General features: G+C 64.0%; 49 protein-coding genes and 3 pseudogenes (1 of these 52 cut by a window edge). 31 read left to right on the forward strand and 21 right to left on the reverse strand.

Annotated features, from left to right (window positions below):
* Both AC1DEL_RS20390 and AC1DEL_RS20395 read left to right on the forward strand, forming a co-directional pair.
* Window positions 1–231 (forward strand): annotated as a pseudogene (locus tag AC1DEL_RS20390) (methyl-accepting chemotaxis protein); the annotation flags it as partial.
* A 169-nt stretch (window positions 232–400) separates the two neighbouring features.
* Window positions 401–1,981 carry an MDR family MFS transporter gene (locus AC1DEL_RS20395; protein ID WP_441592378.1) on the forward strand — a complete coding sequence of 527 codons (1,581 nt, stop codon included), beginning with the start codon at window positions 401–403 and terminating at the stop codon, window positions 1,979–1,981.
* A gap of 13 nt (window positions 1,982–1,994) precedes the next feature.
* On the opposite strand, the gene AC1DEL_RS20400 is transcribed toward AC1DEL_RS20395, so the two are convergent.
* The 5 genes from AC1DEL_RS20400 to AC1DEL_RS20420 form a co-directional block, all read right to left on the reverse strand.
* Window positions 1,995–2,918 carry an oxygenase MpaB family protein gene (locus tag AC1DEL_RS20400; protein WP_441592379.1) on the reverse strand — a complete coding sequence of 308 codons (924 nt, stop codon included), beginning with the start codon at window positions 2,916–2,918 and terminating at the stop codon, window positions 1,995–1,997.
* Window positions 2,919–2,984: 66 nt separating this feature from the next.
* Entirely contained in the window at window positions 2,985–4,022 is a 1,038-nt protein-coding gene (locus AC1DEL_RS20405) for a cytochrome d ubiquinol oxidase subunit II (RefSeq protein ID WP_477125376.1), read from the reverse strand.
* Window positions 4,019–5,404 (reverse strand): cytochrome ubiquinol oxidase subunit I, encoded by a 1,386-nt coding sequence (locus tag AC1DEL_RS20410; RefSeq protein WP_477125377.1) that lies wholly within the window; start codon window positions 5,402–5,404, stop codon window positions 4,019–4,021. The genes AC1DEL_RS20405 and AC1DEL_RS20410 overlap by 4 nt, the downstream gene beginning before the upstream one ends.
* 3 nt (window positions 5,405–5,407) lie before the next feature.
* Window positions 5,408–6,061: a GbsR/MarR family transcriptional regulator gene (locus AC1DEL_RS20415; RefSeq protein ID WP_477113209.1), complete on the reverse strand. Its 654-nt coding sequence runs from the start codon at window positions 6,059–6,061 to the stop codon at window positions 5,408–5,410.
* A gap of 75 nt (window positions 6,062–6,136) precedes the next feature.
* The gene (locus tag AC1DEL_RS20420; RefSeq protein ID WP_477107785.1) at window positions 6,137–7,132 is read right to left on the reverse strand and encodes an NAD(P)H-quinone oxidoreductase; all 996 of its coding nucleotides are present in this window, start codon (window positions 7,130–7,132) and stop codon (window positions 6,137–6,139) included.
* A gap of 139 nt (window positions 7,133–7,271) precedes the next feature.
* Between AC1DEL_RS20420 and AC1DEL_RS20425 the strand changes: the two genes are divergently transcribed.
* The 3 genes from AC1DEL_RS20425 to AC1DEL_RS20435 all read left to right on the forward strand — a co-directional run bounded on the left by AC1DEL_RS20425 (window position 7,272) and on the right by AC1DEL_RS20435 (window position 11,591).
* Window positions 7,272–8,144, forward strand: coding sequence for a LysR family transcriptional regulator (locus AC1DEL_RS20425; protein ID WP_477110019.1), 873 nt, complete (start codon window positions 7,272–7,274; stop codon window positions 8,142–8,144).
* Window positions 8,145–8,572: 428 nt separating this feature from the next.
* Window positions 8,573–11,191 carry a DUF6531 domain-containing protein gene (locus tag AC1DEL_RS20430; protein WP_477125378.1) on the forward strand — a complete coding sequence of 873 codons (2,619 nt, stop codon included), beginning with the start codon at window positions 8,573–8,575 and terminating at the stop codon, window positions 11,189–11,191.
* Between the two features lie 7 nt (window positions 11,192–11,198).
* Complete coding sequence (locus AC1DEL_RS20435) at window positions 11,199–11,591, forward strand: hypothetical protein (RefSeq protein ID WP_477113919.1); 393 nt, start codon at window positions 11,199–11,201, stop codon at window positions 11,589–11,591.
* Between the two features lie 321 nt (window positions 11,592–11,912).
* Here the strand turns inward: AC1DEL_RS20435 and AC1DEL_RS20440 are convergent, their stop codons facing one another.
* Window positions 11,913–12,302 carry a hypothetical protein gene (locus AC1DEL_RS20440; RefSeq protein WP_477125379.1) on the reverse strand — a complete coding sequence of 130 codons (390 nt, stop codon included), beginning with the start codon at window positions 12,300–12,302 and terminating at the stop codon, window positions 11,913–11,915.
* A 398-nt stretch (window positions 12,303–12,700) separates the two neighbouring features.
* Complete coding sequence (locus AC1DEL_RS20445; protein ID WP_477125380.1) at window positions 12,701–13,594, reverse strand: LysR family transcriptional regulator; 894 nt, start codon at window positions 13,592–13,594, stop codon at window positions 12,701–12,703.
* A 212-nt stretch (window positions 13,595–13,806) separates the two neighbouring features.
* Here AC1DEL_RS20445 and AC1DEL_RS20450 point away from each other — a divergent pair, with 212 nt between their 5' ends.
* Window positions 13,807–14,934, forward strand: coding sequence for an MFS transporter (locus tag AC1DEL_RS20450; protein WP_477125423.1), 1,128 nt, complete (start codon window positions 13,807–13,809; stop codon window positions 14,932–14,934).
* Window positions 14,935–15,340: 406 nt separating this feature from the next.
* Here AC1DEL_RS20450 and AC1DEL_RS20455 read toward each other — a convergent pair whose 3' ends face one another.
* The 4 genes and pseudogenes from AC1DEL_RS20455 to AC1DEL_RS20470 all read right to left on the reverse strand — a co-directional run bounded on the left by AC1DEL_RS20455 (window position 15,341) and on the right by AC1DEL_RS20470 (window position 18,988).
* A complete protein-coding gene (locus AC1DEL_RS20455; protein WP_477125424.1) occupies window positions 15,341–16,018 on the reverse strand; it encodes an amino acid ABC transporter ATP-binding protein in 678 nt (225 codons plus the stop codon).
* Window positions 15,969–16,151: pseudogene (locus AC1DEL_RS20460) on the reverse strand (integrase core domain-containing protein); the annotation flags it as partial. The gene AC1DEL_RS20455 and the pseudogene AC1DEL_RS20460, both read right to left, overlap by 50 nt.
* Window positions 16,144–17,400 carry a glutamate carboxypeptidase gene (locus AC1DEL_RS20465; protein ID WP_441645426.1) on the reverse strand — a complete coding sequence of 419 codons (1,257 nt, stop codon included), beginning with the start codon at window positions 17,398–17,400 and terminating at the stop codon, window positions 16,144–16,146. The gene AC1DEL_RS20465 and the pseudogene AC1DEL_RS20460, both read right to left, overlap by 8 nt.
* Window positions 17,401–17,572: 172 nt before the next feature.
* Window positions 17,573–18,988, reverse strand: coding sequence for an MFS transporter (locus AC1DEL_RS20470; RefSeq protein WP_477125381.1), 1,416 nt, complete (start codon window positions 18,986–18,988; stop codon window positions 17,573–17,575).
* Window positions 18,989–19,372: 384 nt separating this feature from the next.
* Here AC1DEL_RS20470 and AC1DEL_RS20475 point away from each other — a divergent pair, with 384 nt between their 5' ends.
* On the forward strand, window positions 19,373–20,287 hold the full coding sequence (locus AC1DEL_RS20475; RefSeq protein ID WP_441645428.1) for a LysR family transcriptional regulator: 915 nt from the start codon (window positions 19,373–19,375) through the stop codon (window positions 20,285–20,287).
* A gap of 172 nt (window positions 20,288–20,459) precedes the next feature.
* Here the strand turns inward: AC1DEL_RS20475 and AC1DEL_RS20480 are convergent.
* A pseudogene (locus AC1DEL_RS20480) lies at window positions 20,460–20,660 on the reverse strand (amino acid ABC transporter substrate-binding protein); the annotation flags it as partial.
* Between the two features lie 297 nt (window positions 20,661–20,957).
* Here AC1DEL_RS20480 and AC1DEL_RS20485 point away from each other — a divergent pair.
* Entirely contained in the window at window positions 20,958–22,757 is a 1,800-nt protein-coding gene (locus tag AC1DEL_RS20485) for a hypothetical protein (RefSeq protein WP_477125382.1), read from the forward strand.
* A gap of 125 nt (window positions 22,758–22,882) precedes the next feature.
* On the opposite strand, the gene AC1DEL_RS20490 is transcribed toward AC1DEL_RS20485, so the two are convergent.
* Entirely contained in the window at window positions 22,883–24,238 is a 1,356-nt protein-coding gene (locus AC1DEL_RS20490; protein ID WP_477106238.1) for a lactonase family protein, read from the reverse strand.
* 1,056 nt (window positions 24,239–25,294) lie between these two features.
* Here AC1DEL_RS20490 and AC1DEL_RS20495 point away from each other — a divergent pair.
* Window positions 25,295–26,113, forward strand: a complete 819-nt coding sequence (locus AC1DEL_RS20495; protein ID WP_477125383.1) for a hypothetical protein — start codon at window positions 25,295–25,297, stop codon at window positions 26,111–26,113.
* A 701-nt stretch (window positions 26,114–26,814) separates the two neighbouring features.
* Here the strand turns inward: AC1DEL_RS20495 and AC1DEL_RS20500 are convergent.
* On the reverse strand, window positions 26,815–26,919 hold the full coding sequence (locus AC1DEL_RS20500) for a hypothetical protein (protein ID WP_477113219.1): 105 nt from the start codon (window positions 26,917–26,919) through the stop codon (window positions 26,815–26,817).
* Window positions 26,895–27,290: a GAF domain-containing protein gene (locus AC1DEL_RS20505; protein WP_477113286.1), complete on the reverse strand. Its 396-nt coding sequence runs from the start codon at window positions 27,288–27,290 to the stop codon at window positions 26,895–26,897. Before AC1DEL_RS20505 ends, AC1DEL_RS20500 begins: the two co-directional genes overlap by 25 nt.
* Window positions 27,291–27,343: 53 nt before the next feature.
* On the opposite strand from AC1DEL_RS20505, the gene AC1DEL_RS20510 reads away from it, so the two are divergent.
* From AC1DEL_RS20510 to AC1DEL_RS20520, 3 genes are all read left to right on the forward strand, one after another.
* Window positions 27,344–27,769 (forward strand): CopG family transcriptional regulator, encoded by a 426-nt coding sequence (locus AC1DEL_RS20510; RefSeq protein ID WP_441592431.1) that lies wholly within the window; start codon window positions 27,344–27,346, stop codon window positions 27,767–27,769.
* A gap of 51 nt (window positions 27,770–27,820) precedes the next feature.
* Window positions 27,821–28,960: an extracellular catalytic domain type 1 short-chain-length polyhydroxyalkanoate depolymerase gene (locus AC1DEL_RS20515; protein ID WP_477125384.1), complete on the forward strand. Its 1,140-nt coding sequence runs from the start codon at window positions 27,821–27,823 to the stop codon at window positions 28,958–28,960.
* A 218-nt stretch (window positions 28,961–29,178) separates the two neighbouring features.
* Window positions 29,179–29,538, forward strand: a complete 360-nt coding sequence (locus AC1DEL_RS20520; protein WP_143093904.1) for a hypothetical protein — start codon at window positions 29,179–29,181, stop codon at window positions 29,536–29,538.
* 37 nt (window positions 29,539–29,575) lie between these two features.
* On the opposite strand, the gene AC1DEL_RS20525 is transcribed toward AC1DEL_RS20520, so the two are convergent.
* Entirely contained in the window at window positions 29,576–30,073 is a 498-nt protein-coding gene (locus AC1DEL_RS20525; RefSeq protein ID WP_477105576.1) for an outer membrane lipoprotein, read from the reverse strand.
* Window positions 30,074–30,169: 96 nt separating this feature from the next.
* Window positions 30,170–31,063, reverse strand: a complete 894-nt coding sequence (locus AC1DEL_RS20530) for a LysR substrate-binding domain-containing protein (RefSeq protein WP_477159165.1) — start codon at window positions 31,061–31,063, stop codon at window positions 30,170–30,172.
* Between the two features lie 125 nt (window positions 31,064–31,188).
* On the opposite strand from AC1DEL_RS20530, the gene AC1DEL_RS20535 reads away from it, so the two are divergent.
* Window positions 31,189–32,400 (forward strand): M20 aminoacylase family protein, encoded by a 1,212-nt coding sequence (locus AC1DEL_RS20535; protein ID WP_477125385.1) that lies wholly within the window; start codon window positions 31,189–31,191, stop codon window positions 32,398–32,400.
* A 23-nt stretch (window positions 32,401–32,423) separates the two neighbouring features.
* Complete coding sequence (locus AC1DEL_RS20540; protein ID WP_441592440.1) at window positions 32,424–33,407, forward strand: Bug family tripartite tricarboxylate transporter substrate binding protein; 984 nt, start codon at window positions 32,424–32,426, stop codon at window positions 33,405–33,407.
* Between the two features lie 90 nt (window positions 33,408–33,497).
* On the opposite strand, the gene AC1DEL_RS20545 is transcribed toward AC1DEL_RS20540, so the two are convergent.
* Window positions 33,498–35,615 carry a LamG-like jellyroll fold domain-containing protein gene (locus tag AC1DEL_RS20545; RefSeq protein ID WP_441592442.1) on the reverse strand — a complete coding sequence of 706 codons (2,118 nt, stop codon included), beginning with the start codon at window positions 35,613–35,615 and terminating at the stop codon, window positions 33,498–33,500.
* Between the two features lie 387 nt (window positions 35,616–36,002).
* Between AC1DEL_RS20545 and AC1DEL_RS20550 the strand changes: the two genes are divergently transcribed.
* Entirely contained in the window at window positions 36,003–38,852 is a 2,850-nt protein-coding gene (locus AC1DEL_RS20550; protein ID WP_477159166.1) for an autotransporter family protein, read from the forward strand.
* Between the two features lie 47 nt (window positions 38,853–38,899).
* Here the strand turns inward: AC1DEL_RS20550 and AC1DEL_RS20555 are convergent, their stop codons facing one another.
* A complete protein-coding gene (locus AC1DEL_RS20555) occupies window positions 38,900–39,838 on the reverse strand; it encodes a LysR family transcriptional regulator (protein WP_092295353.1) in 939 nt (312 codons plus the stop codon).
* A gap of 118 nt (window positions 39,839–39,956) precedes the next feature.
* On the opposite strand from AC1DEL_RS20555, the gene AC1DEL_RS20560 reads away from it, so the two are divergent.
* The 10 genes from AC1DEL_RS20560 (at window position 39,957) to AC1DEL_RS20605 (ending at window position 50,608) form a co-directional block, all read left to right on the forward strand.
* Window positions 39,957–40,745, forward strand: coding sequence for an HpcH/HpaI aldolase family protein (locus AC1DEL_RS20560; RefSeq protein ID WP_477125387.1), 789 nt, complete (start codon window positions 39,957–39,959; stop codon window positions 40,743–40,745).
* A 260-nt stretch (window positions 40,746–41,005) separates the two neighbouring features.
* On the forward strand, window positions 41,006–41,995 hold the full coding sequence (locus tag AC1DEL_RS20565) for a Bug family tripartite tricarboxylate transporter substrate binding protein (protein WP_477125388.1): 990 nt from the start codon (window positions 41,006–41,008) through the stop codon (window positions 41,993–41,995).
* Between the two features lie 410 nt (window positions 41,996–42,405).
* Entirely contained in the window at window positions 42,406–43,581 is a 1,176-nt protein-coding gene (locus AC1DEL_RS20570) for a branched-chain amino acid ABC transporter substrate-binding protein (RefSeq protein WP_477107606.1), read from the forward strand.
* An 86-nt stretch (window positions 43,582–43,667) separates the two neighbouring features.
* Complete coding sequence (locus AC1DEL_RS20575) at window positions 43,668–44,597, forward strand: branched-chain amino acid ABC transporter permease (RefSeq protein WP_092295344.1); 930 nt, start codon at window positions 43,668–43,670, stop codon at window positions 44,595–44,597.
* Window positions 44,584–45,792, forward strand: coding sequence for a branched-chain amino acid ABC transporter permease (locus AC1DEL_RS20580; protein WP_177219933.1), 1,209 nt, complete (start codon window positions 44,584–44,586; stop codon window positions 45,790–45,792). The genes AC1DEL_RS20575 and AC1DEL_RS20580 overlap by 14 nt, the downstream gene beginning before the upstream one ends.
* Window positions 45,789–46,571 carry an ABC transporter ATP-binding protein gene (locus AC1DEL_RS20585; RefSeq protein WP_092295341.1) on the forward strand — a complete coding sequence of 261 codons (783 nt, stop codon included), beginning with the start codon at window positions 45,789–45,791 and terminating at the stop codon, window positions 46,569–46,571. The genes AC1DEL_RS20580 and AC1DEL_RS20585 overlap by 4 nt, the downstream gene beginning before the upstream one ends.
* Window positions 46,568–47,281: an ABC transporter ATP-binding protein gene (locus tag AC1DEL_RS20590; protein WP_454757613.1), complete on the forward strand. Its 714-nt coding sequence runs from the start codon at window positions 46,568–46,570 to the stop codon at window positions 47,279–47,281. The genes AC1DEL_RS20585 and AC1DEL_RS20590 overlap by 4 nt, the downstream gene beginning before the upstream one ends.
* A gap of 32 nt (window positions 47,282–47,313) precedes the next feature.
* The gene (locus AC1DEL_RS20595) at window positions 47,314–48,615 is read left to right on the forward strand and encodes an amidase (protein ID WP_477125389.1); all 1,302 of its coding nucleotides are present in this window, start codon (window positions 47,314–47,316) and stop codon (window positions 48,613–48,615) included.
* A 12-nt stretch (window positions 48,616–48,627) separates the two neighbouring features.
* Complete coding sequence (locus AC1DEL_RS20600) at window positions 48,628–49,962, forward strand: M20 family metallo-hydrolase (protein ID WP_477125390.1); 1,335 nt, start codon at window positions 48,628–48,630, stop codon at window positions 49,960–49,962.
* A 52-nt stretch (window positions 49,963–50,014) separates the two neighbouring features.
* Complete coding sequence (locus AC1DEL_RS20605) at window positions 50,015–50,608, forward strand: helix-turn-helix domain-containing protein (RefSeq protein ID WP_092295329.1); 594 nt, start codon at window positions 50,015–50,017, stop codon at window positions 50,606–50,608.
* Between the two features lie 4 nt (window positions 50,609–50,612).
* On the opposite strand, the gene AC1DEL_RS20610 is transcribed toward AC1DEL_RS20605, so the two are convergent.
* The gene (locus AC1DEL_RS20610; protein WP_092295326.1) at window positions 50,613–51,383 is read right to left on the reverse strand and encodes an IclR family transcriptional regulator; all 771 of its coding nucleotides are present in this window, start codon (window positions 51,381–51,383) and stop codon (window positions 50,613–50,615) included.
* Between the two features lie 96 nt (window positions 51,384–51,479).
* Here AC1DEL_RS20610 and AC1DEL_RS20615 point away from each other — a divergent pair, with 96 nt between their 5' ends.
* The 5 genes from AC1DEL_RS20615 (at window position 51,480) to AC1DEL_RS20635 (ending at window position 56,166) form a co-directional block, all read left to right on the forward strand.
* On the forward strand, window positions 51,480–52,457 hold the full coding sequence (locus AC1DEL_RS20615; RefSeq protein WP_477125391.1) for a Bug family tripartite tricarboxylate transporter substrate binding protein: 978 nt from the start codon (window positions 51,480–51,482) through the stop codon (window positions 52,455–52,457).
* A gap of 39 nt (window positions 52,458–52,496) precedes the next feature.
* Window positions 52,497–53,180, forward strand: a complete 684-nt coding sequence (locus AC1DEL_RS20620) for an RraA family protein (RefSeq protein WP_092295320.1) — start codon at window positions 52,497–52,499, stop codon at window positions 53,178–53,180.
* Window positions 53,177–54,124: an NAD(P)-dependent oxidoreductase gene (locus tag AC1DEL_RS20625; RefSeq protein WP_454757614.1), complete on the forward strand. Its 948-nt coding sequence runs from the start codon at window positions 53,177–53,179 to the stop codon at window positions 54,122–54,124. The genes AC1DEL_RS20620 and AC1DEL_RS20625 overlap by 4 nt, the downstream gene beginning before the upstream one ends.
* A gap of 85 nt (window positions 54,125–54,209) precedes the next feature.
* Window positions 54,210–55,193 (forward strand): Bug family tripartite tricarboxylate transporter substrate binding protein, encoded by a 984-nt coding sequence (locus AC1DEL_RS20630; RefSeq protein WP_255370841.1) that lies wholly within the window; start codon window positions 54,210–54,212, stop codon window positions 55,191–55,193.
* Window positions 55,194–55,233: 40 nt separating this feature from the next.
* A complete protein-coding gene (locus tag AC1DEL_RS20635; protein ID WP_477125392.1) occupies window positions 55,234–56,166 on the forward strand; it encodes an SMP-30/gluconolactonase/LRE family protein in 933 nt (310 codons plus the stop codon).
* Here AC1DEL_RS20635 and AC1DEL_RS20640 read toward each other — a convergent pair.
* Entirely contained in the window at window positions 56,143–56,913 is a 771-nt protein-coding gene (locus AC1DEL_RS20640; RefSeq protein ID WP_477125393.1) for an AraC family transcriptional regulator, read from the reverse strand. The genes AC1DEL_RS20635 and AC1DEL_RS20640 overlap by 24 nt on opposite strands.
* Before the next feature lie 120 nt (window positions 56,914–57,033).
* Between AC1DEL_RS20640 and AC1DEL_RS20645 the strand changes: the two genes are divergently transcribed.
* Window positions 57,034–57,412: the 5' end (the start) of a sulfite exporter TauE/SafE family protein gene (locus AC1DEL_RS20645; protein WP_092296145.1), read on the forward strand. It continues 443 nt past the right edge of the window; 379 of the gene's 822 nt are visible here — the first part of the coding sequence; it begins with the start codon at window positions 57,034–57,036; its stop codon lies off the right edge, out of view.

Raw genomic sequence — 57,412 nt, forward strand, 5'->3', positions numbered from 1 at the left:
GCACCCCGCAGCGCTCGCGCCCCGGCCGTGCCGGCGGCGGTGCGTCCGCCGGTGGCGCGCAAGCCGCAGCCGTCGGTGCTGGCCGCGCGCCAGCCGGCCACGCCCGCCAAGCCGCGTCCGGCAGTGACGCCCCAGCGCAAGGAGCCCGTGCTGTCCACGCCGGCCCGCCGCCGTCCCGCAGCCGCGCCCGCGCCTGCCACGGTCGAGGCTGGCGACTGGGAAACGTTCTGATCGACCGTCCCCACTTTCAGGCGGCGCCAGCGTCGCCTGAAAGCCGCCTGTAAGCCGGGCGGCACTTCGGCAAGCAGGGCCGGCGGCATGCGCCTACAATACCGGCTCTCCTTGACCAGACAAGAGCAGACACGGCCGGTCGCGCCGCCGTCTGCCACGCAGGCCTTCCATGTCCGCCCCTTCCGTGCCGCCTCCCCAGCAGTCATCCCCCCAGCCGTCCCTCCGGTCACCTGACGCCTCGCCGCCAGACGTGCCCGTCATGCAGGTGCTGTTCGGCCTGATGCTGGCCATCCTGCTTGGCGCGCTGGAACAGTCGATCGTGGCCGTGGTGCTGCCGGACATCGCGCTGCAGCTCAACGGCTTCGAGGATATGGCCTGGGTGATCTCGGCGTATCTCGTTGCCTCCACCGTGGTGACGCCGATCTACGGCAAGCTGTCCGACGTGCTCGGGCGCCGCTCCGTCCTCTCGTTCTCGATCATCCTGTTCCTGCTGGCGTCGATTTTCTGCGCCATGGCCACGACCATGCCGATGCTGATCCTCGCCCGCATCCTCCAGGGCCTGGGTGGCGGCGGGCTGATCTCGGTCTCGCAGGCGACCATCGCCGATGTGGTGCCGCTGCGCGAGCGTGGCCGCTATCAGGGCTATGTGAGCGGGGTCTGGGCCGTGGCGAGCATGGCCGGGCCGGTCATCGGCGGCTACCTGGCGCATTTCCTGTCCTGGCGCTGGATCTTCTGGATCAACATCCCGCTGTCCCTGCTGGCGCTGGTGGTGGTGCGCCGCGCGCTGCGCCACCTGCCCGTGGGCGGGCGCCGGCACCGCATCGACTACCTCGGCGCGCTGCTGTTCGGCGGCGGGCTCTCGGGCGTGCTGGTGTTCCTGACCCGTCTGGGGCAGGGCCACTCGCCGCTGGAATTCCAGACCCTCGGCCTGCTGGTGGCCGGCGTCGTCGGCATGGTGCTGTTCGTCTGGCAGGAGCGGCGCGCCGTCGACCCGGTGATTCCGCTGTCGATGCTGCGCGTGCCCACGGTGGCCATCTGCTGCACCACGCTGTTCCTGTGCTTCTTCCAGCTGATTGCGATGTCGGTGTTGCTGCCGCTGCGCTTCCAGGTGGTGGGCGGCGCCCATGCCGACACCGCCGCGCTGCGGCTGGTGCCGCTGACGCTGGCGATTCCGTTCGGCGCCTATATCTCCGGGCGGCTGATGTCGTGGAGCGGCCGTTACAAGCCGATGCAGCTGGCCGGCTCGATCATCGCGCCGCTGGCCATCGTGGCGCTGGCGTTCATGCCGCCGCAGGCCGTGATGGCGTCCGCGCTGGTGATGATCGTGCTCGGGCTCTCCATCGGCCTGCAACTGCCGAGCGGGCTGGTTGCCACGCAGAATTCGGTGCCGCCGCAGCAGGTGGGCATCGCCACGGCGCTGACGGCTTTCTCGCGGCTGCTGGGCGGGGCGGTGGGCGTGGCCGTGCTGACCACGGTGCTGATCGCCCTGCTGCGTCATAGCGGGATGGCCGTGAGCGACCTGAGCGGCGGCGAGGATGTGCTGATGAGCATGTTCCGGCGCGCGATGGGCGCGGCCAACGATGGCGACGCCGCGGCGGTGCGCGTGGCGGCCGAGCAGGCGTTCCGCACGCTGTTCCTGTTCAGCGCGGCAGTGTCCGTGATCGCCCCGTTCCTGGTGATGCGGCTGCGCGAGACCACGCTGCGCGGCAGCCCGGTTGCCGCTACGGCCGCGGCCAGCGCGGCGGAATAACCCGGCTTACCTGTTACGCGCTGCGCGCCACGCGCCGCCGGGCGCGGGCTGCCAGCCCGGGGCCGAGCACCCAGCGCAAGGTGGGCGCCAGCGCGCCCATCGCCGGCACGGCCAGGGTCCGGCGCACCGAGCGCCGGTGCAGCCCGAGCGCCTCGCGCGCCCAGGACGGCAACAGCGCCACGCCGGCATCGGCCATGGTCCGCACGGCCGGCACCAGCATCGGATTGGCCACCGGCATCGCCATCACCAGTCGCACCACTTCGCGCGTGCGCTCACTGTTAACTAAATAGGGACGCTGGGCTTCCAGGTAGGCGTGTACCTCGGCGCGGGATCTCGGCACGTCCGGCGCGCCCAGCAGGGCGGCCACGGTGGCTTCCTCGGCGTAGTAGCGGTCCTGATCGGCGGCCGAGAGCGGGCCGACATAGCGCAGGTATCCCGCCAAGAAACTCGACACTTCGGCCACATGCACCCAGGTCAGCAGCGCGGGGTCGTCGGCGGCGTAGGGCTGGCCGTTTGGCGCGAGGCCGCTGATATTGGCGTGGATGTGGCGCACGCGCTCGATCAGCCGCATGGCGTCCGCACGGCTGCCGTAGGTGGTGCCGGCGATGAACTGCGCGGTGCGGCCGAGCCGGCCCTGCATGTCCGTGCGGAAGGTGGAGTGGTCCCACACGCCGGCCAGCGCCAGCGGATGCAGCGCCTGGAGCAGCAGCGCGCTGACGCCGCCGGCCAGCATCGCCGGGAAATCGCCATGCACGCGCCAGCAGACCGCATCGGGGCCGAACAGGCCGGGATCGCCCGGCGGGTTGTCGTAGTCGATCGACAGGCCGGAGTTGCTGCGTGTGAGCGCGCGCACCTGCGCGCCGGCATGGCTGCGCAGGCGGGTCAGCAGCGGAGGGGTGGCGGGTTCCGTGGGGGGGCCGGGGACGCGTGAGGACATGCCGCTGGGGCGCCTCCCTGGCGCCCGGGGCCACGGGTCAATGAGTGGGGACGGATCAGTAGTAAATCAGTAGTAATGCAGGTCCGTGGCCTTGCCCCAGAATACACGGTACGCGTAGACCGTGTAACCCAGGATGGTGGGCAGCACCACCGCCGCGCCGATCAGGATCACTGCCAGCGATTCCGGCGCGCTGGCGGCCTGCCAGATGTCGATCTGATCCACCACGAGGTAGGGGAACAGGCTGTAGGCCAGGCCGTTGAACGCCATCAGGAAGATCACCGCCGTGCCAGCGAACGGCACCCAGCACCAGCGGTCGTTGCCGCGCGCGTGCAGGTCGCGCATCTTGCGCAGCAGCCGCTCCACCCCCACGAACACGCCCAGCGTAATCAGCGGAATCGGCGCCAGCAGGATGATGTTGGGCAGCGAGAACCATTTCTCGAAGATCCGCGCGCTGACCAGCGGCGTGACCACCGAGATGGCTGCCACGCCCAGCGCCGTCAGCCACAGGCTGCGCCGCGCCCAGTAGATGGCGCGCAGTTGCAGGCTGCCGGTGGTCTTCATGATCAGCCAGCTCGCGCCGAGCAGGCAGTAGCCGGCCACCAGGCACAGCCCCACGGCCACCGCGAACAGCAGGTTCGGCAGGTCGTAGCGGAAGCCGGTGATATAGAGGCCGAGCATCAGCCCCTGCGAGAAGCTGGCCAGCAGCGAGCCTGCGTTGAACGCGAAGTTCCACCACGGCTTGTGCGGATCGCGCGCCTTGACGCGGAAGTCGAACGCCACGCCGCGGATGATCAGGCCCGCCAGCATCATCGCCACGGGCAGGTAGAGGTGGGTCAGGATGGCGCCGTGCGCGAGCGGGAAGGCCGTCAGCAGCAGCCCCACGCCGAGCACCAGCCAGGTTTCGTTGGCATCCCAGAACGGGCCGATCGAGGCGATCATGCGGTCCTTGTCCGCATCGTCAGCCCGGCGCAGCAGCACGCCCACGCCGAGGTCGTAGCCGTCCAGGATCACGTAGATCAGCATCGCCAGCCCCATCAGGGCCAGGAAGACCAGCGGCATCCAGCCGGCCGGCTGGGTCAGGTCGGGAAGGGTGGCCGGGTTCATGACTTGCTCCTGGGTTGGCCGGGAAGGACGGGTTGCGGTGTCTGGAAGGCGTCGGGCGCGGCGGTATCCTCCGGCGGGGCGCCGACCTTGCGGGCGAGGTGGAACACCACCGAGATATAGGCCACGATCAGCGCCAGATAGAGCGCCAGGTACATCGCCAGCGTGCTGGCGATCATCGCGGCGGGCACCTTGGAGGCGGCCTGCGCCGTGGTCAGCACGCCGTAGACCAGATACGGCTGGCGGCCGATCTCGGTCACGTACCAGCCGGCGACGAGCGCCACCCAGCCGGAGAAGGTCATGGCCACCAGCGCGCGGGCCATCCACGGCGCGGGCTCGCCGCGCCGGCGGAACTGCCACGCGCCGATCCACGACACGGCCAGCATCAGCAGGCCCACGCCGACCATGATGCGGAAGGCGAAGAACAGCGGGGCCACGGGGGGATGGCGGTCCGGGAAGGCGTCGATGCCCTTGATTTCGCCCTCGAGGTCATGGGCGAGGTAGAGCGAGGCCAGCTTGGGAATGGCGATTTCGAAGTCGTTGGTCTGTGTGCGGGCGTTGGGAATGCCGAACAGCACAGCCGGCGCGCCCTTCTCGGTCTTCCAGATGCCCTCCATCGCGGCGATCTTGGCCGGCTGGTGATGGAGCGTATTCAGGCCGTGGAGGTCGCCCGCCACGATCTGCAGCGGGATCAGGATCGCCGCGAGCACCACGCCGGTCCGCATCGCATGGATGACATCGCGCCCATGGTCCCCGCGCAGCCAGCGGTAGGCCGAGACGCCGGCCAGCAGGAAGGCCACGGTCAGCCCGGACGCCAGCAGCATGTGGGTCAGGCGGTAGGGGAACGACGGATTGAAGATGACTTCGAGCCAGCTCGTCACGTGGGCGCGGCCATCGATCATCTCGAAGCCGGCCGGGGTCTGCATCCACGAATTCAGCGCGAGGATCCAGAACGCCGACAGCGTGGTGCCGCCCGCCACCAGCAGCGTGGCGATGGTGTGGGTGCGGTTGCTGACGCGCCGCATGCCGAACAGCATGATGCCGAGGAAGGTGGCCTCCAGGAAGAAGGCGGTCAGCACCTCGTAGGCCAGCAGCGGGCCGGCGATGTTGCCGACGGTTTCCATATAGCCAGGCCAGTTGGTGCCGAACTGGAAACTCATGGTGATGCCGCTGACCACGCCGAGCGCGAAAGTCAGGGCGAAGATCTTGACCCAGACGCGGTAGGCGGCCATCCAGCTTTCATCGCCGGTCTTGCCGTAGCGCAGCTTGAAGAACAGCAGCACCCAGCCCAGCGAGATGCTGATCGTGGGGAAAAGGATGTGGAACGTGATGTTGGCGGCAAACTGGATGCGCGCCAGCACCACGGGGTCGAGACTGGCAAACACGGGCTACTCCTTGCGGGGGCGGGAGGACTTTGCGGGGGTCTTGGGGGCTTTCTTGGGGGCGGCGGCGGGGGACTTGTCGGCGCCCTTGTCAGCGCTCTTGTCGCCGCCCATGCCGATGGCACTGGCGAAGCGGTCCTTGACGTCGAGCAGCTTGGTCACACGGGAGCCGAGCCGCATGAGCTTTTCCAGCGTGGCGACGTCCAGCCGCTGCATGTCGCCAAACCACGTGGTCACCAGCAGGATCAGGCCGTACATCTCCTTCATGCGCGCCTGGGCGTGGCGGTCTTCCGGGGAGGTGGCCGCCTCGAGCTGCACTTCGCGCAGCATGGACAGCGTGGGATCGATCTCGCGGCGGCGGCGCTCCTCGGCCAGCGTGCGGAAAATCGCCCAGACGTCATCGGGCGCGGAAAAGTACTCGCGGCGGTCGCCCGGCTGGTGGGAGAGCTTCACCAGACTCCAGGATTCCAGTTCCTTGAGGCCGATACTGACGTTGGAGCGCGAGAAACCGAGCGATTCGGCGATTTCATCGGCATTGAGGGGGCGCGAGGCGGTGAAGAGCAGGGCGTAAATCTGACCGACCGTCCGGTTAATACCCCAGCGGCTACCCATCTCACCAAAGTGAAGGACAAAGCGCTGGATCAGGGGCGAGAGCTGCATGAACGTTTCGAACTTTCAGTAATTTGTGAAAGTTTAATACGGATCAAGGAGGCATGCAGGAGTTTTTGCGGTGCGTCAAAAGGTCACAGAAGCCATCGTCAGCATGATCTTCCCCACATTCTGGTTGGATTCCATGCGGTGGTGCGCATCAGCTGCATTCTTCAACGGAAACGTGCTGTCGATGACGGGCATCAGGCAGTGGCTTGCAAATCGAGGAAGCCACGTATCTGCGAACCGGCGAGTCATGGCATGTTTCACCGCTGGCGGGCGCGATTTCATGACCGTTCCCATGATTTGCAGGTGTCGGTAGAGCACTCGATCCAGCGGAAGCTCGGCGCCTTGGATGCCGCCAAGGATGCCAACTTGAACCAGCCGACCGCCAAAGCCCAGGGAGCGAATGTTGCGTGCCAGGTAGGGCGCGCCGACGAAATCGATAATCACATCGACGCCGCGCTCCTCGGTGACTTTATTCACCACCGCCTCGAAGTCTTCGGTCTTGTAATCAATGGCGACATCGGCGCCGAAACCGATTACGGCTTCGCGCTTGCTGCCGTCGGCCGTTGCCAGCACCCGGGCACCTACCGCGTGCGCCAGTTGCACTGCGGCCGAGCCGACGCCACCAGCCGCCGCATGGATCAGTACCGACTCGCCTGATGCCAGCCGACCAAGATGACCAAGCGCCTCCCAGGCGGTGACGAATACTTCTGGCAACGCGCCCGCATGCACGTCGTCCAGCCCATCGGGAATGTGCATGGCCATGCGATAGTCGATGCGTGCCAGCTCCGCGTATCCGCCGCCGCCCACGATTCCCATGACGCGATCCCCAATGGCGAAACCCTGCACCTCTGAGCCGATTGCAATCACCTCGCCGGCAATCTCCAGGCCCATGATGTCCGAATCGCCGAAGTTCGTGCGCCCGTACCCCCCACGCCTGTGCGTCAGATCCGCTCGGTTCAGACCGGCAGCACGATTGCGCACCAGCAAGTCATGGGGCCTGACCTCCGGATCCGGCACATCGGTGAGTTGCAGAACGTCGGCGTCGCCGAATTCGGCGAAGGTGATGGCTTTCATGGTTTGTCCCTGGTGGATCGCGCTTGCGCCGGACGACAGCCGCCCGAACATTGGTAGCCAGTATAGAGTTGCACACCGATGAATCGATGCGGCAATATTCAGCTTCTCCAATGCAAAAACGCATCACAAGGCCGACAGCATGAACTGGGATGACACACGGGTATTCCTCGCCGTGCAGCGCGAACGTACGCTGCGCAAGGCCGCCAAAGTAGTGGGGCTGGACCAGGCTACTGTCGGACGGCGCATTGCCGCGCTTGAGCATGCATTGGGCGCCACGTTGTTCTTTCGGGCGTCGGATGGCTACGCCCTGACATCTGCTGGCGAAAGTGTCCTCAAAGCAGCGGAGAAGATGGAGCAGTCCGCGCATGAACTGGCCAGGCAGGCACAAGGTGTAGACAATCGGCTGGCGGGTGAGGTGAGGGTGACCACGACAGATTCGCTCGCACTCGCGTTCGTGATCCCGGCGATTGCCAGCTTGCACGTCGAACATCCGGACGTCAGGGTGCAATTGAGCACCTCCACACAAGTGCTCAACCTCGCTCGGCGCGAATCGGACATCGCCATTCGTACGCAGAAACCGGAAAGCCCCGACCTGGTGGCACGGCGATTGGCCCGCTGGCGCGTGGGGCTCTATGCAACGGAGCATTACCTGAGTCGCCACGGCGAGCCTGAACGTGGGACGGGATTCGCGGGGCACGATCTCGTGCTCTATCAGCCGTTCCTGGCAGCCAACAGCAGACCCACTCTGGTGGGCGAGCCAATCCACGCGGGACGCATTGTCGCCAGTGTGCACTCAAGCCTGATGCTGCGAGCGATGATCCGTGCCGATATCGGTATCGGCGAGGTGCCGGTGCATATGGGCGAACGGGATGGGCTGGTAAGGATCTGGCCCGAGCTTTCAAGGGCGGCAGCCTACGAAGTCTGGCTGGTCACCCACCAGGACCTCCGTCATACCGCGAGGGTTCGGGCGATGATCGATGCCATTGCGGCGCGCTTTGAGGCCGAGGGATGAGGTGCAACGGTGTCTAGCGCTATTTTTGCGTGCGCCTGATTGGTGGATCCGGTTTTACCTGGGCGCCCAGCCCAAGGCAGTCGGGCCGCCCCGGGCAATGAATTTCTGGTCTCGACCCATTAGCGTCGTTCGGCTCCCTCACAATTGGCGGCAGGAATCTAGCGGAACACGGCCGATCGATTATGCGGGGCTTGAAAGGAGCGATGTGAGGGCTCCTAGTACTGAAACCAAAAATGCGTCCTCGATTTTAGTTTGGCTTATTTCTGATGTAAATTAATCGATACATCGCAGCATTTGTCTCTGTTTAGACTCGGGCCGAAATCAATCAACGCGGCGCTCCGGAAGCCGTGATTTTCGGAAGGGGTCATAGCGTGCGACTATTTAATTTTTGGACGGGCGCCTCGCGCGCACGGATTCGATTTACAGGCTTGGTCCTCACCATTTTCGCTGGTTGCTTCATCGGTTCGACAACAAACGCCTCGCCCCCTGTAACGCTTTGGTATAGTGGTTGGGCAGGGAACTATGGGACGCTGCACAGCACCGCACAGTCGGCTTGTTCCAATCACGACTACTGGATGTGGGGCGGCGACTACACCTATCGCTATGTCGACCCTCCTGAGGCGTCCCATCCAGGATTTTGGTGTGAGCCACTGTATCGGGGGCAGCCGATGGCGCCGGGTTATTGGCGAGACGTTTATGGCGTGTACATCGGTCAGAAGGAACTGTGTATTGATCCCGTACGTCGCACCTACAACCTCTACTGGCAGAGAAGTCCTAACGTCGCATTGGAGGATCAGTGCCCTGATTTACCTAAGGCCACTGCCAACGCTTGCCCGATAGGGAATCCCGTCTCCGCCTTGACGGGGCAAAAGATTCAAGTGGAGAGTCCAGATTTCCAATCTTGGGGCTCTCATCCACTGGTGTTCCAGCGCACTTTCCGATCAGACGCAGCTGGGTACGGCATTAGTGTCGGTGCAATTGGAAGCTGGAGCCACAATTGGCAGCGTCGGCTGAATGTGGGATTGGTCGCCGATCCCTCGCCAACCATCATGGCTCGCCGCTCAGATGGGACCGCGCAGCGCTTTGTTCGCGACGGACAGAGATGGATTGCGGCAGAAGGCCAGTCGCGCGATTACATTCAAGGGGGACCGAACGAGAAGGGAGTCGGCGCCTGGCAGTACCATGTCGCCGCAACCGACAGCGTTGAGGCATACGATGCGGCTGGACTCTTGCTCACGGTCACAGAGCGTAATGGTTGGGTTACGACGCTCACCTACACAAGTGGAGCGACGGCAACCGCGCCGGGAGGAAACGCTGGGTTGTTGGATGTTGTTCGAAACCAATTCGGTAGCGCATTGAGGTTTTCTTACGACTCAAAAAACCGGCTCATTAGTATCGAGACACCAGACGGCAAGCAGATTCGCTACGGTTACGACGCAGACGGAACCTTGACAGTGAGGTGGCCCGACCAAACAGTGCGCCGCTATCACTATGGTGAGGACATTTCGGGCTTTATGTCAGCGTTGCCTGGGCGGCTGACCGGGATTACTGATGAGGCCGGCGTTCGTTTTTCCACCTATAGGTACAACACGGGCAGCACATACGATCCGACCAGCGGATTTGTAACTAGCGAAGAGCACGCGGGTGGCGCCGACAAGCTTTCGTTCAGTTACAACACCAGTTCCACCCAGGTGATAGACGGAAACGCGCTGACGCGCACCTTCAACTATCAACTGGCCGGCAAGCTGCGGCAACCCACCGGTGCTTCAGGGACGGCCCCCATTGGCGATCCGTTCAACACAATCCAATACGATGCCGGCAACAACGTCAGCCGCACGGTCGATCGGAATGGCAGCGATACCCGCTACAGCTACGACGCGCAGGGCCGCGAGACGCAACGCATCGAGGGCTACGGTACGGCCGACGCGAAGACCACGACGACTGAGTGGCATCCGACGTGGAACCTACCTATCAAAGCCGCCGTACCAGGCAGGATCGATAGCTTTGAATATGATGCGAACGGTCGCGTAACCAGCTACGCACGGTATCCAACGTCGGACAGCAACGGAAGCCAGGGCACGAGCGGCGCACCAGCAGGATCGATCGCCAGGTCCATATGGACCTATAACGAGCAAGGGCTTCTTGCGTCGACAGTGGAATCTGTCGATGGAAACGCCACTGGTCAATGGGCTTTTACCTATGATCCAATGGGAAATCTATCGAGTGTGACGACCCCAGAGGGGAAAACTGGCCAAGCATTGCGATATGACTCTGCAGGCCGAGTGTTGGAGGCCATAGATGCCGATGGAAATCATCAGCAATATGAGTACAACTCTCGTGGACAGATCATGCGATATGACGTCGCCGGAAAAACGGTCAGATATGAATACGATGCACTGGGGTTCCTGACGGCGGTACGCGGACCGGAGGGCTCCTACATCGGCTATGAATATGACGATGCACATCACCTAAGGGCATTCTTACTGCAACCGGAAGTAACCGAAACGGTCAGTACCATTAGTCCGTTCTCCACTGCTCAGACAACTGATCACTCAGGCAATGTGAAGAGCGCGAGAATATGGCAGCGGATGTGGAGTTTGATCAAGTCTTGGCTCGGAGCGCTTGTGGGCAACGCGCATGCGCAATCATCTGTTCAGAGAATACCCGTGCCCCAGGCGCCAGCAATGGGGGCGCCAGGATGCAACGGTACCGGATGTCAGCAAACGTTTCTCGACTGCTTGGCGAATTGCATCCGTGCCTATGACCCACTCAGCGATGAGTTTAAGGTTGCCCTTACTGGACTTGGCGGTACCTTTCCGAAGGCAATGGTAGGTTTACCCAGAGGTCTCGGCGGCGCCAGTCGGATGACGACCGTGCCAAGCGCACTAGCGCACGGTTTGGGCGGAGGGGGAGCCGGAACTGTCGGAGGTGCGGCAAGGGTCGTTGGCCGAGTTGTCTCTCCGGTTTGGATTGGCTACGGAATCTACCTTGCTGGAATGGAAGGGTACTGCGCGGCAGACTGTGCAATGAGTGCCTGTTCACACTGAAACGACTATGAAAGTGTTCATCTTCTGCTTTGTTGCGTTGGTGGTGACCATAGGGACCATCTGGCTGAATGCCAAATCGAGAAAGAGGACGTCAATGAGCTTCCAAGAAAGAGAGATCCTGGATGAGAATGCTTTGTATTCCCGTTTTTACGCCGATAGCGGTATTTCTCAAGCTCGCGTTCTGGAGCTTTGGCACGAAGTGGCCAGTGCTTTGAGAGTATCCGCTGGGTTGCTACGTCCGGAAGACCAATTCGGCAAAGACATCGGAGCCTGGTCGATTACGAGCGAGGACTTGGACTACCTGGGCCAACTAGCTATCAAACGAGCGAAAAGGGAAGGCAGGAGTATTGATCTGCAAGCCATTAAGTCCGTTGACGACTACGTTCGGGCGTTGGGCTAGGTGCGCTCGCGCCGGGTTGATCATCCGTTGGCGCTTGACGGCTAGGGGTTTCGCGACCGGGCATTCTGGACCAATGTTGGCGCCCAAGTCAGTGTCAGTTTGTGACTGCACAGCAGTCGCTCGCCGACCAAATGGGCAATGGCTGCTTCTGGCCGGTCGCTGCCCTCGATGCGTTGCGGGTGCCGGAGGCAATTGCCGACTCTCAAGCGACTTTCGTCAATCCAAGGGGGCGCACTAGTCAAGTAATGGATCCCGCTAGCTTCAGCCTTAATTCGCGCGCCGGCGTAGTGCATTCCGGGAAATCAATAGGGAGAAATGTATCTATCGGGCAAGGAAGGAGCTCGAAGCGTCTCCGCGGATGCCCCATGAACACCACGTGCCGTCGGCCGATTGCTGAACGAGGACAAAGTCACCGGCATCCTCATCGAACAAGAGTCGATGGCAACTGTCTTCGGCGACAACGTAAGCTTTCCGTTTGCCTTTCGGCAGCCGGTCCTGGGCCGGTATGAGGGCGTCGTCGCAGTCATATCGGGTCTTATACGGCTCGACAAGCAAGTTGCGCATTTTGTCGAGTTCTTGCGAGATTCTCTCGATGCCCCATGGCTCGCCAACGGTAGTTCCTTTGGGCGGCGTGCGGAAATCCGCCATGTATTGCGCCATATCGTCGAGGACCTTGGCCCTGAGTAGTTTGAGCGCAGCTTCCGTGACCATTATTTTCCCGTAAGGAGTTACGCGTTGCGACAGCCTGATTCATCCAATTGTCGTGCAAAGGCAAGTAATTCAAATTGTCGGATCGAGCTTAGCAGAGGCCGTCTCAGCAATGACATGTCGCGAAGTGGGGTGTTGGAAGTTGGGGACGGTAGTCAGTAGGCGATGCGGCCTTCGCTGAAAGTTCGTTCCGCAGTGGCCGCCCTAAGCGAATGACTCCTACTGGCCGGTCTCGGCCGTCTGAACTGCCGCCGCTGGGCGCGTTGGGCGGGGGACTGCATCCGACCCTTCTGAGACAAGCGACGCGCTGCTTGTTGGTCGGCTGGCCACTAGCGCGAACCGCCCGTTGTAGCGGGACCGCAACCCGCCGTCCCACCTTCGTTTTCCAGGATTCGCTGACGTCACCCACGAAAACGCAATGCGTCTACGACTAACGAGAACGCCGGAGAAGGCTGCCGTTGACTCGGGTAGTAGAGGTGGTAGCCGGCAAATTTCGGGCACCAGTCTTCCAGCACGCGCACCAGCCGCCCGCCGATGACATGGGGCATCACCTCGTCTTCGGGCAGCAGGGCGACGCCCAAGCCGGCGAGTGCCGCTTCCACTTGCGGCGGCGTGGTGTTGAAGATGAGGGGCCCGTCCACGCGCACATTGACCTTGCGGCCGCGACGCTCGAAGTCCCATACGTATAGGCCGCCGGAAGTCGGCATGCGCTGATTGATGCAACGATGCTCCGTCAGATCCCGGGGCTGCTTCGGCGCCGGGTGGGCAGCGAAATACTCGGGCGATGCGACCACCGCCAGGCGTAGCGTTGGCCCGATCGCGACGGCGATCATGTCCTTGTCGATCGTGCTGCCGATGCGCACGCCGGCATCGAAGCGGTCGGCCACGATGTCACGGAAGCCGTAGTTCACGTCGAACTCCACCGTGATGTCCGGGTACTCTCGCAGCAACGGCGCGAGCCTGGGCAGCAGGCTGCTTTGCAGCACGTGGTCGCCGCAGGTGATGCGTACCGTGCCGGCCGGCTTGTCCCGCAGTTCGGTCAAGGCATCGAGCTCGGATTCGATCTCGTCGAAACGCCGCCCGATGGCCTGCATCAGGCGCTCGCCGGCCGCCGTCGTCGAGACGCTGCGCGTCGTCCGCGTCAGGAGGCGGATCTGCAGCCGCTCCTCAAGCCCCCGGATGGATTGGCTCAACGCCGATTGTGTAACCCCGAGACTCGCCGCGGCGCGCGTGAAGCTGCCCTCCCGCGCCACGGTCACGAATCCAAGCAGGTCGTTCAGGTTCTTCCTTGCCACGACTCCCGCCTCCCATTCATTAGTCCGGCTACTAGATGCATTCAGGATTCATTATCTAGTAGTGCGCGTGGGTCGTCACCATAATCTGGGGCATGACGAAAGCTCCATCAACCCTTCCCCCTAAACTCTGCAGCACGCCGATGACAGCGCAATCATGTGTCGCTCCTGCTACCCGCGGCGAACCATCGAGCCACTGGAGTGGCGTGTTCGCGATGGCGCTATGCGTCTTTGCACTGATTGCATCGGAGTTCATGCCGGTCAGCCTGCTCACGCCGATCGCAACGGATCTACGCGTCAGCGAGGGCATGGCCGGTCAGGCGATCGCCGTGTCCGGCGCTTTCGCTGTCTTGACCAGCCTCGTGCTTCCGGCCTTGGCGCGGCGGCTGGATCGCAAGACCGTCCTGCTGTGTATGACCGCTTCCATGGCCGTGTCCGGCGCCCTGATCGCTTCGGCCCAGGGTCTTGTGATGTACATGATGGGCCGTGTCCTGATCGGGGTGTCCGTCGGCGGCTTCTGGTCCATGTCCGCCGCTACGGCCATCCGGCTCGTTCCCGCGCCGAAGGTACCGCGCGCGCTGGCGATCTTCAACGGCGGCAATGCGCTCGCCACCGTCATCGCCGCACCGCTGGGCAGCTTCATCGGCTCGCTGGTCGGATGGCGTGGTGCCTTCTTCGGTCTCGTGCCCGTCGCGGTGCTCGCCTTCGCCTGGCAATGGACGAGCCTGCCGTCGATGCCGGCAGACGCACCGGCTCCCGGATCCCGCAATGCACTGCGCCTGCTATCGGATCCGCTGGTGCTGCGGGGGATGGCGGCAGTTGGCCTTCTCTTCATGGGGCAGTTCGCGCTTTTCACCTATGTGCGCCCCTTTCTGGAAACGACGACGAACGTCAACGCCGCGACCCTGTCGCTGGCACTGCTCGCGATCGGGGTGGCGGGCCTCATCGGCACCGCCCTCATCGGCTGGTTCCTCTCGCGCAACCTGTACCGGACGCTGGTCGCCATGCCGCTCGCGATGGCCGCGGTGGCCGTGGCGCTGGCTCTGTTCGGAGAACAAACCGGCGCCGCCGTTGGGCTGCTGGCGATGTGGGGATTGCTCGCGACTGCCGCGCCCGTCGGCTGGTGGAGCTGGCTGGCAACGACGCTGCCGGAAAGTGCCGAAGCGGGTGGCGGGCTGATGGTGGCCGTGGTTCAGCTGGCCATTGCACTGGGCTCGACGGTCGGAGGACTGCTATTCGATGCCCACGGCTACGCCAGCACCTTCGGCTTCAGCGCACTCCTCCTAGTGTCTGCAGCCGCCCTGGCATTGACGACGGCGAATCGCAGTCGCCGGGTGGCGTGATTCACTGCGTGAGGTGAAGGACCTGCGATCGCCGTCCGGGCGGCACTCCAGGCGGCACTCGACGGAAAACCGGTGGAGTGGTTGGAACCCGTTTCCGATAAACCCGATTTGGGAGAGAAGTTATGATCAAGGACAAAGTTGCCATCATCACGGGCGCTTCGTCGGGTATCAATGCCAAGTCCGTCAATAAGGCCTACGAAGTTATAAGCCAGACAAGGCTCTCGCATTAGTTCATGTTGGAGCCGAGTTGTCGCGTCCAGTTCTTCTCGGCTCTCAAGATGCAATCGGTCTGCCGTCCGCTCCCGGAAACGGTGCCTGAAATTTCCTCTGTGATTTGCTCCCCATGGACCAGCCGCCCAGTAACAGACCGCCGATGGAACGGGGTACTTTGGGCCGCTTTCAGAAGCTAGTGCTGGAGGATCATCGACAGGAATTGTCTTGCACGGTCGGAGCGATTGGCGGGATCACCGAAGAATTCGTCCTTCGAGCAATCTTCAACAATCTGCCCCGCGTCCATGAATATCACCCGATCCGCAACCTTGCGTGCGAAGCCCATTTCATGCGTGACACACATCATCGTCATTCCCTCCTGCGCGAGTTCCACCATGACGTCCAGCACTTCGTTGACCATCTCCGGGTCGAGTGCCGAGGTGGGCTCGTCGAATAGCATGCAGATGGGATCCATTGACAGCGCGCGTGCGATAGCCACCCGCTGCTGCTGACCACCCGACAACTGCCCGGGATACTTGGCCGCTTGCTGGCGCAGTCCGACACGGTCGAGATAGCGTATCCCGTTGTCGAGCGCTTCCTCACGCGAACGTCCCATGACTTTGATCTGCGCGATGCAGAGGTTCTCGACGATAGAGAGGTGAGGGAACAGCTCAAAGTTTTGAAACACCATGCCGACGCGGGAACGCAGCTTTGGGAGATTGGTCTTGCGATGGCTGACAGAGATGCTGTCCACAAGAATCTCACCTTGTTGGATCGGCTCTAGCGCTGGATTTGCCCCCGTATCCCCGGACACGGTCTCACGCTTAGGTTGAGAACCCCACAGCCCGCCTGAACTCCCGCGGAGAGCGGTAATTCAGGGCGCTATGGGGGTGTTGCTCGTTGTAGTGCTCGAAGGCAATTGCCAGGTTGCGAACGGCCGTCTTCGCATCCGGCTTGGGCATGAAGGCGACGTAGTCTCGCTTCATGGTCTTTACGAAATTAGAGGCCGCGGCTCAGGTCCATCAGCATGCGGGTGCTCAGGTACAGGCGGCGCGGGATGGCATCTACCAGAACATACTCGGCGGACGAGGTGTGATAGCCAAAGCCTGGGAGGCCCATGCTTTCCACCACCGGCTTGCCGGACAACGCTGCGTAGGCCGCGTCAGTACCGCCTCCGGTCCGGGTATCGGACACTGTCAACGAATAGCCAAGCTCTTGGTAGATCGAGGCCGCCTTGTTGGCGAGGAACTTGCCACCATCGTTTGCGTTAAAGGCAGGCCGGCCGCGTGTGACGCTAACCTCTACCTTGGCAGCGGCCAAGCGCTTGCGTTGCGCCCGCTCGTCGAGCATCGACTTGATCGCGTCGAGATCTTCGTTGCGACCGTAGCGGACGTCGGCGTTCAGCGTGGCGGAGTCGGGAATAGCGTTCGATGCGCTGCCGGCCTTGGCCAGCGTCCAATTGAAGCGCATCTCCTTATCCTTGCTGTCGATGTCCTGCGTGCGCAGGATGAGGTCGGCTGCCTCGGTCAGCGCGTTGACACCGAGTTCTGGGGCGACGCCGGCGTGTGCCGCCTTGCCGGTGATTGTTGCCTCGACGTATGCAATACCCGACGTGGCGAGGCCGATGCCTTCCGTTTCTCCGCTGGGTTCATGGGAGATGACATAGTCGGCGGCCGCCGCCAGTTGCTGAATGAGATCGCGCGAACCGAATGAGCCTTTCTCTTCGTCGGTATTGAACATGACGACGATCTCGCCATACTCGTTGAAGCCTCGCGACTTGAGGATTGCGAGCGAGTTGAGAATGACGGCGATGCCGCCCTTATCGTCCGCGATGCCGGGACCGTAGGCCCGATTCCCTTCGACGCGGAACGGTGCCTTGGCGATATATCCTCTCGGATAGACGGTATCCATATGCGCGATCATCAGAATCTTGACCGAGCCGGTGCCTTTGAACCGTCCAACAATGTTCTCTCCGACTACGCCGGCTTCGGCCTTGTGGCGGCTGACAGTCGCACCAAGCCCCGCGAGTTGCTGAGCGAGATAGTCGGACATCTGAGGCATTCCAACTGCGTCGCCAGTTCCAGTTTCAATATTGACCATCTGCTCCAGCATCTGCATGACGACCGGCTGTTGGGCCTTTGACGCAGTGTCTAATGCGCTGTCATAGGTAGCACTGGCTGCATTGCTATCCGAGCAGCCGGAGGTTACGAACGTGGCGGCTGCAAGGGCAACCGCACACAGGACCATGCGTTTCATGTCTTCTCCTCTGGATGGTGAAATTCGCTACAGGCGCTGCAGCGAGGACAGGGGTTCCACCGCGCTACGCTGGCGACGGCAGCACGCTGCCGCACCGCGGTGCGCGGATGTTGTTGAACTGGACGGGATTGGAGTGGCGTGGCGTGTGATTTGCCAGGCCGGAGTTGATGGTCTATGCCATCGTTCTGGAGGGCCGATCCGCCTTGACGGAGCGCACGAGTGGTGGATCGGCCCCGGAAGATGTACCTGATATGTTACCCACTGCAGAGCTCGCAGAGATTGCTGCGGCGGTTTGCTCCGGACGGATGGTCCAGAGTCCGGCGAACGCAGCCAGGATGGCAAGTACGCCATAGCCGTGGAAGAACTGCGACAGTCCGGATACGACATTGCCGTCGGCCGCCTCAATCACTACGCCTATCAGCACGGGGCCGACGATACCTGCCGAGGTAACAAGCCCATTGTGGATAGCCAGCATGGCGCCGCGCCGCGACTGACCGGCGATATGGCCGACAATCGCGAAGGCGTATTGTGGTAGAAGGCTGACGCCGGTGGCGCCGAGGGCATATAGCGCGAGTCGCACTGGCACGTGGTCACTTGTCAGCCACAGTGATGTGTACGCGCAGCCGCCGATAGCACAGGCGACCATCGGCGGCCAAACCATTGCACGTCGAATGGACGCCCCCTGTTGCAACGCACGCCGACTGGCGACCATCGCCAGCACGCTTGCCACGATCATGCCGATGGCCACCAAGGTCAGGTAGCTGGCCATGGTGGCCGGTGTCAGCCGTAGTCCCTGCTGCAGGTACACCATCAGCCAGCTGAACCCGATCACATTTGGAACGTAGCCGACGAATCCGATTATCGTTATGGCCACGAAGGTGCGGTTCAACATTAACTTACGGTAGCTAGGTAGCGGTGCCGGGAGATCCTTTGCGCCGTGTCGTCCATGCCCGCCTGCTTCTCGATCTTCGGTGCCCTCGCGGGCAAATGGCAGCCAGACCGACAGCCATAGTGCGCTCAGCGCAGCCAGCCCAAAATAGGCCGGGCGCCAGCCCCACTGCTGCACGACAAACGGCAACGTTGTGGCGGCAACCACGCCGCCTGCTACCAGCGCGGCGTGATTTAGACCCGAGACCATCATGCGGTCTTGTGGGCGTGTCCACTTAAATCCGGCATGCTGAGCGACGGCAGTGGTGGGGCCTGTACTCGCGCCCAGCAGGAGACGGCTCGCTATTACCGTACCGAGTTCCTCCGCGAAAGCCATCATGCACTGCGCGGTAAGCCAGACCAAGGACATAGCCGCGAGGATCCATCGCGTCTGAACGCGGTCGGCCAAAATGCCAACGGCGACGCCAGCTACAGCGTAAGGCAAGAAGAACGCGCTGCCAGCGAGGCCGAACTCAATCGGGGTCAGCTCCAGGTCACGGAAGAGGGCCGGTCCGGCGAACGCGAATACCAGCTTGTCGATCGCACTCAACATGACAAGGGCGACAAGCGTCGACAGAGTAAGACCGCGCGAGAAGCGGGATGGCCCGGCATTCGTTGCTGGTTGCGTGGTCAGCAGGTTAGTATCTCGCTCGAAAATCATGGGTTATCGCCCGTGATACAAAGTCGACATGCTATGGAAATCTGGGGCGAGCGAGTACGCACAAATCTGGATGTGGATAACGAATTGTTATTGCGTCGCGCGGGGTCGCCGAAGATTGATTACGACAACGCTTCCAACGCGAAATAGCATGCGCTGTACTGCACTGCGGGACGATTTTCTGGCGTGCGGTAGTGGTGCATGCGGGCCGCCGTACGCCTGGTACGCCGTCGGCCCGTCCCCACTGCGGGGCAAGATGCACCGCAGTGGGGACGTATCTTTGCGTCGGCAGGGCATGCTGGCGTCGAGCGGTAGAGCTGCCTCATTATCGTCGTCCGTATCAAAAGCACAGCTAACTGCACCAGTCGACAATCAAGCCGTATAGATATGAAGTTGCATCATTTGCGAGCCCTGACTGCTATCGCCGAACAAGGCAGCATCAATGCCGCTGCGCGCGTGCTCTGCGTGAGCCAGCCAGCAATTACGCGTGCCATGCGCGAGCTGGAATCCGAAGTTGGCGTGGCATTACTCACGCGGAATTCATGGGGGGTGTCGATTACAGAGAAAGGTCGACGATTGCTAACCCGCGCTCGTCTGATCGTGCATGAGTTCGAACGCGCCGAGGCTGATATGGCGGAGTTGCGAGGTGTAGTGGGTGGACACCTGTGCATCGGTGTGTCGCCGTTGGCGGGGGCGATGGTCATTTCAGAGGCGTTCGCGCAGTTCCGTTTGGCGATGCCCGAGGTATCGGTCGAGTTTCGCGAGTGGAACTTGCCGAAGCTGCTCGACAACTTGCGCAATAGCCGCCTGGACTTTGCGCTGGCCGCCGTGCCCGGGACGCCGGTGGACGACGCGTTCGTGACCTGCGAGCCGCTGTTGTCGTTTCCGACCGCCTTCGTGACACGGCACGGAAGCCGGTACGCCGGTGCGACGAGTTTTGCCGAGCTGCAGGATGCCGAATGGCTGCATGCGGATGCTACCGAGCAGTTTCCCGGCTATATAAAAACGGTGTTCGCGCGATACAACCTGCCGCTGCCGCGTCGCATTACGCGGTGCACGTCGAATCTGCTGACCAGCAAGCTACTGCTCAACGTCGATACTGTTATGGCGCTGACCCGGCACGTGCTTATTGTCGCCCCTGATTCCAAGCTGGTTCAGCTCGACCTACCGGAGGACCCGCCGACGTTGCAAATTGCGCTGCTTCAGCGGGAAGGCGCAATTCTGACCACTCCGTCGGACTACTTCATCCATTGCATACGTGAGACGGCGGCACGACAGCGCCTGTCGTCGCTGACGTCGTGAGATAGTACATTCTGACTGCGTCAGCCATGGTGCTGCGCCTCCGGTAATGCGTTCTGGGCTGCTGCGTCATTGATCCCCTCTCAGTTCGGAGGATTGGGGGGAGGCGGAAATGCGGTTGCCCGGCCCCCTCAGATCTCGCGGGCGTGAACGTAGCGATTTTGCCGTGTCAATGCTAATCGAAGGCTTTGTCGTTTGGATTCAGGATCAGGGCCTTCATATCGTCGGACAGCTTGAATTCGAGGTTTAGGCCCTTCGGCGGAACCGGTTGCTCGAACCACTCGGCATACAGCGCCGTTGCTTCGCCCGACTTCATCAGCTGGACGATGGTGCCATCAACGATCCGCTTGAACGGCAGGTCGTCCTTGCGCAGCATATCCACCGAAGCCGCGAGCGGCTGCAATGCGAATGTACGGGGGCTTCTGCCCAACAAACAGCAGGGAGCAATCGGCCGGGATTCGACTTTCTTCCTCTTTGATAAGAAGAAATACGGGCCCTCACCCGGATTCTAAGTGGTATTTAATCCACATAGTTGACTTGTCACCCCCAGTGGGGGGAAGTGGTGAATGTCCTGTGCTGCTAAAGTCGCGCGCAGTGCACGCCATTAGAGCGTGCCAATGGCCGTCGGTCCGGAAGGGCGCGGCCCTCCTTCATATCAATTCGGGTTGGGTCCATGTTTCCACACGCTCTGGCCGGCGCGCGCGCTGTCGGCCTCGCCTTGCTTACCGCGGCGCTGCTCGCTGCCTGCGGTTCCGACGATAGTGCATCGACCCCGGCCGCGACGCCGGCGGCATCGCGCCTGGTGGTCGACACCGGCAGTGCCGCTCCAGTGGCTGGCGGCACGCTGACGCTCAAGGCGACGCTGCTCGCGGCCGACGGCACCGAGGTGAAGGGCGCGAGCTTTGCCTGGACCTCGTCCGAACCCAGCGTGGCCACCGTGGTGTCCGCTTCGGACAAGGCGCCAGCGGGCGAAGTGATCGACCCTGTTGGCACCTACGCCACGGTGCGGACGATCGCTGCAGGCATCGCTGACATCATAGCCACGGCGACGCTGCCAGACGGCAGCCGCATCACTAGCCTCGCCCACCTGGTGGTGCAGGCCGCGCCCGCCAAGTCGTACATGCTGGCCCTGACACCGTCGACGCTGGCCGTGACGGCCGGTGGCGCCGCGCAAACCGTGTTGGTTGCGGTTCGCCGTTCGGATGGCGCGGACGGAATCGGGGATCTCACCAATTGGTCGTGGACGAGCGATGACGCGAGCTTCGTCGCAACGCCGGCCGCAGACGGCCGCAGCGCCCAGGTTGCCAGCCCCGCCTCGGCCGCTGCCGCCGGTGCGGCGACGCTGACCGCCTGTGCCGATGCCCCGGCCGGAAGCCGCCTGTGCGCCAATGCGGCGCTCGCGCGCAACGCGTCGCTGCCACCCACCTATACCGTGGGCGGCACGGTGTTGGGCCTGGCCACCGGCGCGAGCCTGCAGTTGGCCGACACCAATGGCGACACACAGGTGGTCAGCACGAACGGCGGATTCACCATGCCGACGCCGCGACTGGGCGCGACATCCTATGCGGTGACCATGGCGGCCCAGCCTGCCGGCCAGACCTGCACCGTGGCCAATGGATCCGGCACGGTAGCCGCAAGCAATGTGACCAATATCGACGTGACGTGTTCGACGAATACGTACACTCTGAGCGGCACAGCAACCGGTCTGGCGAGCGGCCAGAGCCTGACTGTGCAGGTGAACGGCAGCACGCAGGCAACCGTGACGACGGCTGGCAGCTTCAGCCTGGGCTCGGTCACGGCAGGCAGCAGTTATGCTGTAACGCTGAAGGCCGGGTGGTATGGCAGTGATATCGCAACGGGCAGATATTGCTCGGTGCAGAGCGGGACCGGCACGGCCAGTGGGAATGTTAGCAACATCAGCATTACGTGCACGACTGCCCCGAGCCAGATCAATCTCGGGGCCGACCCGACGACCACACAGAACGGCGTGACATATGGGGGCTGGTCGTTGCAGTACCCGACGGTGGTCAACGGGCAGCTGTACTACGAAGTGAAGGCTGATCAGGGCCCGTTCAGCGGCAATTACCTGTTAGACGATATGGGCACGCTACAGACGCTATTCAACGGTAGCAGCATCCCGCCAATGGGGGTTGTGAGCGACCCCGCAACACGTCAAACGGCCACGTCGACTCCGGTATGTCCGGCTGCGACTTGCGCGATGAACGTGACGACCTTGCAGACGGTGAATGCCGGAACCGTGACGCTAGCGATTCCGACGATCACTCAACTGGGAAATATCCGCACGGCTAACAGCGGTACAGGTGGGACGCCGGCGGGCTGGACAGTCGGCGCCGCCTACTGGTCCTCGACGGCCGACGGTTCGAGCTCGCACTACTACGAGGACATGTACGCCGGTTCCGCGGTTAGCTTCGGTGACGGTCACATGATGATGGTTGCCTTCCAGGTTCAGTGACTGTTGCAGTCTGCCATTTTTTTCAACAGACAACGAGGGGCGTACCGGTTGTTCGAGCTGATCATGATGGAAGCGGCGGACTTGCCCTACGCCCATCGTCCGCCAGTAACCTTGACAGGACGCCTCTACTCGGCAATGGCAAAGCCGATCGGGCTAGGTCCCGTAGCCACAGTGCCAGTAGGCGCGAATGTGCCATCAGCGTTGATTGTGAATGTCGATACGCTGTTGCTGCTCATATTCGTGATGTAGGCGAACTTGCCGCTGGAGTCGATAACAACGGGGCCGGAGACCGAAGCTGCGGTGCCATTGGCCGTGAGTGTGCCATCGGCGTTGATGGCGTAGAGCAGGATAGTGCTCCCCGAAGGGATATAGGCGGACTTGCCATCGGGAGCAACGACTACAGCACCGGGCCAGGATAATCCGGCACTAACGGTACCGTTGGCCGCGAGTGTGCCATCGGTATTGACGGTGAACATTGACACTTGGTTGGCACCGTTCCCATTGACGACATAAACAAACTTGCCGCTGGGATCGACCGTCACGGGCTGGGGAAATGCTCCCGCAGCGATCGGACTGCCGTTGGCCGTGAGCGTGCCATCAGCGTTGATGATGTAAGCCGAAACCGTGCCGTCGCCATAGTTGGATATGTAGGCGAACTTGCTGCTTGGTGCCAACGCGATGCGGTGACTCGTTGCACTGAGAGAGAGCGTGCCATTGGCTGTCAACTGGCCGTTTGCATCGATTCTGTCCATCACCAGCGAACTACCTCCGGCCATATAGGCAAATCTTCCGCTGGAATCGATGCTTATGGAAAAACCGCCAGTGACCGTGTTGGGACTCCCGTTAGCGGTGAGCGAACCATCAAGGTTGATCGTGTACATGTATGCATAACTACCATTCAACATGTAAAGAAACTTGCCGCCAGGATCCACGGCCAAGGACATGGGAAAGGTCCCGGTAACGGCCGTGTTGGCGCTGTTTGCCGTGAGCGTGCCGTCGGCCTTGATGGAGTACATCCATATCGTGCCGTCGTTGTTATTGACGACATAGGCCAACTTCTGCGTGACGCATGTCACAGCAACGTTGTCCACCGATGCCGATGCCGTACCGCTGCCATTTGTGACGGTACAAACCTGTCTTGGCCTGGTCGGTTGGCTCTTGATCGTCACGGCGTAGCTGTTTCCACGGGCAACCTGCGTGGCGAAAGTAAAGCTGCCGCTGGCCGAAACAGAAAGGTCGTCACCGGCGTTGTCTTGCAAGACAAGACCTGTACCGGAAAGGCCGCTGACGGTGCCACCGATGGAGAAGGCTGACGGTGTCACTGGTGTGGGCGCAACTATTGGCGGCGGGGCATCCATTGGTGCTGTCGCCGCATCTGGCGAATCGCCACCGCAAGCAGCAAGCATGCCACACAAGAAGACGGTGGTAGTGACTTGCCAGAGTCTGGCACGGTGCCGCAGGAAATAGGGGACGCGATTCATGGATTTTTTTTGTTGCGCTGCTGCGCTTAAGGTGCGACCCGGCACACACGGAGTTGGCCGCGGCTCGAATGTCGCAGAGCCACACATGTCCAATGACGTGTGCATCGGGAGGAAAAGTTGTGCCGTACGTCCTCTTTGACGGCACTTGAAACGAGTGTTGTACCCTGCTTTGGTGGGGAGACGCCATGCGATGGCGTTGTCACGGGCGGGGGTCGGGCCTGAGACCAGTCTCTGCCGGGGGAACGGTGGATCAGCGAAGGACGACGCCTTCTGCCCGGGAAATGCCCGAACGCGTAGCAAGTTTTCGACTTGATCGTCGCCGGCGGCAGCCGACCCATCTGCGACAAAGGGAGCCTGAGGTGGATTGTCCGCAGTGATCCAAAACTCAGTCATTGACTTTGTGGATCCATGCTTCCGAGTGCCGCGCATTTAAATGCGCCTGAGAGTGCAATGGACGATTCGGGCTAACGAAGCTGCGGCAAGCTTCGGTGGAGAGGTGTTGAGTCCAGTCATCTCGGAGTTTGCCTTGTTCGCGCTAGCAGTCTTGAATCTTATATTTTTGATACATTTTGCGCTAGAAATAGCAGCAGGCCGGCGCACAATTATGCTAGGGTAAACCCTATGATCCATCGGGCGGCCCGCCCGACGGAAGCCGTTCGGCGCTGAAGAAACCACGATCCCTGGACAAAACTGACAACCAAGTTTGGCAACGATGGGCAACTTCAAAACACCGCAGGAAAAGAAGCGGCTGAGCTACGCCAAGGACCACCGGCCTGACCACGGGGAAAGGGGGAGCTGTGTCCCGACGCGAAAACGCACCTACGCGAGGATTGCGCGCAGAACCCAGAACCAGCCTCTTGAAACACTAAAGTCCGAGCCCGTGGATGAGTTGCTCGTGCTTACGGAACTCCGTGTAGGGATCGCGAGGCGAAAGAATCGAGGATGGGGAAAGTGGCCGGACATTTCGCTTGGCGAGCACGTAGCTAAACGCAAGTTGTACAGGGCTCGAATGGAAGCTGCTGGTGGCCGACGGGCTGCCAAGAGGAAGCTGGGGACATGACAATGGAGGAACTGCAAAAGCGCCCACCCCCGCCCGCACGCGTTCATATTTTGATGGCTCGTGAGGCTCGTTCCGCGGTTGTTATACGCCGCGGCCCATCGAGAAAGACGGCATTGATTGGCTGGGACAGGAGGCGCGACAAGTTCGAGGTCGGACAGTGGTTCAACGGACGAATTGATGAGCGTCGCTCGGACTTGTCACCCGACGGCAGCTACCTGATTTATTTCGCGATCACCGGAAAGTGGGGAACTGAAAGCCAAGGCGCGTATACGGCGATCTCGCGTGCGCCGTATCTCAAGGCCGAAACGCTCCTGGCCAAAGGGGACACTTGGCATGGTGGTGGCCTATTTGTTTCCGAGCGCGAGTACTGGCTCAACGATGGCTATGGGCACACAATCGTCCGTGACCAATCCAAGGCTAGGCGCACAGGCACCTATCCGTGGCATGAGTTTCCTCCAATAGGACAAACCGATCTGTATGAAATCCGCCTGCAGATGGACGGTTGGCAGCGAATGGATTCCGGCTGGATTGGGAAGGGCGCTATTGTCCATTTCGAGAAGCCCGTCGGGCTACGATGGCGGCTACGCAAGCGTGTGCACGGAAGTCGAGAGCGCCATGAACTCTTGCACCCTGGGACCGGGCGCTCGATAGCAATGCCGAACTGGTCGTGGGCGGATGTTGATGGAAAGCGGCTTGTGTGGATTGAGTCAGGTCGACTATTTGAAGCTAGCGTTGACTCAGGAGGGTTGCAGGATACGCGTCTGCTCCATGACTTCAATACATATAGTTTCGAGAAGCTGACTGCTCCTTACTAGGACGCTTGGGACTTCGAATCAGGTCTTACGACATCACCATGAGCGCAAAAGGTATCCAATTCGAATATGACCCTGAGAACGAGTGTTTGCTCGTAAGGTATCTGGAGCAACCAATGCTGCGTCCATATAGAGATCCAGAACGAAACGCTGAAGAGTATGACTTTCGCAGAGGCGGCAGCATTCATCGGTGAGAAAGTACTTCTCATGTACCCCGTCTACGAAGAGATATTCAAGGACTACTTGTGGGCCGAGAACGGGACGGTGCCTCCCAAGAAAATATAGTTGCCATAGCCTCTGCCCGATGCGGCTTCAAGGGGCGAAAACTTGGCCCATGTCCGGGAGCCTGAGTGCCCTGGGGCACGAGTCCACCCGAAAACGGTCCCTCGAAATTCTCGTCTATTCGTCTGCTTCTGGCCGGAAAGGGACCTCGACGCGCCGCGATCTTTATCGTAGCTAACAGTTACGTTTGCCGTCGGCCCCATCGACCAATCCACTTCCAACCTGTAGGGCGATTCTGAACGTGCCGACGCACACGTCTTAGGACGTCGCCAAGCAGGCCTGCGACCCGCATTACCACCACTCTCCATGTGCCCAGTTACTGTGAGACAGATCGTCCCTTTTGGATTTGTCGGTGATTGACGTCCCATTAATTTCGAGACGGGACAAAAAGATCACAGTAGCACTAGCGCGCATGCGGGCCGTTACCGTACTGGAAGGGAGGCTTCGAAGCGCGTTCCCACTTCAAGGTCGGATTGCGCCCGGAGGGTGCCACCGTGCGCCTTCACAATCTCATGGCAGATATACAAGACAAGTCCCAGTCCAGCGGCAGCGTCCTGCCCTGCAGGGCGCCAATAGGTTCTCTCAGGTTTGCGATCTCGCGCTCATGCAACAGCGCGGCATGGACGCCCCGCGTTGCCAGTTCGGTGGCAAGTTGCGCGGCAATCAGGCTCGCGAAGCTCTCAAACATTGCCAGGGTGCGCGAGTTCGAAACCGATGCCGGTCTCGCGTCGATCGCGCAGAGGTTCCCGAAATAGGTTCCTTCGGGCAGTACCACCGGTACGGAGATGTAGCTCCTCAATCCGTAGATGCGCGGTGTGTGGTGGCCCCGGTAGATGGGATGGGCGTCAATGGCAGCCAGCAGGAAGGCGAAAAAACTCCTGGTACCATCCAGTGGGATGGTGCTAGGATGGTTGCAGACCTAACCACTTAGCGGGCGACATGGAACGAAAAATGGACCTTGCGGCACAGGGCGGCGCACTTCGCCCCAAGGGCGGCGAGACCGAAAAAATCACGATCAACCTTGGGCCGGTGGACCTCGGGCAGATCGATCTGCTGGTGGAAGAGGGCTTCTATTCGAACCGCACGGATCTGATCCGGACCGCCATCCGCAATCAACTGGCCGTGCACCAGCAGGCCATTCATGAGACGGTGACGCGCCGCGCGCTGGTGCTCGGTCTGCAGCATTTCTCGAAGCAGGATCTCGAGGCGGCGTTGGCAGCCAATGAGAAACTGGCCATCCATGTTCTTGGTCTGGCAAGTATTGCTGCCGATGTGAGCCCAGCGCTGGCATCGGCGACGATCGAATCGGTTGTTGTACTCGGCGCGTTTCATGCACCGCCCGCGGTCAAGGCCGCGCTGGCAGGACGCATACGGTAGCTTGCGGCAATGTCGCCGCGCCCGGTTCTTCGGGCCAGATGGGAAATCAACGTGAAAATGAACGACGCGTTTCTCGCCTCGATGCATGAGGCCATGCAGCTTCTTCAGACCGCAGGCCCGCTCGAGGCAACCGCCGTTATCCAACGGGCGCTTCGCCAACATTCGGCGGATGCACCCGCGCCGGAATCGCCGCCGATGCCGGCACAGGTGGTCCAGCACCTGCTGGAGCATCGCACCGCCGAGCCGGCTCCGGCTCCGGCTCCGGCTCCAGCTCCAGCTCCAGCTCCAGCTCCAGCCCCACGCGCCGAAGCCGTGGCAAAGGCGGGAGACTTCAGTCAGCGACGATTCGCCAATGAAGCTGGCAAGCGCGCCTACAAACTTTACAAGCCGACAGGCGAGGTGCACGGCCCGATGCCGCTGGTCGTCATGCTGCATGGTTGTACCCAGGATGCCGATGATTTCGCAGCGGGTACGCGCATGAATGCGCTTGCGGACAAGCTCGGCTTCATGGTCCTGTATCCGATTCAGCCGGCCGATGCCAATGCCTCGAAATGCTGGAACTGGTTCCGCCCGGGCGACCAGCAAGCGGGGCGTGGTGAGCCGTCGATCCTCGCGGGCATGACGCAGGAGGTCATTGCGCGCCACGGCGTCGATCCCGATCGCGTATACATTGCGGGCCTGTCAGCGGGCGGGGCGATGGCCGCCGTGATGGTCGAACGCTATCCCGAACTGTTTGCCGCGGCCGGCGTCCACTCGGGACTTCCGGCGGGCTGCGCCCATGACCTGCCATCGGCGCTCGCGGCGATGAAAGGCGGAAAGGGCCTGGGCGCTTCCAGGCGGGGCGCGTCGCCGCACGCCACGCCACGGCGCCCCTTGATTGTCTTCCACGGCGATGCCGACCACACTGTGCACCGCGCCAACGGCGACCGGCTGATCGAGCCCTACGAACAGGGCAGTGCCCAGAAGCGGATCGAGCGCGACGCCAGTCGCGCCGGCCGCCGCTACACGCGCAGCCTGATCACCACGCCGTCGGGCGTCGATGCCGAATACTGGCTGCTCCATGACGCCGGACATGCATGGTCAGGCGGAGGCACAGGCGGTTCGTACACCGATCCCAAGGGGCCAGACGCCAGTACGGAAATGCTCCGGTTCTTCCTGGCCCATCCGCGCCGTCCGCTGCCTCATCAATAAGAGACAATCCGCCGGGTGACGGTGGCGGTGGCGAGCCACTGACTCGCCCCTGCGACCCGTAAGCCCGCATCCCTCCCCTAGTCGGGTGTATCGGTCCCGCACACCCCACTTCGACACGCGTGCGATAGCGCTGCCTGCGTGATACCGTGCTCGCCGCCCTCACACTCTATCTGCCGACTATGGTCGCCATCCTGCTTCTGGTTGCCGCATTTCTGTTCATGGCCATGCTGTTGCCGGTCAAGGTCACCCTCGCCGTGGTGGTGATTACCGTGGTGATCGGCTTCGTGGTCAAGGTCGTCGCCAGGATGGTGACGGGCGAAGACCCGACCGTGGTCGAGGCCCTGAAGGCCGTGTTTGTAGCGCTACTGTTCAACGCCATCGCGGCGGCGGCCATGGCCAAGCTGACGGGCGGATCGCTGTCCGGCCCCGCCTCGCTCGTGACCTGGGTGGTGACGTTCATCGCGTTCTCGTTCGGCTTCGTCGTGATGCTGAAGGCCACGCTCAAGCAGAGCGCCGTGATCTCGCTGGTGTCCTCGCCGATCGCCGCGCTGATTCTCTTCGCGGCCGTCAAGATCTGACAGCGGCGCGGCCATCGCGCCGCGTTCCCCCGGCCGCTCAGGCCGTCACCCGCACCTTGCCATCTTCCGACCACAGCAGTTGCACGCGCTGGCCCGGGTAGAAGCTGCCTTCGGATGCCGACTGGGTGATCGCCTGCAGCCGGCCGTCGGGCAGCCGGACCGTGATTTCATATCCGGGGTGGCGCTCCACGCCCGACTCGATCTCGTGCCCGGCCAACCCGCCGGCAAGGCCGCCGGCCACACCTGCGAGCAGCGAACCATGGCCGTGCCCGATGGCGCTGCCGGCCACGGCGCCCAGCAGGCCGCCGCCCAGCTCGCCCACCAGACTCGATCCCTGGCTGCTGTCGTCGATCTGCACCAACCGCACGCGCTCGACCGTGGCCATCGTCACGGTCTCGGGCAGCGAGGTCTGTCCGGCGCTGTAGACGCTGCCCGGCGGCGCGTACTCGGCGCAGGCAGAGGCAAGCAGCGTGCTGGCCAGCAGCATGGCGGCCAGCGGGAAGTGCAGCGATGTAGGACGACGTGTGGAAAACATGGGCGGCTCCTGTCGGACATTGACTGGAGCCACTCTACGGCTGGGCGGCGCAGGGGCGTTTTCCGAAAGCCGGGGACTTTGCGTGTTCGCAGGATGCTATGGCGCCAGGTGGCTGACAAACAGTTCGGCCAGCATGCGCGCGGACGTCCCCAGCGGCATCGCGCGCAGGCGGATGAGGCCGGCCTGCATCGGGGGCGGCAGCGGAGATAGCGCCGCGAACGCCTGCAGCCCGTTGCCATACATCGGATCGGCCAGCAGTTGCGTGGGGCAGTAGCCGATGGCATCGGTGCGGCGCATCAGTTCCGTCATCAGCGTGGGCGATGTGCACGCCGTGATCTGGCGCGGGACGGGGAGGTCGCTCGTCCGCAACCATTCCAGCAACGTCTCGCTCTGGCTGCCCGGGGACAAGTTCAAGGTCCACCGGGCATGCTCCAGCGCCTGCCAGCCCGTCGCACCGGCGAGCGGATGGCCGACTCTGCCGGCCGGGACGGCGCTGACCTCGAACAGCGGTTCGAAGGCCAGTTCGGGCGGCAGCTCGTCCGGATCCGCGATGGCGATGGCGAAGTCCAGCCGGCCTTCGATCAGCCGTGGAATCAGGTCGGCAAGAAATCCTTCGCTCAATGACAGCCGCGCATCGGGCTGCCGGGCGGTGAAGGCCTCCCAGACGCGGGGCAGCACATCCAGCGCCAGAAGCGGGGTGACCGCCGCCGCCACGTGCGCGCCGGCACCGCCCTGCAACGCCCGGATCTCGTCCCGGGCCCGCTCCAGCGACGCCAGCGCCAGGCGGGCGTTGGTGAGCAGCACGCGCCCGGCCGCCGTGAACTCCACCCCCTTGTGGCTGCGCAYGAGCAGCTCCGTCCCGACATCGTCCTCGAGTTCGCGCAGCGCCTTGGTCAGGGCGCTCTGGCTGAGATGCAGGCTCCGGGCAGCGGCACGGATGGTGCCGTTTTCGGCGACCTGGACGAGGGCTCGGAGCTGGTGCTGGCGCATGACAAGGGTTCCAGGGGAGGGTGGCGATGATGAATACCAAAGGTGTTCACCATGGAAAATATATCGCCAATTGGTTTTCTCCGGGAGCCATATGATGGAGCGGACCAGAACCGATCCGACCCCCCATGACCGACGCGAACTGCAGTGACCCCGATGTGGACAACATGACGGCCTGGCGGCGGCGCTTCCACAGTCACCCGGAACTCGGCTTCGAGGAATTCCGGACCAGCGCCTTCGTGGCCGGCAAGCTGGAGGAATGGGGCTACGACGTCACCACGGGCATCGCTGGCACCGGGCTCGTCGGGCGGCTTCGCTTCGGCAAGGGCAGCCGCCAGCTCGGCCTGCGCGCGGAGATGGACGCGCTGCCCATCCAGGAGGTCACGGGGCTGCCATGGGCCAGCCAGATCCCCGGCAAGATGCATGGCTGCGGCCACGATGGCCACACGGCGATGCTGCTAGGCGCGGCCCAGCGTCTGGCGGCGATGCAGCGAGAGGGCGTGGATTGGGATGGCACCCTGCACCTGATCTTCCAGCCGGCCGAGGAACTGGGCGGCGCAGGCGGGGCGCGGCGGATGATGGACGAGGCCCTGTTCCCGCGCTTTCCGTGCGATGCCGTGTTCGCCATGCACAACTATCCGGGGCGCCCGGTGGGGCGCTTCTATGTCAAGGAGGGCGCGTTCATGGCGTCGTCCGACCGCGCCGTGATCACCTTCCACGGGGTCGGGGGGCATGGGGCGATGCCCCAACTGGCTGTCGATCCCACGATTGCCGCGGCTTCGACCGTGATGGCGCTGCAGAGCATCGTCGCCCGCAATGTCGATCCGCAGGCTGCCGCCGTCATCACCGTAGGGCGCCTCGAGGCGGGAACCACCTACAACATCATCCCGGAGTCGGCCGAACTGGAACTGAGCATCCGGGCGCTGCAGCCCGAGGTGCGGGCGCTGCTGGAACGGCGCATCCACGAAGTGGTCGAGGGCCAGGCGCGCGCGTTCGGTCTGCGGCATGCCATCGTCTATGAGCGCGGCTATCCGGTACTGGTCAACACCGGGCCGGAAACGGCGCTTGCCGTGCGGGTCGCCCGCAAGCTGTACGGGGCCGATTGCGTCGATGACGACGCGACGCCGCTGTGCGCCAGCGAGGACTTCGCCTACATGCTGGCCGAGCGCCCCGGCTGCTACCTGATGATCGGCAATGGCGACAATGGCCACGCGGGCGGCGTGCCGACCGGCCCCTGCAGCGTGCACAACCCCTCGTACGATTTCAACGACCGCTGCCTGGATACGGGCGCGGCATTCTGGGTGGCGCTCGCCACCGAATTCTTCCATCCCACTGCCTGACTGCCATGAACTCGATTCGCAGAATGCTTGCCCGTTGCACGTTTGCCGCTGTCGCTACGGTTGGCCTGCTCGCCACGCCGGGCGCGGGCGCGGCGGACGCGTATCCCTCCAAGCCAGTCGTGCTGATGGTGCCGTACCCGGCCGGCGGGCTCTCCGATGCCATTGCCCGCAGCATGAATACTCGGCTGTCGAAGGCGCTGGGCCAGCCGGTGCTGGTGGAGAATCTCGGCGGCGTCAGTGGCGCCATGGCGGCGCAGAAGGTGCTGAACGCGCCGGCGGACGGCTACATGATCTTCCTGGGCTCGCCGAACGAGGTCATCCTGTCGCCGCTGTCCAATGCGGCGGTGAAGCTGCGTACCGAGGATTTCCGCTTATTGACGCCGGTCACCGTCAACCGGCTCGTGATGGTGGCGCGGCCCGACCTGCCGGTCCGCAGCGTCGACGATCTCATCGCGCTGGCCAAGGCCAATCCGGCCAAGCCGCTGACGTACGGCAGCGTCGGTCCCGGGTCGATGTATCACCTGGTGACCGAGGACATGGCGACCCGGACCCATATCGGCGTGAGCCACATCCCCTACAAGGGCATGGCGCCGCTGATGCAGGACCTGGCCGGGAAGAACGTCGACTTCGCCATCCTGCCGTACGCGGCCAGCTTCCGTGGCTTGTCCGATCAGGGGCGGTTGAAGCTGGTCGGCTGGGCCGGAAACAGCCGCAGCAAGGTCGATCCCGCCATCCCGGCCTTCGGCGAAGGGACGCAACTCAAGGACTTCGACCAGGCGACCTGGGCCGGCATCATGGTCAAGCAGGGCACGCCGGAGGCCGTGGTCGCGCGGCTGCACCAGGCGCTCGTCGAGACGCTGCAGGACGCACAGGTCGTCAGCGGTCTGGAGGCGACCGGTGCGGAGGTGGCCAAGCCCAGCTCGGTGGCTGACGCGCAGCGCTTCCTGCAGGCAGAGACCGGCAAGTTCCGCGCGATGGCGAAGCGGATCCATCTCCAGCCGCAGTAAGCCAGGACCGCAATGTAGAAAGGCCCGTGCCGCCATGCAACATCGCATGGCGGCACGGGCCTTTTTTAGCTAGCGCCTCAACGCCTCAGGTCAGGCGCGGCGTGCCGTCAGCCACTTGTCCGACGCCAGCGGTTCCGTGCAGAGGCGCACTTCGCCGATCTGGCCGAGGAAGCCATTCGACGGGACGTTGCCGTAGACACCGCCGCCCACAAAGAAGCGGCTGGCAGCATTGACGGCGGCGATGCCGCGCGTGTTCGACGCGTTGCGCAGCACCGGGGCGCCTTCCACGTACATCACCGTCTCGTTCTTCGCCGGGTCGTTGACCACGGCGACGTGGACCCACTTCTCGGCGATGATCTCGCCAGACCAGTTTGCGGCCGGGTTCTTGGTGCCGGCCGTGCTCGGCGTGACTTCCCACTGCACTTCGCGCAGGCTGGAGATGGCGAAGATCAGCGGGCTTTCGTCGCCGTCGCCGCTGCCAAAGCCGGCGACCGTGCTGCGTCGGCCCTCGCGCTCCATGATGTTCATCCACGCGTTGTTGCCGGCCGTCCACGACGCCGGCACCTTGATGAATGCCTCGACGGTGTAGCCGTTGTCGAACGTCAACGCATTCAGGGCCGCCGTGGTCTGCGTGGCGAAGTAGCTCATGCGCTGGGGACTGTTCAGTGAATTGGCGAACTTCACGCTGCCCGGGGCAGCCGACAGGAAGTGGTGATCGTTCGACCACGTCAGGTCGCCCAGTTGGGCCGCGCCGCCATTGGCCAGCGCTTCACGCGAGAGCGGATTGGCACCGGTCAGGTCGTCGATCACCTGGCCGACCGGCACGGCGGCGCCGTCGGTGCCGCCGAAGAAGCGCCAGTGCGCCACGGTGGAAGCCACCAGCGGGTAGTCGTTGGTGTCGGCGGCGGCCTTCTTGTCGGTCAGGCTCGGCTCGGTGTAGTTGGCCAGGATCGCGGCCTTGGCGCGGTCGTTGATCGGATCGTTGCCGGCCGCCGGGATGGCGAAGTCGGCGTTGAAGCGCGCAAAGCGCTTGCGGAAATCGAAGTCGATCTCGAACTGCTGGTTCTTGTCGGTCAGCACCGCTACGTCGAACTCGTTCAGCGTCTCGGTGGGCTTCTGCGGCACCCACGGCGAGAACGAGATGACCTTGATCTTGTTATTGGTCAGGTCGAATTCGTACAGGCGCATCAAGCCGTTGCCGCCCATGTACGCCATCTGGTAGTCGACCACCATTTCCTCGACGGGGTTGCCGAAGTCGTTGGTCTTCGTGAGGTGCGCAGCGCCATGGTAGTGGCCGTTCAGCGTCATGAAGATCTGGTCGTTGTCCTTGATCAGCTTGTCCCACAGCATCAGGCCGTACGGGACTTCCAGCGGGCTGACGCCATCCGGGCCGATATTGAGCAACTGGTGGGTCGAGAGGATGACCGGCACCTTCGGGTAGCGCTTGAGCACGTTGCGCGCCCAGGTGATGGCGGCGTCGGAGGCGCGCCAGGACATCGACAGCACCATGAAGCGGTTGCCGTCCACGTCGAAGAAGTGGTACTCGTGGAAGCCCGACGGATCGCGACCGCCGAAGGTGGCCTGGCGCTGCGCGCGGGTGGTCGGGAAGGTCTTCAGGTACGGCTCGTTGGCCAGGTTGCGCTGCGCGTCGGTGTTCGACGCCTGGCTGCCGGCGTTGACGTAGTCCACGTCCGAGATCACGTCGTGGTTGCCGGCCAGGATCGAGTACGGCGCGCGGGCCGCTTCCATGACTTCCATGGCCTCGTCGGCGATCTGCCATTGCAGCGGCTTGCCCTGCTGATCCACCACATCGCCGAGGTGGATCGTGAACGGGATGCGCAGGTCGGCGGCGTTCTGCGTGATCCACTTGGTCTGCGCCAGGAACGGCGTGGTGCCGTACTTGCGCTGGAACTGCAGGTTCTCGTCAGTGGTGGCGTAGCGCGAATAGAACTGCGTATCGGGCAGCACGGCGAGCGCGAAGCTCGAGACCTTGCCGGACGGCGTGGAGCCACCCGGCGTGGTGCCGGGCGTCGTGGCCGGCGTGCCGGGCGCGGCATCGTCGCCGCCGCCGCACGCGGCCAGCAGGGCCGAGGTGCCGAACGACATGCCAAGGCCCGCCCTGAGCAGCAGGCGGCGCTGGCGGTCTGGAATGCCCTCGAGCTTGACGGTATCGATTGCGGATGGCTTGCCCGGTGTCTTGCTTTGCATTTCTACTTCCCTGTTGACCCACGAAAAGCCCGTGATTCTGGAGAGCGCTCGTGACAGGGTGTTGATCGAAATGTGACGGTTCGGATTGACGGAGGGTCCTGCAGATGAGCACGCCGTGCGGCCTTTCCTCGGCCGCACGGCGTGCATTCCGACTAACAGAATGACGTTTAGAGCGTGTCCTCTAAACCATCAGGACGGCGGTGGCAATACCTTGCCACCGTCCAACAGACAGGCGTCGCGCTGTCGCGACAGGACGTTATCTGTAGCGCTTACATACATTTTGCGTCGTGATTTAAGATCGCCCCGCATCACTTTGTGCCAATAACAATACATTTGAACGGGGTGTCAATGAAGTCCAATTTTTGTCGTGGAATCCGACGGGCGGGCGTGCGCGCGCCGCAAGCGTCCTGTATCCCCCTGGCTGTTGCGCTGCTGTTTCCGACGGGCGCGTCGGCCGGCGAATATGTTGCCTCCAGTCTCGCCGAGCTGCAGTCGGCCATTACGGCCGCCAATGCGGACGGCGATGCCACTGCCACCATCCGCCTGAGCGCTGACGTGACCATGCCCGGTGGCGTCTGGTCAATCGGCTCGCCTACCAAACCAATCACGCTCGATACGAACGGTTTCGTGCTGACGAAGACCGGCGCGCTGGGGAACTATGTGACATCCGCGACGGGACCGCTGACGTTGAACGGCACCTATACGGTTGCCCCGGACACGGCGGGCGGCACGGCCATGTTGATCAGCGGAGGCGGCCAGGCGATCGTCAACGGCACCGTGACCGGCGGCAACACGACGGTGGCGGGCAGCGAGAGCGGGGTCGCCGTCTCGGTGCTGCCCAACACATCCGTCGTCAACAACGGTTCGATCAAGGGCGGCAGCGGAACGAATTCTGCCAACGGTACGGGAGGCGTATCGCTCTCGACCAATGCCAGATTGGTCAACTCGGCCACTGGCACCATCACGGGGGGCGATGCCTCGGGTGGCCAGGCCGGCACCGCCGTGAACCTGACTGCGACCGTCACGGGCGGCGTGGTCAACGCGGGCACGATTCGCGGGGGCGCCGACCYGAGTGGTGGCGGGGCCGGTGGCGTCGGCATACGCGTCCAGGCGGGTACGCCTACCGTCACTAACTCGGGGCTGATCGAAGGGGGGGCTGGCGCGGGGGCTATCGCCGTATCTGGCTCCGCCGGAACGCTGACGGTCGTCAACGCGGGCACCATCCGCGCCGGGACCGGTTACGCGAATGCCATCGAATATGCCTCGGGCGGCACGGGCCGGGCTGTGCTCGAACTGCAGGCCGGCTCCAACATCGTCGGCAACGTCGTCGCGAACGCCACGGTGGCCAATGACACCTTCCGCCTCGGCGGCGCCACCGACAGCGTGTTCGATGTCTCGACCATCGGCGACACCGCGCAGTACCGTTACTTCGACAACTTCGTGAAGACCGGCGCCAGCACGTGGGCGCTGATCGGTGCCGGCACGGTCACCGCGCCGTGGACCGTGGACCAGGGCACGCTGCAGATCGGCAATGGCGGCACCAGCGGCAGCCTGGCCGGCAATGTGGTCGTCAACGGCGGCGCCACGCTGGCGTTCAATCGTTCCGATGCCCACACCTATGGCGGCATCGTGTCGGGCGCGGGTAGCCTCGCGCAGAACGGCAGCGGCACCACCGTGCTGACCGGCGCCAACACCTACACGGGCGGCACCGCCGTCAAACTCGGCACGCTGGCCATCGACGGCTCGATCACCAGCCCGGTGACGGTAGCCACGGCCGGTACGCTGTCCGGCACCGGCACGATCTTCGGCAATGTCACGAACAGCGGTACGGTGACGCCGGGCGGCGGCTCGGGCGTGCTGACCATCGCCGGCAACTACATCGGCAACGGCGGCACGGTCCGCGTGAACACGGTGTTTGGCGGCGACGCATCGGCCACCGGGCGGCTTGTGGTGACCGGCGATACCTCGGGCAGCAGCCAGATCCGGGCGGTCAACATCGGCGGAGGGGGCGCGGCCACGGTCGAGGGGATCAAGGTCATCGACGTGCAGGGCGCGTCGAATGCCACCTTCACGCTCGCTGGCGACTACACATTCCAGGGCCAGCAGGCAGTGGTGGCCGGCCCGTACGCGTACCGGCTGGTCAAGAACGGCGTGTCGACGCCGACCGACGGTGACTGGTACCTGCGGTCCACGCTGGCCGAAACGCCTGCTGTCGGCGCCTCGGCGTCAGCCGCCGCCACGCCGCTGCTGGCCCCGACCGTGCCGCTGTACGAAGCCTATTCCAGCGTGCTGCAACGCTTCAACGAGCTGGGCACGCTCCAGCAGCGCGTGGGCAATCGTTCGTGGTCGCCCAACGCCGCCGTGCAGGCCGAGCAGGATGCGGGCAAGCCGGTCATTGGCCGTGGGGCGTGGGCGCGCGTGGAAGGTTCGAACACCCATATCGATCCGTCCACCAGCACGACCAGCGCCAGCTACAACGTCCGCATGTGGAAGTTCGAGGGTGGCGTGGATGCGCCGGTCATCGAGAATCAGGCCGGCACGCTGGTGGTGGGGCCGACCTTCCACTATGGCGTCGCCAATTCCAACGTCTCGTCGATGTTCGGCAACGGCGCGATCGATGCCACCGGCTACGGCTTTGGCGGCACGGCGACGTGGTATGGCAACAATGGATCGTATGTCGATGCCCGCGCGGCCGTGACCTGGTACGACACCGATATCCGCTCGTCGACGCTGTCGACCAAGCTGGCCAACGGCAACCGGGGCAGCGGTGTAGCCACCAGCGTGGAAGCCGGCCACCAGCTCGCGCTGGGGGGCAACTGGTCGATCACGCCGCAGGCGCAGCTCGCCTGGTCGCAGGTGCGCTTCGACGCGTTCACGGACCAGTACGGCACCAATGTGTCGCGCGATAACGGCAACAGCCTGGTCTCGCGCCTGGGCGTGTCGCTCGATCACGAGGCCAAGTGGACCGCCGGCAACGGCAAGACGAGCCGCTCGCACGTCTACGGCATCACCAACCTGTACTACGACTTCCTGCACGGCACGTCGGCGCGCGTCGCCGACCTCAGCGTCGTCAGCAAGGAGCAGGCGCTGTGGGCTGGCCTGGGCATCGGTGCCTCGCTGAACTGGGACGACGATCGCTACACGGTCTATGGCGAACTGCTGGCGCGCACCAGCCTGCAGGACTTTGGCGACAGCAATGCGATTGGCGCCAAGCTTGGCGTGCGTTATCGCTGGTAAGGCAGCGGCGCGACCCCATGACTGTCCGGCACAGAAGGGATGCCGGCTCATGTCTGACCGGAGAAGCACCGCTGGTCAACCGTGTAACCGGCTGCGATCTCCACCGCCTGTTCGACGAACGGCAAGGTCAGCGGATTGCCGATTTCCTTGTGGAAGGCGATCCACAGTTCAAGGGTTGGTACGTCCCGATTGGCGATCCGTCGATACACCACGCCCTTGACCGGCTGCGCGGCGGCCGAGGCGGGCACCAGGGACACCGCCACGCCGGCTGCCACCATCGCCATCATGGCGTGGTGACGCGCCCCGTCGTGCATGCACGACGGTACGACGTTGTGCTCCGCCAGCCAGGTCATCATCAGGTCGTGCGCATACTGGCCGTGACGCCGTTCGAGCGTGGCAAGGCTTTGGCCATCGAGGTCACGCGCATTGACGCTGGATTTTCCGGCCAGCGGATGGTTCCCGGGGGCGGCCAGGACATAAGGCTCCGACATCAGGCGGCGCGCCTGCAGACGGGAATCGGTGACAGGCGGCCGCAGGATCGCCACATCGAGTTCGTTTCCCAGAAGGGACTGGATCATCGCTTCGGAGCTGGTCTCGCGCAGCGAGTACAGGACGCCGGGCACATGCGCCGAGAATTGCCGCAGGATGTCCGGCACCAGTTCGATGGCGGAGATCGCGGTCAGGCCGATGCCGAGGTGTCCGACGTTCTCCCCGCGATCCGCCTGGGTCACCATTTGCCGCGCGCGGTGCTCGATGTCGAACAGCTTTTCCGCCTCCGCCCGCAGGACCTGGCCTGCCGGCGTCAGTCGCACGCTGCGCTTGTTGCGCTCGAATAGCTGGGCGCCGATCTGCGCCTCCAACTGCTTGATCTGCAGGCTGAGGGGCGGCTGGGTCATATTCAGCCGCCGCGCCGCGCGCGTGAAATTGAGCTCGTCAGCCAGCACGAGAAACGAGGTCAATACGCGGAGTTCGAGGGGCGTGTACATATACAGGATTTGTATAAGTCAGATACAGAAGTAATATTGGAAATATAACTCGTGAGTACGCAGAATGTCTTCACCCAGTCCCCATCAAGGGGGCGAGACCAGAACAACTGCGCGAGACATGACCATCCAACACCCCCTCGACGACCGCCTCCCGCCGCTGCTGCGCAGCGGCGAGCCCCTCCGCGGCATCTTCACCGCCTTGCCCAGCCCGGCCATCGTGGAGATGTGCGCCTACGCGGGCTTCACCTTCGTCATCATCGACAACGAGCATGGCGCGGCCGGTTTCGAAACGACCGAGCACATGCTGCGCGCGGCGCGTGCCAGCGGGATCATTCCTGTTGTGCGCTGCTTCCCCGGCGATATGGCGCGGGTACTGGACATGGGGGCGAGCGGCGTCCAGGTGCCCATGATCGAGACCGCCGATGCGGCGCGCGACCTCGTGCAGCGCGTTCGTTACCCCGCCATCGGCCGGCGCGGCAGCGCCTTCAGCAGTCGCGCGGCCGGCTATGGCGCCTTTCCCGGCGCTCCGCACACCACGCGCAGCAACGAGGGCGTGGCGCTGATCGCCATGATCGAGACGCCCGAGGGCGTGGCCAACGCCGCGGAAATTGCGGCAGTCGAGGGAATCGACGCAGTGTTTGTTGGCCCCAACGACCTGTCGCACGCAATGGGCTTCGGCAACGACTGGAAGGCGCCGGCCGTGGCAGCGGCGATCGAGCAAGCGCTGCGTGCCATCGATGGTCAGGGCAAGTGCGCGGGCATCATCGCGCTGGGCGCCGACGACGAGCAGCGCTACGGCCAGTTTGGTGCGCGCTATTTCGCCACGGTCGCCACCACGCTGATCACGCAGGCGTTCCGGCAGGCGGCGCAGCCTCCCGACATGCCGGCGCCGACGCTGCGTTACTAGTTCGGCCCGGCACCGGGCCAGTCAGTGGCTCGCCATTCCCCATTCACGACGACATTCGCGTGCGCCGCTACGGCAAGCCGCGCCAGGCAGCATGAGCGCACGCCGGGGCGGGCCGGTCGATTTCGGCGGCAGCGTAGTGCTGGTGACGGGCGCAACGGGCGGCCTGGGTCCGCCATCTGCCAAGCGTTTGCGGGAGCGGGCGCGTCGGTGGCGGCAGCTCTATTGAGGCGGGGCCTCCCTACAAGAACTGGAGACAAATCATGAGATTCATGAATCGCTGCGCACTGCGCGTTGCCCTGGCAATGGGAGGGCTCTCGCTGGTCATGGCCACGCCGGGCGTGTGGGCCGATACCTGGCCGAGCAAGCCAATCAAGTATGTGGTGCCGTTCTCGCCGGGCGGGGTGTCGGATGCCACTGCCCGCATCGTCGCCGAAGGCCTGTCGCAGCGATTGGGACAGCCAGTCGTCATCGATAACAAGCCAGGCGTATCGGGCATCCTGGGGACGCAGTTTGTGGCCCGTGCCGAGCCTGATGGTTACACCATCATGGGCGGCACCATTACCACGCACGCGGTCAATCCCTTCTTCTACAAGAAGCTTGGCTATGACCCGGTCAAGGACTTCGTGGCGGTGAATCTTGTGGGCACGGTCAGCAACGTGCTGGTGGTGTCGAACGACAGCCAATACCAGTCGGTCGACCAGATCGTCGCGGCCTTGAAGGCCAAGCCTGGTGCGTTGACGTTCGGCACGGCGGGACCGGGCAGCTCGCAGCAGTTGTCGGGCCAGTTATTCCAGAACATTACGGGTACGCGCCTGCAGCAGATCTCCTACAAGGGCGGCGCAGCGGCGATGACGGACCTGATAGGCGGCCAGATCGACATGGTGTTCGAGACGGTTGCCGCCGCCAAGCCCATGCTCGACGGCAAGCGCGTGCGCGCGATCGGCGTGACGTCGGCGCACCCGCTGCCGAGCCTGCCCGGGGTGCGGCCGTTGGCGGAGCAGGGTCTGAAGGGCTTCGAGATGCAGTCATGGCAGGGCATTTTCGCGCCAGCGGGCACGCCGAAGCCGATTGTCGATCGCCTCGCCACCGAGATCGCGGCTGTCGTCGCGACGCCGGCCGTGCAACAGCGCTTGCGCGCGCTCGGCGTGGAGCCGGAGGGAAAGCCGTCCGCTGCCTTCGCCGCGTTTCAGCGCTCGGAAGTCGCAAAGTGGGGCAAGATCATCCAGGCCGCCGGGGTGGTACCAGAATGAGCGAGACAGCACCTGCTTCCTGCTTTACGCCCCCGAGTACTTCAACGCCTTGCGCAGCGTCGATAATGACGACCCTGGAAAGGGCGTTGCGAGCCTCCGCGGACATCCATTGACGTGTGGCGGGCTGCCCCCCCGCCCATGCACCGAAAACGCAGGTCATGCACCGAAATGTCCTCGCGTTAACCCTGTCCTGGCGCCGCCGCGCGGCATATCCCCCCTCATTCCCCCCAAAAGTCCTACGGGTTATTGCCCGTTGCCCCATGGCACGCCTGTTGCATAGGATTCAAGTGACTTGAATTTGGTGCAGAGGACTTTCCTCGATGTGTTCCGGCGTATGGTCGGCGCCTTGCACCCGTTCGGTCAGGCGCCGGGCCTGCCGCCCGTTGGACATGTCTATATAGGGGAACAGAGTGCTGAAGAAGAAAACTGCGGCCGCCGCCGCGATTGCCGCCGCTGCCACGGGAGTGGTGCTGATGTCCGCGCCGGCGCAGGCAAAGGACGTCGTCAAGATCGCCTTTGTGGGCCCGCTGACCGGTGGCGTGTCGTCGATCGGCTTGGGCGGGCGCAATTCCGCTGACCTGGCCGTCCGCCTGCGCAACGCCGATCCCAAGGCCAAATACACCTACGAACTGGTCGTCCAGGATGACGAATGCCGGCCCAACGTGGGCGTGCAGGTGGCCACCAAGATCGCCGCGGACAAGTCGATCGTCGGCGGCGTGACGCACTTCTGCTCGGCCGTGGCCATGGGCACCGTGGGTGTCTATAACCGCTTCGGCATGCCGGCCGTCGTCTGGGGCGCGGTGCTCCCCGAAGTCACGTACGGCAACAACTTCAAGGAGATCCATCGCGTCAACGGCACGATGATCAACCAAAGTGAAGTGGCGGCCAAGTTCATGACCGGCCTGGGCTACAAGAAGTGGGCGATCATTCACGACACCACCGATTACGGCAAGGGTCACAACAAATACTTCAGTGAATTCCTGAAGAAGGACGGCGGCACCATCGTCGGCACCTTCGGCGTGACCGCCGACCAGCAGGATTTCACGACCGAACTGACCAAGATCCGCGAACTGAAGCCGGACGTGGTCTATTTCGGTGGCCTGACGCCGCTCGGCGTCCGCATCCGCACCCAGATGGAGAAGCTGGGCATCAAGGCCCAGTTCGAAGGCACGTCAGGCATCAAGTCCGATGCCTATATCGAAGGCGTGGGCAAGCCCCTGTCCGAAGGCTCGCTGGCCTTTATCGAAGGGGCGCCGGTCGAGAAGCTGGCCGGCGGCCAGTTATTCATGGAGCGCTATACGCAGCAGAAGTACGGCGAGCCGCCTGAAGCCTATGGTCCGTTCGCCTTTGTCGCTGCCAACCTGATCATGGACGCCGTCGAGAAGGTCGGCCCGGATCGCAAGAAGGTCCGCGACGTGCTGAACGGTACGAAGGACGTCGACACCATTATCGGCAAGGTCACCTTCGATGAGCATGGCCAGAACGTGGTGCCGCTGATCACCAAGTACGTCGTCGAGGACGGCAAGTGGGTGATCTGGGAAGACAGCGCCTACGCCAAGGGCAAGAAGAAGCTGGCCGGACTGTAAGCGTGGCGCCTGAGCCGGGCCCGCGCCGTCTGCGGACCCGGCCGTGCACTGCTGGACGGTCTATTCAGGCCATTCTGGGGATACCGATGAGTGTATTGGGACAGTACGTCTTCAACGGGCTGATGCTCGGCATGATCTACGCCATGGTGGCGGTCGGCTTCACGCTGTTCTTTGGCGTGCTGGACGTCATCAAGTTTTCTCACGGCGATGTGCTGATGGTGGGCGCCTTCGCAGGGCTTGCCGCATCGGCCGGCGTGTTGGCGCTGCATGTGGACTCGCCGTGGCTGCAATTGCTGGCCATCGTGGTGTGCGCGATTGTCGTGACCGGCTTGCTGGGCGCCGTGATCGCCCGCTTCCTGATCCTGCCCTTGCGCAAGGCGCCGCCGCTGAACACCCTGCTGGCCACCTTGATGCTGGGTACGGTGCTGCGCGAAGCCGTGCGCCTGTTCTATCCGGATGGATCGAACCCGAAACCGTTTCCCGCGCTGCTGCCCACCACGGAGCTGTCGCTCGGCGCGTTGACGCTTCGCGCCGATAACCTGATCTTGCTGGCGGCAGGTGTCGCCATCATCATCGGCGTCCATCTGTTGATCACGCGCACGCGTTTTGGCATGGCCATCCGCGCCGTGGCACAGGACGGCGAGACGGCGCGCCTGATGGGCATCAACTTCGAAGTGGTGGTGCTGGTCACGTTTGCGCTGGGCTCGGCCATGGCCGCGCTGGCCGGCGTGATGAACGGCCTCTATTACAACGAGATCAACTTCAACGTCGGGCTGCTCCTCGGCGTGATCGGCTTCGCTGCCGCCATCCTGGGTGGACTGGGCAACCTGTACGGCGCCATCCTCGGTGGCTTCCTGTTCGCGGCGCTCCAGGTGCTGGGCAGTGCGACGCTGCCGGCGCTGGTGCCCGATATCCCGAGCGCCTACAAGGATGTCTTTGCGTTCGCCGTGGTCATCGTGCTGATGGCCTTCAAGCCGACCGGACTTATTGCGGAGAAAGCCAGTGAACGTGTCTGACAACGTCTCGAATCCACTGCCCCCTGCCGTGGTTGGCGCCGGTGGCAAGCAGCGCAGCCCGGCCGTGGTGCTGGGCATCGCGGCCATCGTCATCGTGGCCTACCTCTATCTGTTCCTGCACGCGGAATCGCAGCTCTCCGTGGCCGCGCTGCTGGCACTGGCCGTCGCAGCGACGGTCATCGCAGGCAAGTTCAAGGTCACGCGGGCCGTGGAGCAGGCTGCCGCCCGGCGGCCCGGGCTGTCGCGGCTATGGTCGGTCGTGGGCACGCTCGTGCTGATCGTGCTGTTCCACGAAAGCCATTTTGTCTTGCTGATGCTGTGCGCGGTGCTGTTGTATACCACTGCCTGCCTGGGCCTGACGGTGCAGTTCGGTTTCTCCGGTGTATCCAACTTCGCCGGCGCGGCGTTCTTCGGCATTGGCGCGTACGCCACGGCGGTGCTGGCCGCGCATACGCCCATCCCGTCGATCCTTGTGATCGTGCTGTCCGGCATCGCGGCTGCGGTCATCGGCTCGCTGCTGATCGCGCCGGTGTTGCGGACGCGTGGCCACTATGCGGCGCTGGTGACCATCGCGTTCGGCATCCTGTTCAAGACCTTTCTCGAAGTCAACGATGTGCTGGGCGGTCCGCAGGGCCTGCAGGTGCCCGGCATGACGCTGTTCGGCTTCCAGTTCAACGAAGGCTTGACGCTGTTCGGCATCGACGTGTCGTTCTACGCCAGCTACGCACTGCTGAGCCTGGCGATCTGCGCAGGCACCTTTGCGGTGGTCAAGGCACTGGAGCGCTCGTGGGTGGGGCTGGCCATGGACGTGGTGCGTACCGATGAAACCGCCGCTGCGACCTTCGGCCTCCATATCGCGCGCTGGAAAGTCATCGCATTCATGCTCGGCAACTTCTTCGCGGGCGTGGCGGGCAGCGTCTACGGCATGGTCACGGCGTTCGTGGCACCGAACAACTTCACGTTCGCCGACTCGCTGCTGATGCTGTCGATCGTCATTCTGGGTGGTCTGGGCAATGTCGTCGGCCTGATCCCGGCCGCCATCATCGTGCTGGTGCTCCCGGAGAAGCTGCAGTTCATCCAGGAGTACCGCTTCCTGTTCTACGCGGCGCTGGTCATCGCCATCCTGCTGTTCCGTCCCGATGGGCTGCTGCCGCGCAAGATCCGTCTGTTCTTCCCGACCCAGGACGCCAAATGAGCGACGCGATGATCGAGGTACGCAATCTCACGATGCGATTCGGCGGCCTGACTGCGCTGGACAATCTCCAGCTCGACATCCGCCGCGGGGAAGTGCTGGGCCTGCTGGGGCCGAATGGCTCCGGCAAGACCACGTTCTTCAACGTGCTCACGGGCCTCTACAAGGCCAGCGCGGGCACCATCACGTACAACGGCGAGAACGTCATCGGCAAGACGCCGCAGGACATCTATCGTAGCGGCGTGGCGCGGACGTTCCAGCGCTCCCGCCTGTCGCTGCCCCTGACCGTCTTCGACAATATCGTGATCGGCGACTACCAGCACATGCAGCACGGGCTGGTGTTCAACCTGTTTCGACGCAAGGCATTCCGGGCCGAGTATGAACGCTATGTGGAATCTGTGCGCGAACTGCTGGGCATCTTCAGCCCTCCGCTGGTCAGTCGGCTATTCGAGCCAGTCGAGTCGTTCACGATGATCGACCGTCGCCGGATCGAGGTCTGCCGCGCCCTGATGAGCCGACCACGGCTGCTGCTGCTGGATGAACCGTCGGCAGGCATGACCCATGACGAAACCCATGAGCTGATGGACGACATCCTCCAGGTGCGAAGCAAGTTGCAGGACTTGTCCGTCGTGCTCATCGAGCACGAAATGAACGTGATCGAGCGCATCACCGATCGGTGCGTCGTGCTGAACTACGGCAAGAAGATCGCCGAAGGCACGTACGCCGAGATCACCGCCGATCCCGACGTGCAGACGGCCTATCTCGGGGAGGAAGCCGCATGAGCGATAACACGTTGCGCGTGGAGGGCCTGAGCACGGGCTATGACAAGGTCAACGTGCTGCATGACGTCTCCATCGAAGTGCCGCCCGGCAAGATCACCTGCATCCTCGGGGCGAACGGCGCGGGCAAGAGCACACTGATCCGGGCGATCCTGGGCCTGACGCCCGCGCGCAAAGGCCGCATCCTGTGGGATGGCGTGGACATCGCAGCGGAGAAGACGCACAACATCATCGCGCGCGGCATTTCCTGCATACCGGAAGGGCGCAAGGTATTTCCGCGCATGACCGTTGCCGAGAACCTGGCACTGGGCGCCTTCCTGGAGGCCGATCCGGCCAAGGTGCGGGAGCGCATCGCGCGCGTCTACGAGATATTCCCGCGCCTGCGCGAGCGGTCCGCACAGTTGGCCGGCACCATGTCGGGCGGCGAACAGGCCATGGTGTCGATCGGGCGCGGATTGATGGCGCAGCCGCGCCTGCTGGTCATCGATGAACCGTCGCTTGGCTTGTCGCCGCTGTACGTGAAGGAGAACTTCAAGGTCATCCAGCAGATCAACGAGCTGGGCATGACCGTGCTGCTGGTCGAGCAGAACGCGCGCCAGACGCTGGCGATTGCGCACCAGGGCTATGTGCTGACGCAGGGGCGCGTGGTGGCGCAAGGCTCGGCGCAGGCGTTGCGTGAGAATGACGAAGTGCGCGCCGCCTACTTTGGCTGAGTGCTGGCGGATCGATTCTGGAGACTGAAGCTTTGGACCAATATCTCGATCTTCCCGTGCGCGAACTGGTGGCGCGCATGGCCCGTCGCGAGCTGCGCGCGGAAACCGTCGTGCAGGCTGCGCTCGATCGCATCCGGGCGCAGGACGATGTCATCCATGCGTGGCAGCACGTTGGCGGTGAAGCGGCCATCGCGCAGGCGCGGCGTCTGGATGCCGGCACTGCGTCAGCGGCGCTGCACGGCGTACCGCTCGGCGTCAAGGATCTGATGGATACGGCGGATCTGCCGACGACATACGGATCGCCGATCTACGCGACGCATCGACCTGTGCTGGATGCCGCCGCCGTTGCACTGGCGCGAAGTGCTGGCGCGGTGGTGGTGGGCAAGACCGTGACCACGGAATTCGCGACATTCCAGCCGGGCCCCACGTGCAATCCACGCGCGCCCGTGAATGCCCCGCGCACGCCGGGTGGCTCGTCGAGTGGCTCTGCCGCCGCCGTGGCGGCTGGCATGGTGCCGCTGGCATTCGGCACGCAGACCGCAGGGTCGATCATTCGGCCTGCCGCCTACTGTGGCGTGATTGGCTACAAGCCCACCCACGCGACGTTGCCGCTGGCCGGTATCAAACCGTTGTCGCCCAGCCTGGATACGGTGGGTGTGCTGGCCCGGCGCGTGGACGATGCGGCGTTGTTCATCGGCACGCTGGCACGCGATGTCTCGATTACGGAGGCTTGTGCCCAGGCACCGACCCCGTTGCGCGTCGGCATCGTCCGCACGTCGCACTGGGAGCGCGCGGGTGCCGATGCGCGTGCCGCGCTGGAGACGGCGGTACGGACGCTGCAGGGCCTCGGCGCGTCGATTCAGGATGTCGAGTTGCCCGTCGCCTGCCATGGTCTCACCGAGGCCCAGATGGACATCATGGCCTTCGAAGCCGTCGCCGCGTTCGCACCGGAAGCGCGCGATCGGGCAGCGGATTTCAGCGCGGCCTTTGCCAGGCAGCTCGAAGTGGGGCGTGCGGTGACAGGCGAGCGCTTTCGCGCTGCGCTGGCGCTCGCGGAACAGGCGCGCATGTCGCTGGCAGTGTCGCTGGAAGGATTCGATGTGGTCCTGGCCCCCAGCGCAGAAGGCGAAGCGCCCGAGGGCCTCGCCGCTACCGGCGACCCGATTTTCTGCCGCATGTGGACGCTGCTCGGTACGCCTTGCGTCCATGTGCCGACCGGAACGGGCGCTGGCGGCATGCCTGTCGGCGTGACAGTGACCGCGCCACGCCACGCCGATGCGCGCGTACTGGCCGTGGCACATCGTTTATCTCAGGCGCTGGCTCTGGCGGCCTGACACCAGGAGAACATGTTGAATCGCTTGCATCAGCCCGCCGAGGCCATCGTGGATAACACCGTACAGGCCCTCGCCGAACGGGCACAGGACCATGTCGACGCCAATCGCCTGGCGGCATCGCTCACCGCCTTGGCGCAGTTCGGCGGTCGTGACGACGGCGGCGTGTCGCGCGAAACGCTGACAGCCATCGACCTCGTGTCGCGCCGCCACCTCGTCGATCAGGCGCGCGCGCTGGGCTGCCAGGTCAGCATCGACGATTGCGGAAACCTGTTCTTCCGGCGGGCTGGTAGCGAGGATCTGCCTCCCGTGCTGACCGGGAGCCATGCCGATACCCAGCCGGTGGGCGGCAAGTACGACGGGGCGTATGGCGTGCTGGCCGGCCTCGAAGTGATCGCGGCGCTCAACGCGGCGGGCATCGAAACGGTGCGACCCATCGAGGTGGTGTCGTGGACCAACGAGGAGGGCAGCCGCTTTGGGCCCGGCGCGATGGGCTCCAGCGCCTTCGTCGAGCCGGCGCGGCTGGCCGGCTATCGCGATGCCACCGACCAGACCGGCGTCCGGTTTGGCGATGCACTGGACGCGGCGCTGGCCGCCAGTCCTGACGTGGAGCGCGTGCCGATGGCGCGACCGATGTCCGCCTGCGTGGAACTCCATATCGAGCAGGGCCCCGTGCTGGAGGCTGCCGCCGTGCCGCTCGGGGTCGTCACGGGCATCCAGGCGGTGCGATGGTTCCGCGTGGAGTGCGCAGGCACCATGGCACACGCCGGCACCACGCCCATGGCCGTGCGGCGCGATGCGATGGCAGTGGCCGTCGCCATCGCGCAGGACCTCTACGCGCTGGCCCCACGCGAACCGGGGGCACCGGGCGCGCCGGAACTGCGCCTGACGCTTGGCCAATGGGCGGTGGTGCCGAATTCGGTCAACACCATCCCGGGCAAGGTGACATTCACGGTGGACATGCGCTGCCTGGACGATGCCGCCCTCGATCGCGCCGAGGCCGCGCTGCGGCTGGCCTGCACGCGTCATGCCCCGGCCTCCGACGTAGCGATCACGCGCTTCTTCCATCGTGGCCCGACGTACTTTCCCGAATCCATGCTGGCGTCCATTCAGCGCGCCTGCGGGCGGGCCAGCCAGCTTGCTGGCCGAGCGCCGCCGATGCGGCTCACGTCCGGCGCCTTTCACGATGCCATGTACGTGGCCGATCATTGCCCGACCGCGATGATCTTCGTGCCGAGCAAGGACGGGATCAGCCACAACGCGGCGGAGGACACCGATGCCACGGACCTGTTCCTGGGCGCGCAGGCGCTGGCGTACACTGTCGCCGAACTGGCCTGCCGCCGGCCGTGACCGACCCCCGGTGCGCGTGGCGGCCCCTTTGAATACCAACCAACCAGCCCGCATGGCAAAGACCGCGAGCCCGATCCCGCAAGAGCCGGTCGACAGCAAGTCGGCCACCCTGACGCTTGGTGTCAAGCTGCGCCACGCGCGGCTGGTGGCCGGCTATACCTTATTGCAACTGGCTAACAAGGCCGGTTGCTCCGAGAGCCTGATCTCGAAGGTCGAGCGTGGCCTGGCCACGCCGTCATTCACCACGCTCCACCGGCTGGCCGTGGCGCTCGACACCAATATCGGCGCGCTCACCAGCGAGGATGACGCGCACCAGTCGCCGATCCTCCGTCACGGCGAACGGCCCGTGATCCGTGTGGGTGGCGTGGCGCTCGAACGCGTGGTGCTGCCCAAGCGCGGCGGCCTGCTGCAGGCCAACATCCACATCGTCTGGCCCGGCGAAGCCAGTGACGGCCAGATCGAGCATCAGGGCGAGGAAGTCGGCTACGTGCTGGAAGGCAAGCTGGAGCTGATGCTGGGCGACGATATCTACCTGATCGGCCCGGGCGATGCGTTTACGTTCTCGAGCCAGGTGCCGCATGGCTACCGCAACGTCGGCGATGTCGTGGCGAAGGTGCTCTGGGTGAATTCGCCCGCGACGTTCTAGGCGATCACGGGTGCCACGTCGCCGGCTTGTCGACGGGCATGGCCGGCCGTTGGCTGCCCGCCATGGCGTACGAAAGCTTGTTCGCTGCATCGACGACCGTCTGCGCGAGTTCCAGCAGCCGGTCTTCCCCCAGACGCGCCGTCGGTCCCGAAATACACATCGATCCCAGCAGCCGCCAGTGCAGTCCGAATACGGGCGCCGAGACGCTCGATACCTCCGCTTCGCGCTCCCCAAGCGACAAATGGAAGCCACGGCGCCGGATCGTTTCATAGAGGTCGCCGGGCTCCCCTGAGAAGGCGAGGATCACCCGGCCGGGCGATCCACTGTCGAGGGGCAGGGCCGCGCCAATCCGGACATGGTGCCGGATCGCCTGCGGACCTTCCACACGCACCAGACAGGTCCGCTGTCTGCCTTCGCGAACATAGAACGACGCGCTTTCCCCGGTCTTGATGGTCAATTCGCGCAGCACCGGCTCCACCACGTCCTGCACGTTGAAGGTCGCCTGGTAGCACGCGCCCAGCCAGCCGGCCGCACGCCCAAGCCGCCAGCTCCCGTCTTCCTTCTGCACCAGATAGTTGTCCGCAGCCAGCGTGCGCGCCAGCCGCAGCACCGTGGTCTTGTGGATACCCGTCCTGCGGCTCAGTTCCGCCAGGGACAGCTGCGGATCGTTGACTCCGAAGGCCTCCAGCACGCGCAGCGCCCGCGTGACCGCGATGACGCCGCTCGCGGCCTCCTCAGTACCTGCGGGGCTGATTTCATCACTTTTTGGGTTCATGGCACGAAACGCGTTGCGTGGTACGAAACGGCATTGTATGGCGTGAAACGTTCGACAACAATCCGTCTCACAACACAACGAGATTCGGAGACAGTCATGAGCGCGATTCGCCGCTGCATGTTCACCCTTGCCGTCACTTTGCTTGGCGCTGCCCACGTGGCGGCCGCCGCACCCGCCTATCCCTCCAAGCCGATTCGCGTCATCGTGCCGTTCCCGGCAGGCGGGGGCACCGACATCATCGCGCGGGAAGTGACCAACAAGGTTGCCATATCGACGGGCTGGACCTTCGTGGTGGACAACAAGCCCGGCTCGGGCGGCAACCTGGGCGTGGACGCCGCAGCGAAGGCCCCCGCCGACGGCTACACCATCGTGCTGGGGCAGACCAGCAACCTTGCCATCAACCCCACACTGTTCAGCCATCTGCCTTATGACCCGGTCAAGGACCTGACGCCGATCAGCCTCGTGGCCAGCGCGCCGCTCGTCCTCGTGACGCCGGTCAGCTCACCCTACAAGACCCTGGCCGATGTCATCAAGGCCAGCAAGGCAAAGCCGGGCGCGCTCAATATCGCCTCGCCCGGCAATGGCACCGTCGCCCATCTCTCGGGCGAGTTGCTGCAGAAGACGGCCGGCATCAAGCTGATTCACGTGCCGTACAAGGGCGCCGCCCAGGCGGTGAACGACCTGATCGGCGGTCAGGTCGACCTGTATCTCTCGTCGGTGCCGACCCTGCTGGCCCATATCAAGAGCGGCAAGCTGCGCCCGCTGGCGGTCACCTCGGCGAAGCGCGTGGACGATCTGCCCCAGGTACCCACCATCGCCGAGTCCGGCTACGCCGGTTTCGAGGCCTCGACCTGGTTCGGTTTCGCCGCACCGGCCGCCACGCCGAAGGACATCGTCACGCGGCTGAATGCCGAGTTCAACAAGGCGCTCAAGTCGCCCGATCTGGCGAAGAAGCTGAACGACCAGGGTGCGCTGGTCCTTGGCGGCTCCCCCGAGGCGTTCGGCACGCAGATCCGTCAGGACATCGCCCGCTGGGCTTCGATCATCAAGGACTCCGGCACCAAGCTGGACTAATCCTCCTCTCCCTTTCCCCTTGCCTACCGGAGCCAAGCCATGAGCCTGCCCAATATCAACCAATCGTTTGAACGCGTATCGGCCGCCGTTGTCGCCAAGGCCGCGAAATTCCAGCCGGCGATTCTCGCCGACGTCGCGGGCCGCCGTGGCGCGCTGCATGGCCGCATCAAGGCCCTGCGCCCGAGCATGAAGCTCGCTGGTCCGGCCTTCACGGTCGAGGTTCGCCCCGGCGACAACCTGATGATCCACGCCGCGCTGGCGCTGGCCCAACCGGGCGACATCCTCGTCATCGATGGCAAGGGCGACCAGACTTCCGCGCTGATGGGCACCATCATGATGAACGCGGCACGCCAGCTCGGGCTGGCCGGCGTGGTCATCGACGGCGCCGTGCGCGACAGCATCGAACTGGAGGAGATGCAATTCCCCGTCTTCTCCGTGGGTACCAACCCGAACGGCCCGACCAAGGAAGTCGGCGGCCGCATCGGTCACCCGGTCTGCGTCGGGGGCGTGACGGTGTACCCGGGTGACTACGTCTGCGGCGATGCCGATGGCGTGGTGGTGGTCGAGCGGGACAAGATCGAGTCGCTGCTCGCCGCCGCAGAACACAAGGAAGCGGCCGAAGCCAAGCGGATCGCACAGATCAAGGAAGGCAATACCACGGCGCCGTGGCTGCTGGCCTCGCTGGTGACCGCCGGCGTGCTCAAGCAGGGAGAAACGCTGTGACGAGCCGGCCCGCCATCATCGTGACGGGGGCGGACCTGGCGCCCGAAGCCCTCGCCATCCTCCACGACTACACGATCGTCTTCGCCGGCAAGACCCCGCAACCCGCTGACCTGGTCGCCCTCGCGAAACAACAAGACCCGGTTGCCATCATCGTCCGCTACGGTAGCGTGACGGCCGAGGTCATGGATGCCGCCCCGTCACTGCGGGTGATCGCCAAGCACGGCAGCGGCACGGATACCATCGACAAGGTTGCCGCCGCAGCGCGGGGCGTGGAGGTGCTGGCGGCGGTCGGTGCCAATGCCGCCGCCGTGGCGGAGCATGCGCTGGCGCTGATGCTGGCCTGCGCCAAGTCGATCGTGCCGCTCGATGCGCGCATGCACGGCGGCCACTGGGACAAGGCCACGCACAAGAGTGTCGAACTGAGCGGGCGCACCGTGGGACTGGTTGGCCTGGGCACCATCGGGCTGCGCTTTGCGCGGATGTGCCACGCCATGGATATGCGCGTGATCGGCTTCGACCCGTTCGCCAGGAATCTGCCCGACTACGTGCGGCCGGTCGGACTCGAGGCGATCTGGGCCGAGTCCGACGTGATCTCGCTGCATTGCCCGCTGACGGACGACAATCGCAAGATGCTGGACGCCAACGTGCTCGCGCGCTGCAAGCGGGGCGTGATCGTCGTCAACACCGCGCGCGGCGGGCTGATCGACGAACCGGCCCTGCTGGCGGCGGTCCAGTCGGGGCAAGTGGCTGGGGCCGGGCTCGATAGCTTCGCCGTCGAGCCGATGACCGCGCCGCATATTTTCCACGGGCAACCGGGCGTGATTCTGACGCCGCACATCGGCGGTGTGACGGGTGCGGCCTACGTCAACATGGGCGTGGCCGCGGCCAAGAACGTGCTGGGGGTACTGAACCGCGAGCGGGAGCCGGTACTGACGAAGGGCTAGCGGGAGGCCACCTCCGTCCGCGATACGCATGGCGACCCCGCCTGGAGCGGGGCGATCAAAAAGACACAGCAGTTTGGAGACACACATGACCACGCAACAACGCGGCGCCGGATGGCTGCCGCAACTGGTAATGGCGGCGCTCGCCGTCCTTTCGATGGGCGTGCACGCCGAGACCTGGCCGGCCAAGCCCGTCAAGATCGTCGTGCCCTATCCGCCGGGCGGCGCCGTTGATGCGGTCACGCGCAAGATGGCGCAGCGCCTGACCGAGCAGACCGGCCAGAGCTTCTTCGTCGAAAACAAGGCCGGGGCGACGGGCACCATCGGCGCGGTCCAGGTGGCGCGATCGGCGCCGGATGGCTACACGCTGCTGGCCAACGACACGACCTACGCGCTGCTGCCCCATATCTTCAAGAAGCTCCCGTTCGACTACGCCCAAGACCTGCAGCCGGTTTGCGCCTATGTATTCGCGCCGATGGGCGTGGTGGTCAAGGCGGACAGCAAGTTCAAGACGCTGAACGATCTGGTTGCCGCCGCGAAGGGGGCGGACAGCAAGATCTCCTATGGCTCGGGTGGCCCGGGGTCGACGCCCCATTTCGCCAGTGAGGCGCTAGGGCTGGCCGCCGGCGCGCACTTCATGCATGTGCCCTTCAAGGGCGCGGGCGAGGCGACCGTGGCGCTGCTGGGTGGCACCGTGGACTTCCAGATGGCCTCCATCTCGGGCGTGATCGGCCAAGTGCAAGGCAACAAGCTGCGCGTGCTCGCCGTGAGCGGCGACAAGCGCCTGCCGGCGCTGCCCGGTGTGCCCACGTTCGCCGAGGCAGGCGTGCGCGGCTATGGCGTCACGAACTTCACGGGTCTTTGGGCGCCGAAGGGCACGCCGGCGGATGTCCTCGCTCGCCTGCAGAAGGAAGTCGCCACGGCGATGGCGACGCCCGACATGCGCACCTACGCCGAGAGCATCGGGGCCGATGCCGGCTATTGGGACGCCGGGGCCTTCCGCAAGGAGATGGGGGCGCGCACGGCGTTCTGGGGTAAGGTCGCCACTGCGACCGGCTTCGAGAAGCAGTGACCGGGCGGACACCCTGCGCAACCCTCTTCAGGTAATCGACATGTTCCTCCTCACCCCGCCAACGATCCGCCAGCCAGCGCTGTTCAGCAGCCTGCCGGAGCGCTATCGCAAACGTCGTCAGACCGAATGGTCCGATGCCAACCAGGGGGGGCGGGCCATCGACTCGTTCCTCGAAGGTCCGGTCGTCGACGATGCGGGCAATGTCTACGTGACGGATATTCCCAACGGTCGCATCTTCCGGATCGACAACGGGGGAGGGTGGGAGGTGATCGCCGAGTGGGACGGCGAGCCCAACGGCATGAAATTCATCGCTCCCGACCAACTGCTGGTCACGGACTACCGCAGCGGGCTGATGGTGGTGGAGACCCGCACGGGCGAGGTCCGGCCTTATCTGGCGCGCCGCAACACGGAAAGCTTCAAGGGCGTGAACGACCTGACGCTCGACTCGCAAGGCAACGTGTACTTCACGGACCAGGGCCAGACCGGCCTGCACGACCCCACCGGCCGGGTCTACCGGCTGACCCGCGAAGGCCGGCTGGACCTGCTGCTGTCCAACGTGCCGAGTCCCAATGGCATCGTCCTGTCTCCGGACGAACGTTTCCTGTTTGTGGCCGTAACGCGGGGGAACTGTGTGTGGCGGATGCCGCTGCTCGCAGACGGGAGTGTGTCCAAGACGGGGCAGTTCTTCACGTCCTATGGTCCCAGCGGACCCGACGGGCTCGCGATGGACCAGTCCGGACGCTTGCTGGTAGCCAACCCGGGGCTCGCCTACGTCTGGGTGCTGAATCACCGGGCGGAACCTGTCGAGGTGATTTGTGGCACCCCCGGCCACTCGTTGACCAACGTGGCGTTCGGCGGCCCGGCGCGCAAGACGCTTTACGTGACTGACTCCACCGCAGGCGAGATTCTCCGGGTCGAGATGGATGTGGCGGGCATGCGGTCGCCGCTGCTAGCGCCTGGCCTGCAGGAATGACGAGGGCGGCGCGCCCAGCGCCTTGCGGAACATCGTCGAGAACGCGCTCGGGCTGTCGTAGCCGAGATCGAGCGCCACCTCCGTGACAGGCGTTCCGGCCGACAGGCGCGACAGCGCGGCCAACAGGCACGCCTGCTGGCGCCATGCGCCGAACGACATCCCCGTTTGATGCTGGAACAGGCGCGCGAACGTGCGCGGGCTGCAGTGGAGCTGCCGCGCCCAGTCTTCGGCGGATGCGCCGATATCGGGGTGCGCCAGCAGTGCCGCGCAGAGCCTGGCGAGCGCCGGGTCGCGCGGCATCGGCGCAAACAGGGGCAAGGTTGGCGCGCGATTCAGTTCGAACAGGATGAGCTGCATCAGCGCCCCGTCGCGGCTGTCCGCCATGTAGTGCGCGGGCACGTCTGCCGAAGCTAACAGCAGGGCATGCAGCAAGGGGCTGACCACCAGCACCTCGCAGCCCGGACTATCACGCGGCGCCGACTCCGGCAGCACGTAGACGCTGCGCGTGCTGACCCCGTTCATGCGCACCCGATGCGGCTTCTGCGCCGGAATCCACACACCCGTATAGGGCGGCACCACCCACGCGCCTTCCTCGGTGCCCACCTCCATCAATCCCGTCATGCCATACAGGAACTGGGCGCGGCGGTGGCTGTGCGTGTCGAGCAGCGTGCCGAAGGTGTAGTCGGTGCCGATGGCCAGCGCGGCACACGGGCTGGCATCGACGCTGTCGAGCGGTACATTGATCATCGGGACACGAGAGGCGTTGGCAGGATCTCGAAGATTATTGTCCAAACATCGCAAGTTTGCCAGCCGCATCCGCCGTATCGTGATCATCCGTTCGATGGGAAACGAGGGCTAACGATGTCGATGTACGCGGTACTCATGCTCTGCGGCGGCCTGGCCGGCGTGACGACGGTGCTGTTCGGGTTTGGCGGCGGTTTTGTCGTGGTGCCGCTGCTTTATACGATGCTGACGATGACGCACGCCGCCGGCAGCGCCGTGGCGCAGGCGGCCATGCAGATCGCCGTGGCCACCTCGTCGTGCGTGATGATCTTTGGCGCTTCCATGGCGACGTGGCGCCACCATCGCGCCGGCAATGTCGACTGGCCGCGCATCCGGGCGATGGGTGCCTATATCGCCGTCGGTGCGGTCGTTGGCGCCGCCGCCGCGAGCTGGCTCAATGGCGACTGGGTGCGGTGGGCGTTCGTCGCCTATCTGGCCGTGACCATCGTGGACAGCACGCTGC

Source organism: Cupriavidus sp. 10L43_2, from assembly GCF_056395265.1.

Excerpts from the sequence above, each read along its gene's own strand:
- AC1DEL_RS20440 (WP_477125379.1), bottom strand. The coding sequence starts at position 12,302 with ATGGTCACGGAAGCTGCGCTCAAACTACTCAGGGCCAAGGTCCTCGAC.
- AC1DEL_RS20490 (WP_477106238.1), bottom strand. The coding sequence starts at position 24,238 with ATGAATCGCGTCCCCTATTTCCTGCGGCACCGTGCCAGACTCTGGCAA.
- AC1DEL_RS20405 (WP_477125376.1), bottom strand. The coding sequence starts at position 4,022 with ATGAACCCGGCCACCCTTCCCGACCTGACCCAGCCGGCCGGCTGGATG.
- AC1DEL_RS20475 (WP_441645428.1), top strand. The coding sequence starts at position 19,373 with ATGAAGTTGCATCATTTGCGAGCCCTGACTGCTATCGCCGAACAAGGC.
- AC1DEL_RS20630 (WP_255370841.1), top strand. The coding sequence starts at position 54,210 with ATGACCACGCAACAACGCGGCGCCGGATGGCTGCCGCAACTGGTAATG.
- AC1DEL_RS20575 (WP_092295344.1), top strand. The coding sequence starts at position 43,668 with ATGAGTGTATTGGGACAGTACGTCTTCAACGGGCTGATGCTCGGCATG.
- AC1DEL_RS20585 (WP_092295341.1), top strand. The coding sequence starts at position 45,789 with ATGAGCGACGCGATGATCGAGGTACGCAATCTCACGATGCGATTCGGC.
- AC1DEL_RS20620 (WP_092295320.1), top strand. The coding sequence starts at position 52,497 with ATGAGCCTGCCCAATATCAACCAATCGTTTGAACGCGTATCGGCCGCC.
- AC1DEL_RS20635 (WP_477125392.1), top strand. The coding sequence starts at position 55,234 with ATGTTCCTCCTCACCCCGCCAACGATCCGCCAGCCAGCGCTGTTCAGC.
- AC1DEL_RS20600 (WP_477125390.1), top strand. The coding sequence starts at position 48,628 with ATGTTGAATCGCTTGCATCAGCCCGCCGAGGCCATCGTGGATAACACC.
- AC1DEL_RS20605 (WP_092295329.1), top strand. The coding sequence starts at position 50,015 with ATGGCAAAGACCGCGAGCCCGATCCCGCAAGAGCCGGTCGACAGCAAG.
- AC1DEL_RS20395 (WP_441592378.1), top strand. The coding sequence starts at position 401 with ATGTCCGCCCCTTCCGTGCCGCCTCCCCAGCAGTCATCCCCCCAGCCG.
- AC1DEL_RS20415 (WP_477113209.1), bottom strand. The coding sequence starts at position 6,061 with ATGCAGCTCTCGCCCCTGATCCAGCGCTTTGTCCTTCACTTTGGTGAG.
- AC1DEL_RS20485 (WP_477125382.1), top strand. The coding sequence starts at position 20,958 with ATGTTTCCACACGCTCTGGCCGGCGCGCGCGCTGTCGGCCTCGCCTTG.
- AC1DEL_RS20555 (WP_092295353.1), bottom strand. The coding sequence starts at position 39,838 with ATGTACACGCCCCTCGAACTCCGCGTATTGACCTCGTTTCTCGTGCTG.
- AC1DEL_RS20465 (WP_441645426.1), bottom strand. The coding sequence starts at position 17,400 with ATGAAACGCATGGTCCTGTGTGCGGTTGCCCTTGCAGCCGCCACGTTC.
- AC1DEL_RS20545 (WP_441592442.1), bottom strand. The coding sequence starts at position 35,615 with ATGCAAAGCAAGACACCGGGCAAGCCATCCGCAATCGATACCGTCAAG.
- AC1DEL_RS20400 (WP_441592379.1), bottom strand. The coding sequence starts at position 2,918 with ATGTCCTCACGCGTCCCCGGCCCCCCCACGGAACCCGCCACCCCTCCG.
- AC1DEL_RS20420 (WP_477107785.1), bottom strand. The coding sequence starts at position 7,132 with ATGAAAGCCATCACCTTCGCCGAATTCGGCGACGCCGACGTTCTGCAA.
- AC1DEL_RS20435 (WP_477113919.1), top strand. The coding sequence starts at position 11,199 with ATGAAAGTGTTCATCTTCTGCTTTGTTGCGTTGGTGGTGACCATAGGG.
- AC1DEL_RS20450 (WP_477125423.1), top strand. The coding sequence starts at position 13,807 with ATGGCGCTATGCGTCTTTGCACTGATTGCATCGGAGTTCATGCCGGTC.
- AC1DEL_RS20510 (WP_441592431.1), top strand. The coding sequence starts at position 27,344 with ATGGACCTTGCGGCACAGGGCGGCGCACTTCGCCCCAAGGGCGGCGAG.
- AC1DEL_RS20640 (WP_477125393.1), bottom strand. The coding sequence starts at position 56,913 with ATGATCAATGTACCGCTCGACAGCGTCGATGCCAGCCCGTGTGCCGCG.
- AC1DEL_RS20535 (WP_477125385.1), top strand. The coding sequence starts at position 31,189 with ATGACCGACGCGAACTGCAGTGACCCCGATGTGGACAACATGACGGCC.
- AC1DEL_RS20590 (WP_454757613.1), top strand. The coding sequence starts at position 46,568 with ATGAGCGATAACACGTTGCGCGTGGAGGGCCTGAGCACGGGCTATGAC.
- AC1DEL_RS20495 (WP_477125383.1), top strand. The coding sequence starts at position 25,295 with ATGACAATGGAGGAACTGCAAAAGCGCCCACCCCCGCCCGCACGCGTT.
- AC1DEL_RS20425 (WP_477110019.1), top strand. The coding sequence starts at position 7,272 with ATGAACTGGGATGACACACGGGTATTCCTCGCCGTGCAGCGCGAACGT.
- AC1DEL_RS20565 (WP_477125388.1), top strand. The coding sequence starts at position 41,006 with ATGAGATTCATGAATCGCTGCGCACTGCGCGTTGCCCTGGCAATGGGA.
- AC1DEL_RS20470 (WP_477125381.1), bottom strand. The coding sequence starts at position 18,988 with ATGATTTTCGAGCGAGATACTAACCTGCTGACCACGCAACCAGCAACG.
- AC1DEL_RS20610 (WP_092295326.1), bottom strand. The coding sequence starts at position 51,383 with ATGAACCCAAAAAGTGATGAAATCAGCCCCGCAGGTACTGAGGAGGCC.
- AC1DEL_RS20540 (WP_441592440.1), top strand. The coding sequence starts at position 32,424 with ATGCTTGCCCGTTGCACGTTTGCCGCTGTCGCTACGGTTGGCCTGCTC.
- AC1DEL_RS20560 (WP_477125387.1), top strand. The coding sequence starts at position 39,957 with ATGACCATCCAACACCCCCTCGACGACCGCCTCCCGCCGCTGCTGCGC.
- AC1DEL_RS20615 (WP_477125391.1), top strand. The coding sequence starts at position 51,480 with ATGAGCGCGATTCGCCGCTGCATGTTCACCCTTGCCGTCACTTTGCTT.
- AC1DEL_RS20520 (WP_143093904.1), top strand. The coding sequence starts at position 29,179 with ATGGCCATGCTGTTGCCGGTCAAGGTCACCCTCGCCGTGGTGGTGATT.
- AC1DEL_RS20525 (WP_477105576.1), bottom strand. The coding sequence starts at position 30,073 with ATGTTTTCCACACGTCGTCCTACATCGCTGCACTTCCCGCTGGCCGCC.